The organism is Micromonospora maris AB-18-032, from assembly GCF_000204155.1.
Lineage (GTDB): Bacteria > Actinomycetota > Actinomycetes > Mycobacteriales > Micromonosporaceae > Micromonospora > Micromonospora gifhornensis.
Genome location: NC_015434.1, coordinates 2,748,012 through 2,804,690, shown reverse-complemented (window position 1 = coordinate 2,804,690; position 56,679 = coordinate 2,748,012). Strand labels below are relative to the sequence as shown.

Annotated in this window: 50 protein-coding genes, 4 pseudogenes and 1 riboswitch (2 of these 55 running past the window's edge); of the genes and pseudogenes, 22 read left to right on the top strand and 32 right to left on the bottom strand. The window is 69.7% G+C overall.

Translation table 11 applies throughout. From position 1 onward, the window contains the following. Both VAB18032_RS30055 and VAB18032_RS31730 read right to left on the bottom strand, forming a co-directional pair. On the bottom strand, positions 1-1,668 hold the 5' portion of the coding sequence (locus VAB18032_RS30055; RefSeq protein ID WP_013733231.1) for a WD40 repeat domain-containing protein. It extends 234 nt beyond the left edge of the window; 1,668 of the gene's 1,902 nt are visible here — the first part of the coding sequence; its start codon is at positions 1,666-1,668; its stop codon lies off the left edge, out of view. Positions 1,669-1,750: 82 nt separating this feature from the next. Beyond that, positions 1,751-2,659 carry a hypothetical protein gene (locus tag VAB18032_RS31730; protein WP_013733230.1) on the bottom strand — a complete coding sequence of 303 codons (909 nt, stop codon included), beginning with the start codon at positions 2,657-2,659 and terminating at the stop codon, positions 1,751-1,753. A gap of 257 nt (positions 2,660-2,916) precedes the next feature. On the opposite strand from VAB18032_RS31730, the gene VAB18032_RS12645 reads away from it, so the two are divergent. The 3 genes from VAB18032_RS12645 (at position 2,917) to VAB18032_RS12635 (ending at position 5,133) form a co-directional block, all read left to right on the top strand. Then, on the top strand, positions 2,917-3,429 hold the full coding sequence (locus tag VAB18032_RS12645) for a SigE family RNA polymerase sigma factor (protein ID WP_013733229.1): 513 nt from the start codon (positions 2,917-2,919) through the stop codon (positions 3,427-3,429). After that, positions 3,426-3,782 (top strand): hypothetical protein, encoded by a 357-nt coding sequence (locus VAB18032_RS12640; RefSeq protein WP_013733228.1) that lies wholly within the window; start codon positions 3,426-3,428, stop codon positions 3,780-3,782. The genes VAB18032_RS12645 and VAB18032_RS12640 overlap by 4 nt, the downstream gene beginning before the upstream one ends. A gap of 412 nt (positions 3,783-4,194) precedes the next feature. Next, positions 4,195-5,133 carry an AEC family transporter gene (locus tag VAB18032_RS12635; RefSeq protein ID WP_013733227.1) on the top strand — a complete coding sequence of 313 codons (939 nt, stop codon included), beginning with the start codon at positions 4,195-4,197 and terminating at the stop codon, positions 5,131-5,133. A 208-nt stretch (positions 5,134-5,341) separates the two neighbouring features. Here VAB18032_RS12635 and VAB18032_RS12630 read toward each other — a convergent pair whose 3' ends face one another. The 4 genes from VAB18032_RS12630 to VAB18032_RS12615 form a co-directional block, all read right to left on the bottom strand. Beyond that, positions 5,342-6,058 (bottom strand): SDR family NAD(P)-dependent oxidoreductase, encoded by a 717-nt coding sequence (locus VAB18032_RS12630; protein ID WP_043720562.1) that lies wholly within the window; start codon positions 6,056-6,058, stop codon positions 5,342-5,344. Between the two features lie 18 nt (positions 6,059-6,076). Further along, a complete protein-coding gene (locus VAB18032_RS12625) occupies positions 6,077-6,256 on the bottom strand; it encodes a hypothetical protein (protein ID WP_013733224.1) in 180 nt (59 codons plus the stop codon). A gap of 202 nt (positions 6,257-6,458) precedes the next feature. After that, positions 6,459-6,830: an ArsR/SmtB family transcription factor gene (locus tag VAB18032_RS12620; RefSeq protein ID WP_043720559.1), complete on the bottom strand. Its 372-nt coding sequence runs from the start codon at positions 6,828-6,830 to the stop codon at positions 6,459-6,461. 168 nt (positions 6,831-6,998) lie between these two features. Beyond that, positions 6,999-7,322 (bottom strand): hypothetical protein, encoded by a 324-nt coding sequence (locus VAB18032_RS12615; RefSeq protein ID WP_013733222.1) that lies wholly within the window; start codon positions 7,320-7,322, stop codon positions 6,999-7,001. 213 nt (positions 7,323-7,535) lie between these two features. Between VAB18032_RS12615 and VAB18032_RS12610 the strand changes: the two genes are divergently transcribed. Further along, positions 7,536-8,279, top strand: coding sequence for a class I SAM-dependent methyltransferase (locus VAB18032_RS12610; RefSeq protein WP_013733221.1), 744 nt, complete (start codon positions 7,536-7,538; stop codon positions 8,277-8,279). Between the two features lie 295 nt (positions 8,280-8,574). Here VAB18032_RS12610 and VAB18032_RS12605 read toward each other — a convergent pair whose 3' ends face one another. The 5 genes and pseudogenes from VAB18032_RS12605 to VAB18032_RS12585 form a co-directional block, all read right to left on the bottom strand. Beyond that, positions 8,575-9,288: a class I SAM-dependent methyltransferase gene (locus tag VAB18032_RS12605; RefSeq protein ID WP_013733220.1), complete on the bottom strand. Its 714-nt coding sequence runs from the start codon at positions 9,286-9,288 to the stop codon at positions 8,575-8,577. A 170-nt stretch (positions 9,289-9,458) separates the two neighbouring features. Then, positions 9,459-10,352: a hypothetical protein gene (locus VAB18032_RS12600; RefSeq protein ID WP_148272260.1), complete on the bottom strand. Its 894-nt coding sequence runs from the start codon at positions 10,350-10,352 to the stop codon at positions 9,459-9,461. After that, positions 10,349-10,732, bottom strand: coding sequence for a PadR family transcriptional regulator (locus VAB18032_RS12595; RefSeq protein ID WP_013733218.1), 384 nt, complete (start codon positions 10,730-10,732; stop codon positions 10,349-10,351). Before VAB18032_RS12595 ends, VAB18032_RS12600 begins: the two co-directional genes overlap by 4 nt. 205 nt (positions 10,733-10,937) lie before the next feature. Next, the gene (locus tag VAB18032_RS12590) at positions 10,938-11,447 is read right to left on the bottom strand and encodes a protein-tyrosine phosphatase family protein (RefSeq protein WP_013733217.1); all 510 of its coding nucleotides are present in this window, start codon (positions 11,445-11,447) and stop codon (positions 10,938-10,940) included. Between the two features lie 391 nt (positions 11,448-11,838). Continuing rightward, a pseudogene (locus VAB18032_RS12585) lies at positions 11,839-12,198 on the bottom strand (DUF4241 domain-containing protein); the annotation flags it as partial. Positions 12,199-12,287: 89 nt separating this feature from the next. Here VAB18032_RS12585 and VAB18032_RS12580 point away from each other — a divergent pair. Continuing rightward, on the top strand, positions 12,288-12,797 hold the full coding sequence (locus tag VAB18032_RS12580; protein ID WP_043720557.1) for an O-acetyl-ADP-ribose deacetylase: 510 nt from the start codon (positions 12,288-12,290) through the stop codon (positions 12,795-12,797). Between the two features lie 60 nt (positions 12,798-12,857). On the opposite strand, the gene VAB18032_RS12575 is transcribed toward VAB18032_RS12580, so the two are convergent. Further along, entirely contained in the window at positions 12,858-13,544 is a 687-nt protein-coding gene (locus tag VAB18032_RS12575) for a hypothetical protein (RefSeq protein ID WP_013733213.1), read from the bottom strand. A 151-nt stretch (positions 13,545-13,695) separates the two neighbouring features. Here VAB18032_RS12575 and VAB18032_RS12570 point away from each other — a divergent pair, with 151 nt between their 5' ends. The 4 genes from VAB18032_RS12570 (at position 13,696) to VAB18032_RS12555 (ending at position 17,152) form a co-directional block, all read left to right on the top strand. Then, complete coding sequence (locus VAB18032_RS12570) at positions 13,696-14,244, top strand: VanZ family protein (protein ID WP_013733212.1); 549 nt, start codon at positions 13,696-13,698, stop codon at positions 14,242-14,244. 261 nt (positions 14,245-14,505) lie between these two features. Then, on the top strand, positions 14,506-15,093 hold the full coding sequence (locus tag VAB18032_RS12565; protein WP_232510790.1) for a GIY-YIG nuclease family protein: 588 nt from the start codon (positions 14,506-14,508) through the stop codon (positions 15,091-15,093). Between the two features lie 364 nt (positions 15,094-15,457). Beyond that, the gene (locus VAB18032_RS12560) at positions 15,458-16,900 is read left to right on the top strand and encodes an SDR family oxidoreductase (RefSeq protein ID WP_043720553.1); all 1,443 of its coding nucleotides are present in this window, start codon (positions 15,458-15,460) and stop codon (positions 16,898-16,900) included. Positions 16,901-16,942: 42 nt separating this feature from the next. Beyond that, entirely contained in the window at positions 16,943-17,152 is a 210-nt protein-coding gene (locus VAB18032_RS12555; RefSeq protein WP_013733209.1) for a hypothetical protein, read from the top strand. Positions 17,153-17,195: 43 nt separating this feature from the next. On the opposite strand, the gene VAB18032_RS12550 is transcribed toward VAB18032_RS12555, so the two are convergent. Further along, on the bottom strand, positions 17,196-17,615 hold the full coding sequence (locus VAB18032_RS12550; RefSeq protein ID WP_013733208.1) for an ankyrin repeat domain-containing protein: 420 nt from the start codon (positions 17,613-17,615) through the stop codon (positions 17,196-17,198). A gap of 144 nt (positions 17,616-17,759) precedes the next feature. On the opposite strand from VAB18032_RS12550, the gene VAB18032_RS30050 reads away from it, so the two are divergent. Then, positions 17,760-18,488, top strand: coding sequence for a hypothetical protein (locus VAB18032_RS30050; RefSeq protein ID WP_050814595.1), 729 nt, complete (start codon positions 17,760-17,762; stop codon positions 18,486-18,488). Here the strand turns inward: VAB18032_RS30050 and VAB18032_RS33195 are convergent. The 5 genes and pseudogenes from VAB18032_RS33195 to VAB18032_RS12525 all read right to left on the bottom strand — a co-directional run bounded on the left by VAB18032_RS33195 (position 18,485) and on the right by VAB18032_RS12525 (position 23,360). Continuing rightward, a complete protein-coding gene (locus tag VAB18032_RS33195; RefSeq protein ID WP_269764254.1) occupies positions 18,485-19,264 on the bottom strand; it encodes a serine hydrolase domain-containing protein in 780 nt (259 codons plus the stop codon). The two genes, VAB18032_RS30050 and VAB18032_RS33195, sit on opposite strands and share 4 nt — an antisense overlap. A 124-nt stretch (positions 19,265-19,388) precedes the next feature. Then, positions 19,389-19,916: pseudogene (locus tag VAB18032_RS33190) on the bottom strand (serine hydrolase domain-containing protein); the annotation flags it as partial. Between the two features lie 66 nt (positions 19,917-19,982). Continuing rightward, on the bottom strand, positions 19,983-20,807 hold the full coding sequence (locus VAB18032_RS12535; RefSeq protein ID WP_013733206.1) for a hypothetical protein: 825 nt from the start codon (positions 20,805-20,807) through the stop codon (positions 19,983-19,985). A gap of 125 nt (positions 20,808-20,932) precedes the next feature. After that, positions 20,933-21,874: a DUF5996 family protein gene (locus tag VAB18032_RS12530; RefSeq protein WP_013733205.1), complete on the bottom strand. Its 942-nt coding sequence runs from the start codon at positions 21,872-21,874 to the stop codon at positions 20,933-20,935. A 499-nt stretch (positions 21,875-22,373) separates the two neighbouring features. Further along, a complete protein-coding gene (locus tag VAB18032_RS12525) occupies positions 22,374-23,360 on the bottom strand; it encodes a serine hydrolase domain-containing protein (RefSeq protein ID WP_043720548.1) in 987 nt (328 codons plus the stop codon). A gap of 295 nt (positions 23,361-23,655) precedes the next feature. Here VAB18032_RS12525 and VAB18032_RS12520 point away from each other — a divergent pair, with 295 nt between their 5' ends. The 3 genes from VAB18032_RS12520 to VAB18032_RS12510 all read left to right on the top strand — a co-directional run bounded on the left by VAB18032_RS12520 (position 23,656) and on the right by VAB18032_RS12510 (position 25,629). Beyond that, a complete protein-coding gene (locus tag VAB18032_RS12520) occupies positions 23,656-24,411 on the top strand; it encodes a phosphotransferase family protein (protein ID WP_013733203.1) in 756 nt (251 codons plus the stop codon). A gap of 82 nt (positions 24,412-24,493) precedes the next feature. Beyond that, entirely contained in the window at positions 24,494-25,270 is a 777-nt protein-coding gene (locus tag VAB18032_RS12515; protein ID WP_013733202.1) for a hypothetical protein, read from the top strand. Continuing rightward, the gene (locus tag VAB18032_RS12510; RefSeq protein WP_013733201.1) at positions 25,267-25,629 is read left to right on the top strand and encodes a GntR family transcriptional regulator; all 363 of its coding nucleotides are present in this window, start codon (positions 25,267-25,269) and stop codon (positions 25,627-25,629) included. The genes VAB18032_RS12515 and VAB18032_RS12510 overlap by 4 nt, the downstream gene beginning before the upstream one ends. Positions 25,630-25,665: 36 nt before the next feature. Here the strand turns inward: VAB18032_RS12510 and VAB18032_RS12505 are convergent, their stop codons facing one another. The 3 genes from VAB18032_RS12505 to VAB18032_RS12495 all read right to left on the bottom strand — a co-directional run bounded on the left by VAB18032_RS12505 (position 25,666) and on the right by VAB18032_RS12495 (position 27,507). Beyond that, positions 25,666-26,166: a barstar family protein gene (locus VAB18032_RS12505; protein ID WP_244881191.1), complete on the bottom strand. Its 501-nt coding sequence runs from the start codon at positions 26,164-26,166 to the stop codon at positions 25,666-25,668. 54 nt (positions 26,167-26,220) lie between these two features. Next, positions 26,221-26,769 (bottom strand): hypothetical protein, encoded by a 549-nt coding sequence (locus tag VAB18032_RS12500; RefSeq protein ID WP_013733199.1) that lies wholly within the window; start codon positions 26,767-26,769, stop codon positions 26,221-26,223. Positions 26,770-26,940: 171 nt separating this feature from the next. After that, entirely contained in the window at positions 26,941-27,507 is a 567-nt protein-coding gene (locus tag VAB18032_RS12495; protein ID WP_043720546.1) for a TetR/AcrR family transcriptional regulator, read from the bottom strand. Between the two features lie 118 nt (positions 27,508-27,625). Between VAB18032_RS12495 and VAB18032_RS12490 the strand changes: the two genes are divergently transcribed. Together VAB18032_RS12490 and VAB18032_RS12485 are read left to right on the top strand one after the other, a co-directional pair. Beyond that, positions 27,626-28,621, top strand: a complete 996-nt coding sequence (locus tag VAB18032_RS12490; RefSeq protein WP_013733197.1) for an NAD-dependent epimerase/dehydratase family protein — start codon at positions 27,626-27,628, stop codon at positions 28,619-28,621. 168 nt (positions 28,622-28,789) lie between these two features. Beyond that, positions 28,790-29,545 (top strand): DUF6928 family protein, encoded by a 756-nt coding sequence (locus VAB18032_RS12485; RefSeq protein ID WP_043720544.1) that lies wholly within the window; start codon positions 28,790-28,792, stop codon positions 29,543-29,545. A gap of 289 nt (positions 29,546-29,834) precedes the next feature. Here the strand turns inward: VAB18032_RS12485 and VAB18032_RS12480 are convergent, their stop codons facing one another. From VAB18032_RS12480 to metE, 5 genes and pseudogenes are all read right to left on the bottom strand, one after another. Further along, positions 29,835-30,938, bottom strand: coding sequence for a glycoside hydrolase family 53 protein (locus tag VAB18032_RS12480; RefSeq protein WP_013733195.1), 1,104 nt, complete (start codon positions 30,936-30,938; stop codon positions 29,835-29,837). 133 nt (positions 30,939-31,071) lie between these two features. Beyond that, positions 31,072-32,385 (bottom strand): hemolysin family protein, encoded by a 1,314-nt coding sequence (locus VAB18032_RS12475; protein ID WP_013733194.1) that lies wholly within the window; start codon positions 32,383-32,385, stop codon positions 31,072-31,074. Positions 32,386-32,545: 160 nt separating this feature from the next. After that, positions 32,546-32,932, bottom strand: coding sequence for a WCX domain-containing protein (locus tag VAB18032_RS12470; RefSeq protein ID WP_463014102.1), 387 nt, complete (start codon positions 32,930-32,932; stop codon positions 32,546-32,548). A 75-nt stretch (positions 32,933-33,007) separates the two neighbouring features. Next, a pseudogene (locus tag VAB18032_RS33650) lies at positions 33,008-33,115 on the bottom strand (WYL domain-containing protein); the annotation flags it as partial. A 367-nt stretch (positions 33,116-33,482) separates the two neighbouring features. Beyond that, positions 33,483-35,720, bottom strand: a complete 2,238-nt coding sequence (gene metE, locus VAB18032_RS12465; RefSeq protein ID WP_013733192.1) for a 5-methyltetrahydropteroyltriglutamate--homocysteine S-methyltransferase — start codon at positions 35,718-35,720, stop codon at positions 33,483-33,485. Positions 35,721-35,834: 114 nt separating this feature from the next. Further along, positions 35,835-36,046: riboswitch (cobalamin riboswitch) on the bottom strand. Positions 36,047-36,167: 121 nt separating this feature from the next. Here metE and VAB18032_RS12460 point away from each other — a divergent pair. Genes VAB18032_RS12460 through VAB18032_RS12450 form a run of 3 tightly spaced genes read left to right on the top strand, consistent with a single transcriptional unit; the run spans position 36,168 to position 38,418 of the window. Beyond that, complete coding sequence (locus tag VAB18032_RS12460) at positions 36,168-36,887, top strand: hypothetical protein (RefSeq protein WP_013733191.1); 720 nt, start codon at positions 36,168-36,170, stop codon at positions 36,885-36,887. Further along, positions 36,884-37,246: a transcriptional regulator gene (locus tag VAB18032_RS12455; protein ID WP_013733190.1), complete on the top strand. Its 363-nt coding sequence runs from the start codon at positions 36,884-36,886 to the stop codon at positions 37,244-37,246. Before VAB18032_RS12460 ends, VAB18032_RS12455 begins: the two co-directional genes overlap by 4 nt. Continuing rightward, the gene (locus VAB18032_RS12450) at positions 37,243-38,418 is read left to right on the top strand and encodes an alpha/beta hydrolase family protein (RefSeq protein ID WP_013733189.1); all 1,176 of its coding nucleotides are present in this window, start codon (positions 37,243-37,245) and stop codon (positions 38,416-38,418) included. Before VAB18032_RS12455 ends, VAB18032_RS12450 begins: the two co-directional genes overlap by 4 nt. Before the next feature lie 123 nt (positions 38,419-38,541). Here the strand turns inward: VAB18032_RS12450 and VAB18032_RS12445 are convergent, their stop codons facing one another. Together VAB18032_RS12445 and VAB18032_RS12440 are read right to left on the bottom strand one after the other, a co-directional pair. After that, positions 38,542-39,177, bottom strand: coding sequence for a LuxR C-terminal-related transcriptional regulator (locus VAB18032_RS12445; RefSeq protein ID WP_013733188.1), 636 nt, complete (start codon positions 39,175-39,177; stop codon positions 38,542-38,544). Further along, the gene (locus VAB18032_RS12440) at positions 39,129-40,436 is read right to left on the bottom strand and encodes a sensor histidine kinase (protein WP_232510789.1); all 1,308 of its coding nucleotides are present in this window, start codon (positions 40,434-40,436) and stop codon (positions 39,129-39,131) included. The genes VAB18032_RS12445 and VAB18032_RS12440 overlap by 49 nt, the downstream gene beginning before the upstream one ends. A 111-nt stretch (positions 40,437-40,547) precedes the next feature. On the opposite strand from VAB18032_RS12440, the gene VAB18032_RS12435 reads away from it, so the two are divergent. Then, on the top strand, positions 40,548-41,573 hold the full coding sequence (locus VAB18032_RS12435; protein WP_043723990.1) for a fatty acid desaturase family protein: 1,026 nt from the start codon (positions 40,548-40,550) through the stop codon (positions 41,571-41,573). Here the strand turns inward: VAB18032_RS12435 and VAB18032_RS12430 are convergent, their stop codons facing one another. After that, positions 41,574-42,716: a pyridoxal-phosphate dependent enzyme gene (locus VAB18032_RS12430; protein ID WP_013733185.1), complete on the bottom strand. Its 1,143-nt coding sequence runs from the start codon at positions 42,714-42,716 to the stop codon at positions 41,574-41,576. 236 nt (positions 42,717-42,952) lie between these two features. Here VAB18032_RS12430 and VAB18032_RS31725 point away from each other — a divergent pair, with 236 nt between their 5' ends. Then, positions 42,953-43,435, top strand: coding sequence for a hypothetical protein (locus VAB18032_RS31725; protein WP_148272257.1), 483 nt, complete (start codon positions 42,953-42,955; stop codon positions 43,433-43,435). A gap of 316 nt (positions 43,436-43,751) precedes the next feature. Then, positions 43,752-44,081, top strand: coding sequence for a MazG-like family protein (locus VAB18032_RS12410; RefSeq protein ID WP_013733182.1), 330 nt, complete (start codon positions 43,752-43,754; stop codon positions 44,079-44,081). 75 nt (positions 44,082-44,156) lie between these two features. On the opposite strand, the gene VAB18032_RS12405 is transcribed toward VAB18032_RS12410, so the two are convergent. Further along, positions 44,157-44,633 carry a hypothetical protein gene (locus VAB18032_RS12405; RefSeq protein WP_043720540.1) on the bottom strand — a complete coding sequence of 159 codons (477 nt, stop codon included), beginning with the start codon at positions 44,631-44,633 and terminating at the stop codon, positions 44,157-44,159. 368 nt (positions 44,634-45,001) lie between these two features. Between VAB18032_RS12405 and VAB18032_RS12400 the strand changes: the two genes are divergently transcribed. Then, positions 45,002-45,769: a thioesterase II family protein gene (locus VAB18032_RS12400; RefSeq protein ID WP_043720537.1), complete on the top strand. Its 768-nt coding sequence runs from the start codon at positions 45,002-45,004 to the stop codon at positions 45,767-45,769. A gap of 43 nt (positions 45,770-45,812) precedes the next feature. Here VAB18032_RS12400 and VAB18032_RS12395 read toward each other — a convergent pair whose 3' ends face one another. Next, positions 45,813-51,965 carry a type I polyketide synthase gene (locus tag VAB18032_RS12395; RefSeq protein WP_013733179.1) on the bottom strand — a complete coding sequence of 2,051 codons (6,153 nt, stop codon included), beginning with the start codon at positions 51,963-51,965 and terminating at the stop codon, positions 45,813-45,815. A gap of 341 nt (positions 51,966-52,306) precedes the next feature. Continuing rightward, positions 52,307-56,679: pseudogene (locus tag VAB18032_RS32600) on the bottom strand (SDR family NAD(P)-dependent oxidoreductase); its annotated part runs 3,511 nt beyond the window's last position; the annotation flags it as partial.

Genomic DNA, 56,679 nt, shown 5'->3' with positions numbered 1-56,679 from the left:
GATGGGCGTGCCGGACTCCGCGTCCCAGATCCGGATGAGCCCGCTGACACCGCTGGACGCGAGCTGGATCCGGCCGTCCGGTCCGGTCCACGTGGTGAGCGACCGTACCCAGCCGATCTGTCCATCGAGGGAGAGCCACGGCCGCGCTCGGTCGCCGAGAACGTGTACCCGGATGATCCCGTCGTCTCCGCCGACGCCGAGGCAGGTGCGCCCGTCGGACCGGGGCCACACGGCCAGCGTAAGGACCCACCGCAGATGTGGGCGGCAGTCAACTACCTGCTCGGCGGCACCAGTTGCCGGATCCCACACCCGTACGGTGCCGTCGGCACCACCGGAGGCCAGACGCGGCCGTCCATCCGAGTCCGTCCAGTGCACCAGGGCCGGAATCCAGCCAGCGTGCCCGGTGAGGACCGCCTGCTCCGTTCCCGCAGTCGGATCCCAGATCCGAACGGTGCCGTCATCGCCGGCCGAGGCGAGCTGGATCCGACCATGCTCGTCGAACCAGCTCACCAGGCACCACACTGCGGCCGTGTGCCCGACCAGCGGAGCGGTGACCTCGGTGCCGGTGTCCGCGTCCCGGATCCGGATGCTCCCACCGTCTCCGGCCGTCGCGAGATGGGTACGTCCCTCCGAGGTACGCCAACTCGTGACCGCCCAAACACCGGCGCTGTGCGACGTCCGAGGCTCGTCGACCACCCGGTGGGCATCGGTGTCCCAGATGCGGATCGTGCCACTCGCCGCCGCGACGGCGAGGTAGCCGTGGCCCTCCGGACCCGTCCACGCCGTCATCGAACTCTCCGACCCGCCGATATGCCCGGTCAGCGGCTGGCCCACCGGCTCGCCGATCTCCAGGTCCCAGATCCGTACGGTGCCGTCCATGCTGGCCGAGGCCAGCCGGTGGCCGTCGTCGGTGGTGACCCAGGTGGCGAGGCTGTGCACCCAGCCCGCATGCCCGGCCGACGACAAAGCGCTCACGTCGCCGGATTCCGGGTCGACAATCTGAATCATTCCGTCCGTGTGGCCGGATGCCAGTCGTAGCGTGCCGTCCCGAGCGGTCCAGGCGGCAAGGCTCCATACCCGGCTGGCCGGGAGTCGGTTGACCAGCGCGCCGGTGTCGAGGTCCCATACCAGGATCCCGGCCTCCTCGCTTCCGCCGGCGAGGCGGGCGCCCTTTGCCGGATCGGTCCACGTCGCGAGCGCATTGACCGGGCCGGAGCCGGCCACGGTCAGGTCGCCCAGTGCCGCGCCGGTCTCCGGGTCCCATAGTCGTACCGTGCCGTCCACCGCAGCTGACACGAGCCGGACCGACCCGTCGTGCGTGATCCACGTGGCGATGTCCGGGATCCACCGGTCGTGGGCCCGCCAGGCCTGGGCGACCGGCGCACCCGTAACGAGATCCCACACCCCGAGGTAGCCACCGCCCTCGTCGCCACCACTGCCGGCGCAAGCCACCCGGGCTCCGGCCTGGCCCTCCCACACCGCGAGCGCGAGCACCTCAGCGGCATGCGTGAACCTGAGCATCGGCGTCGCCCGTCCTTGCGCCACCTGCCACACCTGAACGACGTGGTCGGTACCGCCGGAGACCAGCCAGGTTGTGCCGTCGGAGCATTGCAGCGCCTCAAGCGCGCCAACCCCACCGCGCTCGGCCGCCACCCAGGCGGTGTCCACCAGACGACTCCAGTCGGGACGAGACAGCAACTCCAGGATACGAACAACCAGGCTCAAGCGCTGGTTGGCTGCCGGCTTTCCATCATGTCCGCGGCCGTACGGAGGCCAGGTCCTGGGAAAATGGGAGCAGCCGGTGAAACTTGCCGGCGTAGCTCGCGATATCGGCAGCATTCTGCGAAAAGTGATTGTCGTCGTCATGGTCCGACATCGACACGGTCCGGTGCATGATCCTTCCGTCGATGACAACAAACGACTCGCGAAGCGACTTCTGTATCCGGCGGTTCTGCACCCATTTGACGTTAATCCCGATATTTGCCTCAATTTCCATGAGGTCGTAGAGTTTCGGGGTCACGTTCTCGGAGATGAAGATGCGGGAGATTCGCACACCGCGGTCGGCGATGAGCGAGCGCTGGATCTCCAGATACTCCCGGTAAAGCGGCAGCTGCCACCACACGTCCTCAACCTCGGCCGGGCTCGAGCCGAGCACCTCGGTTGTGGCGGAACGCATCAAGTCCAGCAGCACATTGGAGTACGTGAAGTCGAGTTGCAGGCGGCCGTCGGCGAGGCCGGACAAGTCGTCCAGAGTGTTTCGTACCCGCGCCACGGCCTGCTCCACGAGGATGTGATCGAGCTTCTCCGCGCGGCTGGCCTGCCCGATCTTCGCCAGCCGCTTGACCTCGGGGTCGAACAGTCCGAGGTTGGCGCCTCTGCTGATGAAATCGTACGTCTCGGTAACCGAGCGAAGGGCAGACTCAGTTCGCGTCCAGCCCTGGTCAAGTTCGCGGTGCGCGCGGGCCTGCTCCTCCTTGATCTCGTTGAGTTTCTGCATCATCCCGAACAACAGGCTCGTGGCCACGCCCGTGAGACCCAGGGCGACGCTCATCGGCCCGCTGATGCCAGCCAGCAACGTGGCGACGATTGCGACGAGAGAGACCAGCGTGCCCAGAACCGAGATTGCCCAGTCAGCCGTAAACCTCTTGAGGTCGCGCATTCGATGACCACCCTAAACCCCGACCAAGGAGTGATGTCGTTGGCGCAATCTCGGCGGAATCATCCGCCAAGGAACTCATCCTAGGAGCCATAGTCAACGCGTCCCACGTGACGATCACGTCGGACAGGCCGCGCCGATTGCCCACCCGCCGACCTGCAGGGATCGGCCCGCCTGGAATGGCACACATTTCGTGGATAGCGGGCGCGATCCCGTGCGTCTGTGGTGGTGAATGAGGCGTACGGGACGGAGCTGAGCGGTTGGACGACAAGGCGAGAGCCAGGTTCGGTGAGTTCGCGCAGAACCGGACCGCCGCCCTGATCAGGGCGGCGTACCTGCTCACCGGCGACCAGCATGCCGCCGAGGATCTGGTGCAGTCGGCGCTGGCCAAGACGTATGCCAGATGGCCGACGATCCGGCACGAGGACCCCGAGGGGTACGTGCGCGCGGTGATGTACCGCGAGCGGGTCAGCTGGTGGCGGCGCCGGGGACGACTACGGGAGACGCTTGTCGGCTCGCCGGTCGAGCGGGAACACCCGGACGACAGCGGCCACGCCGACCTGCGGCTGGCCATGCGGGCAGCTCTGCTGCGCCTTCCCGTGGCGCAACGCGCGGTGCTGGTCCTGCGGTACTACGAGGACCTGCCCGAACAACAGGTGGCCGAGGTGCTCGGCTGCTCGGTCGGGACGGTCCGCAGCCGGACCCACCGAGCGGTCAGCCGGCTGCGTGAGGTGCTGCCCGGTGCCGAACTCGTGCTGGAGCTGAAGCGATGAACACCCCGATCGACGACCTCATCCGATCCACCCTCACCGATCTTGCCGAGGAGGCAGTTCCGATGAACCTGACAGACTCCGCCGTCGCCCGGGCGCGCAGGCGTCGTACCCTCACCGTCTCGGTGGGGGTGGCGGGCGTCGTCGCCGCCCTCATGGTCGGCACGCCACTGGCGTTGGCGGTGAGCCGGGACGCCCCGCCGTCCGCTCCCGCCGATCAGCCACCGATGGACTTCCCCAGCCCTGTCCCGATCAGCCCTGACCCCTCCCCGCCGCTGGACCACCCCAGCCCTGTCCCGATCAGCCCTGACCCCTCCCCGCCGCTGGATCCGAAGGGTCCGGGCACGGGTTTCTAACCCCAGGAGCATCGGTGCGCGGCTTCGGCTCGGACCGGAGTCGGCCACGGCCGGGCTCGCCGCACGTCTGCGCTCGGCGGCGATGTGCACGTGGGGATCGGCCCGTCAGAGCCGTGCGAGAGCGGGCGTGTGCTCGGTCCGGAGGGGATGCGAGGCTGAACGCGTGGCTCCCCGATCGACGTACTTATGGACGATCTCTGGTCGCCCTGCGGCTCACTGCGCACTGCGGATGCGTCGGTGTATCTGAGGGCCGGCGGCAGCGCTGTGGAGTGTCACGGCACCGGGCTCACCCTGCGGCAGGTCGATGACATCCTCGCCCGGTGGAGATCATCACCAGTTCTCTCGACTCGTACACCCCGGGTGCCTGCCGGTTCCTGGGCCGGTGCGTTGCCCGCCTGCCGGTGACGCCTGTATGAGCTTGGTGTCGGCGTTCGTGCCGATCTGGATCCTCACCGCGGTCGGCTACGCGGCCTGTCGGTGGGGTTTGCTGGGCGAGGCGGGGGCGTCGGTGCTCGGTCGGTTCGTGTTCCATCTTGCGATGCCGGCCGCCCTCTTCCTGGCCCTGTCCCGAATGCCGCTCTCCGGGTTCGCCGGCCGTTCGCTGCTCGCCTTCGGGGTGAGCACCGCTGCGGTCGTCGGGTTCGGGTGGGTCGGCGCGAGCCGGCTGTTCGGTCGCGAGCCCAGCGAACGGCCGATCTGGGGCATGGTCGCCGGATACGTGAACTCGGCGAACCTCGGCATCCCGATCGCCACGCAGGTTCTCGGCAGCGTGTCGTTCCTGGCGGAGGTGGTGCTGCTGCAGGTGCTGGTGGTAGCGCCGGTGATCCTGATCGCCCTGGACCGGCACAGCGACCCGGCCGGGCGGGTACGGATCCGCCGTATCGCCTCGTTGCCGGTACGCAACCCGGTGATCCTGGCCTCCCTGCTCGGCGTCGCGTGCTCGGCTGCCGACCTGCAACTGCCGTCGGCGGTCGACGCGTCGCTCACCCTGCTGTCGGGCGCCGCGGCACCGACCGCCCTGGTCGCGCTCGGCGCGTCGCTGCACCACACGGTGCCGTCGCCGGCAGAGGTCAAGCCGGCCGAGCCGGTCGGGGTGACCGAGCTTGCGGTGATCACCGCGTTGAAGCTCGTCGCGCAGCCGGTCATCGCGTACGCGGCCGGGCTGGCCTTGCACCTGTCCGCGCCGCAGTTGCTCGCTGTGGTGGTGTGCGCGGGGCTGCCGACCGCGCAGAACACGTTCATCTTCGGCCAGGAGTACGGCGTCGGCGAGGCGGTGGCCAACCGGGCGGTAGTGGTGACCACGACCCTGTCCCTGGCGACCCTGGCCGCGGCGGCGGCGTTGCTCGGGTAGGCCCGTCAGCTGAGCGAGCGGTCCATGTGACGACGACGTCGGTGGGCGGGATCAAGACCTCGCAGAAGTCGCCCTCTTGCAGGTCAACGCGCGGCGAGTCAAGCCGCCGGAACGGGTCGACATCATGGTCTGCGGGTCGCGGGCGAGAGCGCGCGTTGACCTGCGCCGAGAATTCCTGTCTGTTCGGGCTGTCTGGCACGACGGGTGTTCACGCGTGTGGATTCCGCACTTGCTCGAAGTGGAACTCGCGGATGAAACAGTCTCGTGGTTGACCGACGGCGAAGAGCACGCAGTCGATGACTGACCGTGCAGTGAGGTCGCTGTCCGCCTGCCGCGGCCCGTCCTGGACGAAGTCCGGTGGAAACAGGGAAATCACTCGGATTTTTTCTGGCCGGAGCCGGTGCGACAGGATCTCAGCGAGCCCGGCGTGGGCGTGCTTGGCCGCGTAGAACGCGGGATGCGCGCCTGAACGGCGGTGCCCCACCTCACCGCACGCGGAGATCATGTTGACGATGTCGGGCCGCGACGATGCGCGCAGCAGCGGCAACAGGTGCTTGGTCAGCAGCACGGTGCCGGTCCCGCCCGCAGCCATCACGCTGTCGATCACATCGTCGGAAACGTCTGCCAGGTCCTCACCTTCGATGTATGCGGCACCATTGTTGATCAGCACATCGAGGTGACTCGTCCGGCCGGCCACGGCTGCGGCGAACACACGCACCGAATCCGGTACGGCGAGGTCGCAGCGAAACGCATCAGCCCGACCGGGCCCTCGCCGGTTGATCGCATCCGCAACATGCTCGGCCGCCCCCAGATCGCGGGCCGAGAGGAAGACTTGTGCGCCGCGTTCAGCGAACGCTTCGGCCAGAAGTCGCCCCGTACCCCGTGCCGCACCGGTGATGACGACACGCACACCATCAAGATCCACGACAGGCAGTGAAGCACCTCAACTCTGGTTGAGGTCAACAAAGAACGCGAGGGAGCCGTCGGCACTGCTGAGTTCGTCGAGGACCGATGGGTCGCGGGCATCCATGCGGGCCGTCATCAGCAGGGTACGTGGGTCAGGACCTCGGAGCCACCGGTCGACATCGATCCAGAACCGATCGTGGGCCCCGGTCGATGCCATCGAGCCTCCACCTGCTCCGGAGCCACGCAGTGATTGCAGTAGTCCACCTGGCCGGTCAGCTGAACATGCCCGAATGCTTGGTAAAGCTCCTCAATGGCTGCCTTGAGGTCGTCCTGCGCAGCGCCAGGCTACCGTCCGGCCGCAGTGCCGGTGAGTTGTCGCACCGGCAGCCGTCTCTGCGGCCGGTCTTCCATGGCATCGGTCAGCGGGACTTCTTCGTTGCTCGTTTGCGGGGCGGGGTCAACAGGTCGGCGACCGCGGCGATGGCCGACGGCACGAGGCGGTAGTACGCCCAGACGCCGCGCTTGTCACGCTCGAGCAGGCCGGCCTCGGTGAGGATCCGCAGGTGATGACTGACAGTCGGCTGGGAGAGCCCGAGAGGCTCGGTGAGGTCGCTGACCGACGCCTCTTGCTCTGGGGCCGACTGGATCAGGCTGAGCAGTCGCAGCCGGGCCGGGTCGGCGAACGCCTTCAGCACCCCCGCGAGCCGTTCGGCATCGGCACGCTTGATCGGCTCGCCGGACAGAGGCGAGATGGCGGGCGTCGCAGTCTTCACAGTTCCCACGCCATGCATCGTTGCAGCAAACCCCATAAATCAGGTGCTGAACGAGGGCAGGATCACCCGGAGCTCGTGTGGGAGCCCACCGCTTCTGCCGTGTCCCGGCACATGATGATCTACGTAGTGGGCCTTCTAGCACCTTGCGCCGGGGCTCAGGGTGCGCGCGGGGGCGTAGCCGGCTTCTCAGGCGACCGGGAGGTCGACTCGTCGTCCGGTTCCGTCCGGCGCCCCCTCATCGGTGACGATGGCGAACGCGCCTGTCGGCACGCCGTCGAGAGTTGCCACCCGTGATGCGGCGGTCAGCAGGCTGGCCTCGGTCGCTGCGGTGATGAAGAAGACGTACACGTCGCCGAGTTGCTCGCCGTCGTCGTACACCTCGATCGTGCCTTCGTCTTCCACGTCGACCAAGAAGTCCTCGACCTGGTCGATCCAGGGAAACGCGTAGGCGTCCGGGTCAAGACCCGGAGTTGGTGTCAACGGGACGTGGATCTCGACGATGCTGGCCATGCCGACATGATCTCCCAGGCGGAGGCGAAACAGCTCGAGGCAGGGCTGCCGGCGTGCGTAGAGTCTGCGGTAGATCCGGTGGCTCCACGTCATGGCGCGTCCGTACGGTGTGATGGGTTGCGAGACTGTTCGGGTGTATGACCCGACCCAGTTCAAGGGTGCCGCGCGTACTACCGGCATGGGCGGCCGCCCTACTCGGCTCAGCTGGGCGAGGTGCTGGCAGGCGAGCTGGGGCTCGACGGCAGCGGCCAACTGCTCGATGTCGGGAGTGGGCCTGGCACGGTGGGGCTGCAACTCGCTCCGTTCTTCGCGCACGTGACGCTGCTGGAGCCGGATGCGGACATGCTCGCCGAGGCCCGCGTCTGGGCTGCGGCCGACAGGGTGGCAGGGGTCGACTTCGTCCGGGCCACTGCTGAGGACCTTCCCCACCTGAGGCTGCCGCAGATGCGGACGGTGACGTTCGGGCAGTCGTTTCATCGCACCGACCGCGTTCGTGTCGCCGAAGCCGTCTGGGACGCGCTGGAACCGGGTGGGGCGATCGTGCTCATCGTCCACGACCCGACCCGGCCGGCACCGCAGCAACTGCCGGACATGCCGCCCATCGCTCATGACGACGTCGATCGGCTCCTGAGCGCCTACCTCGGCCGGCAGCGGCGCTCGGGTGCCCGACCAGCAACGGCCTACCAGACGGAGCGCTTTGAGCAGACGCTTGCCCGCACGCGCTTCGGCAGGCCGCGCGTCGTCTACGCACCGGGACGGCCCGACATCGTCCGTGATGTCGACGGCGTCATCGCCGGCTATCTGTCGATGTCTTTCGCTGCGCCCCACCTGTTCGGGTCCAGGCTGGACGAGTTCATCGCAGAGCTTCGGATCCTGCTGGAGCATGCGTCGCCGGCGAGTGGCCTGTTCTGGGACTGGCCCGGTGACACAGAAATCCTCATCGCCGAGCGACGGTGACGTCCTCCACTCACCGTTGCGACGGTCGTGCCCGTGCCGATCCACCGTCTCCGGCAGATCTATGTCGCGTACGGGTCCCAATCGGCCGTAGACGTCGCCGCCCATCTCGCTATCGATCCATGCGTCCGGGTCGTCGTGCTCCCCGCCACGGCGAAACCAGCAGCGATGGTCGATCGACGGCAACCCGGTGCCCCGCCCACTGCGCGATTCCACATAGCAACGCGGCGCCAGTCTCCGTCCGCACCAGGGCCGGTGCCCCTCACCATCGCTACGCGGAACTCACGGACGCGTGTGTTCAGTGTGGTCGTTGAGCGAGGATGAGCCGGCACCGTGGGTTGCCGTCGCGGCGCTGCCCCAGGGCGGTCAGGTCCACGGTGGTGACGGTGAAGCCGGCCGCTGTCAGGTCGTCGTGGACTGCGCTTAGCGGGTTGGTCCGGTAGTACATGACGAACGGGGGCCGCCACACGGTGTTGCGTACCCGCATGGCCAGGTCGAAGCCGAGCGCGGCCCAGTACGCGGTCGAGGTCGGTGGCGGCGGTGCACCGATCGGGAGGGCGAAGATCCCGCCGGGCCGCAGCGCGCGGTGGACGCCCGCGAAGAGGGCCGGTCGCTCGGTGGGCAGGAAGTGCCCGAGCGCTCCGAAGCTGACGGCCAGGCTGAAGCCTCCGGTGAACGGCAGGGCACGGGCATCGGCCTGAACCCATGTGGCGTCCGGGTGGGCGCTGCGTGCTTGGGCGAGCATGCCGGCGCTGAAGTCCACGCCCGTGATGCCTATGCGGCACACGGACCTGAGCACCGCCATGCCCGCCCCGGTGCCGCAGCACACGTCCAGCCCTTGGTCGAACGGCCCGAGTTCGGACAACGCGTCGGCGGTCGCGCGGAGATAGCTGTCCGGCGTACGGAAAGGCGTGTGGTCGAACTTCGGGGCCAGCAGGTCATAGCCGCGCTCGACCGAAGAAAACGCCTGGACGCAGAGTTCCCGCAGAGACGGACCGTGAGGCGAGAACACCGGCCCAGGGTACCTGCCGGAGCTGGTGCTGATCACTCCAAGCGCGTGGCGCAGAACGCGGGGATCCTCGTTCTGCGCCACGCCACCTGCCCCGCACGTGGCGGCAGTTCCCGCGTACCCGGGCAGGCACGGTGCTGACCCCCGCCGTGGTCGGACCGCCCGGCGGCTGGTCAGGCGCGGGTACGCTGCCGCAACCGAGTCGAGACGACCGCGACGACCACCATGACGACCGCGAGGGCCAGGGACGGCAGGGCGTCAGGCCGGCTCAGCAGTTCCCCCGTTCCGGTGTAGCCCAGTTGATGCAGCGTGCCCAGCAGAAGGGTCGGGGCGACGGCGATCAGCAGTCGCTGGTCGGCCGTCGCCACCCACAGGAAGACGGCTACACCGACGATCACCATGGCGACGGTGATGATCTGCGTACCCACAGGGGCGGGACGGTAGCCTTCCACCGGGATCAGATGCAGGGCGAGTATGCCGGCGGTGACCAGAAGCGCGTTGGCCCGGGGGGCGGGCGGTACGTCCGCCGGTCGCCGCAGGCCCGCGATGACCAATGGCGCGGCGACGACCGGTGCCCACCACTGCGGCAGTCCGTTGAGGAACAGGTACGGAGAGATCACGGTCGGCACCACCACTGCAGTCACCACCAGGACGGCAGCAGTGCGGTCGTGGCCCGCGACGAGTGCCACCAGCGCCGCGATCGCCATGACAGTCTGGATGCCCTCGTTGCGCAGGACGTGCAGGGGGTCCGAGATTCCGCCGAACTGGAACGTCCCGACGATGTCGTTCAAGCCGATGAGCACACCCAGCGCCAGCACCGCCATGGCGCCCAGGTGAAGCCCCTGCCAGAGCAGCACGGCGGTGGGCCGGGCCGCGGTGCTGCCGCCGTGCACCCGTAGGCCGCCCCGGATCAGTGAGGCCGCCTGCCGGATGCTGGGCCAGCGGCGGGTGGTCGGTTCGTCGCCGATCAACGTGTCGATCAGTTCGTCGGCACGCTCCCGGCGGTAACCGGCCGGGTAGGCCCGCAGCAGCATGCGGTACCGCTTTTCCAGAACATCAGAACTCATGCTGGTCTGGTCCTCACGATAGAAGGGTGATCGATGCTTCCCAGCGGGAAGCTCCGGTGCGGCAGACGATCCATGACCACCCGGGCGGCCCGGGCGAGCCGGTCGGCTTCCTCGGCGAGTACGCGGTAGCCCTCGTCGGTGAGCCGGTAGTAGCGACGGGCACGCCCGTTGACGATCTCTTCACCGTCGGCGGCGATGAGTCCCTCGCCCAGTAGCCGGTCAATCACCGAGTACAGCGAACCGGCAGCGAGTGTCACCCGCTCGTCGGACAGCTCAGCCACCCGCTTGATCACGGCATAACCGTGGAGCGGGCCACCGATCAGAGCCGCAAGGACGAAGTACGACGGTTCCCGCAGCGCGGGACGCGAAGTCGATCGCATAACCTGAATATACAGCCAGGATGAGTATCTGGCCAAGATGACTGTCCAGCGTGGTCGCCTCACCTGATCGTCCCCAGCGGACGGCCGAGCACGCCCCTCCGGGAACTGCCGGCTCCCTCATCAGCCGTACACCGCAGTCGGCAGCGCGTCGATCCGACGCCGAGCAAAGCACGGGTCCACTGGTGTCGAAATCCTGGAACGGAAGTCAGCGGTCCCGGTCGACCGGCGCTACGTGCGACGTGAGCGGCCAGTGTCGCTGCTCGTCGGTTTCCGGCACGCTCACGCCTCGGGCTTCTCCGATGACCTTCCAGACGTCGTCGAGGGGGGCGCCGAGCCGGAGGAGGCAGGCCGCGGCGATCAGCGATGACCTTCCGATGCCGGCGCGGCAGTGCACCGCGACGTGCCGTCCCCCGGTTAGCCGGTCATGCAGGAGGTCGAGTAGTGGCTGTGCCAGTGCACGGTCGGGCACACCGAGGTCGTCGACAGGGAGGGCGTGGAACTCCAGTCCGGCGTTGGTGGCGGCGGCGGCCTCTCCGGTGAGGCCGAGTTCAGCGGCCTCGGTCGGGGTGAGCAGGCAGACCAGGACATCCACGCCGAGGTCGCGCAGGGCGATCATCTCGTCGTCGAGCCAGTCGTCGCCGCGCGGTCGTGGCATCGTGCTCAACTGCCCGGGTGACGGCGTCGGAATGCGGTACAGGGTGGGCGTGAGTCGCATGTGATGGCCTGCCTGTGATCGGGAGGGCGGGGGTCGTTGTCAGGGTCGACGTGGGACCAGGCAGAAGGGATGTCCGGCTGGAGCGGTGAGCCCCCCGGAACCGGTCTCCGCCTGGCCGCTCGACGGGAGAGCCGATCTCAACGATCGGCCGTGACAATGGCGGTGACCAACAGCAGGACGCCGATCGTGATCTGCGTGAACAGTGCACCGAAGAAGAGCTGGGGGTGGCTGACGAACAGACGAAGCATTCGGAGTGGTCCCGGCAGCGTTCTGCCTGCTCGTAGCCGGCGGTCGGCCCACCGGCGTAGGACGAGGTTTCCAACGGCGAACGTAAGGAACAGTGCTTCGGGCTTGGGCCCGCTGATGGGTCTCGGCGCACGAGTGCTTCCGGTCAGTCCTCGTCGTTGTCGGTGGGAAACAGCAGCATGTCCGCGACAAAGCAGGTCACGTGTCCGGCGCTGTCATAGCCGATCCAGGTCGGGTAGGCGCCGTCACCCCAGCCGCTGGACCACGCGACCATAGCTCCGGAGTCGATCGTGCGGTGCCGGGGATCGACCAGGCCGTCGAGGGTCAGCCAGACATCCTTCATCCGTTCGCTGGCGTCCGCGTCGACGAAGCAGGCCATGCCGGCGTCCACGCCGAAACCGAAGTACTGCTGATAGCCCAGATCGATCGGGTCCTGGCCATCGCGCAGGGCCAACTCCCACCGCACGGTGGGCCGGTCGCTGACGTCGAGGCGGGCGGCGCTGACTCGACTGTGGCGCGGGTCGTGGGCCGGCGGGCAAGCTGCTCACCGCCAGTGACATGACCGGCACGCCAGCGGTGTGTCACGATTCTGCCGTGGTAATCATCGAGGTTGTGATGGGTGACATCACGCGAGAGGACGTGGACGCCATCGTCACGGCGGCCAACGAGTCACTGCTCGGCGGCGGTGGTGTCGACGGCGCGATCCACCAGGCTGCCGGGCCTCGTCTGGCACGCGCCGGGGGTGCGATCGGCCCCTGCGAGCCGGGCAACGCGATGGCCACCCCGGCCTTCGACCTCAACCCACCGGTGCGGCACATCATCCACGCGGTCGGACCGATCTGGGAGGGCGGCGGCCACGGTGAGGCCGACGTCCTGGCCTCCTGCTACCGCAGGAGCCTGCAGGTCGCCGACGAACTCGGCGCCCGCAGCATCGCCTTCCCGGCAATCGCCACCGGCGTGTACGGCTTCCCTGCCGACCAGGCAGCCCGCATCGCCGTAGCAACGGTCAGGTCAACGGCGACAAACGTCCAACGGGTACGACTCGTCGCGTTCGACGAAGACGCCCGCGAGCATCTGCAAGCCGCGCTGACAGCCACGGGTTGATCCGTCCGACACTGCTGCGGGCGGCGGTGCGGGCGTTCGGGGCCGTTTTCTCAGTAACTCTTACCGGTCGCCGTCACCTGAGGCGATCGCGATCGCCTCGATCACCCGCCGGGCCGCCGCCGGATCATCGACGAAGCTGGCGGCGGCGTCGAGGTCGACCGACGGCCTACCGGCAAGGCTCGCTGCCAACGCGATCATCTGCCGGTCGCGGTCCGGCACATCGGCAGTCGCGGCGAAGCGAACCACTGCCTCCCAATCGCGGACCTGCCCCATCTCCACGGTGCCATCCGCGCCCCACAGCAGACTGAGGCGCTCCACGAGGTCAGCGAAGCCCGGCTGATCCGGGACTGCGGTGAAGGTCAGCAGATGCACGGCGGCCCGCCGACCGGGTGGGGCACCGGTGGCGATGTCGGTGTCCAGGAGACGCCGAATCACCTCACCGGTCAACTCAGAGGGGAGGTCCGGCCGGGGACTGCGATGCAGCGGCGGCGCGGTCTCGGGGTCGGCCAGCAACGCTGCCACCCGCAGGCACTCTCCGCACGGCGGCAACGCGGCGATGTCCACGTGCGTGTCAGTGCGATACGCGTCGTAAGGAACGTCGATCGCCGCCTGATCATCGCCTCGGACCGGACGCTGCGGTGCCGAACACAGCGTGTAACCCGTCATGCCGTCGTCGCCGCCGCCCACTGGGTGGAGGTCCACGGACAGGTGCCGGAACGTGCCGTCCGTACACGGTTCAGGTGTCATCGGGTCCTCCTCACCACCGGACACGACCCGGCAGCCCGTGACAGCGAAGTCTATCCATGTCCGGCAAGGAGGTTTCGCCCCACGACATCCGACCCGCCGGCATCTCCTCAAGAGTCAGCCGGATTCCCGGCCCGGACTACGATGCCCCACGATGATCCCAGGCGGGTACCTGCGTTGGCTTCCGGTCGTGGCGACTGCGGCGGCTCTCACCGTGGCCGGCCTGATCTGCACGCGTCACCTCGTGGCCTGTTACCGCAAGCGCGGTGTCCCGGCAGGGCCGGCGGTCCGGCGGGCATGGGCCACGACGGTCATGTCGGTCTGGACGCTGCCGTGGCTGGTGGTGGTCCTCACCCCACTCGACGCACCCCGTGATGTTCGGTTGGTGCCGCTGCGTGACCTTGTGGAGATCCTCGCCGACCCTCCGCTGACCGCGTTCTTCCAGATCGTCGGCAATCTGCTGGTGTTCGCGGCGGTCGGGTTCGGTCTCGGTATGGCGTGGCAGGTACGGCTCACACATGTGGTCATCGTGGCTGCCGGCATGTCGACCGCGGTGGAAGTGTCGCAGTACGCCCTGGCACTCGGACGTGTCTCGTCGATCGACGACGTGCTGTTGAACACGACGGGCGCGGGCCTGGCCGTCCTCGCGGCGCGTCGGCTGCCGGTTCCCGACCGCCTGCTGCCCGTACCGCCGTCGGAATGAGCCCTCCGGGCCGCGGATCCGGACAGCGGCCAGGACGGTGCTCAGCTGCTCGTACGGACCTTCACCGACTGCGTTGAGTATCCGCGCGGTCCGCGAGCGGATGTTGCGATTGCCCCGAACGAGTTCAGGGGCCTCGACGCACCAGTCGGTGTCCAGGTATGGGCGGCTTTCCTGCCGCCAGGGCGGCTGCAGGCGCCGTTGTCCGGGGCGTCCGATCCTTCAGATCCGGCCACGATTCGCCTGGGACCTACGATGGTCACGATGACCACTCCTGAACGGCGACCCGACGACATACCCACCGACGAAGACCGGGTTGACCGGGCCCTGCGACTGCTCTGCGGCGTACCGGTCGAACTCGGTGTCGCCGTCAAGCGGCTCAGCCGTGGCAGCGGTGTTTACGCCTGGTGGGCTGCTCCCTCGGTCTTTCCCGACCTCCCCGGGCTGCCGAATGAGCACGTTCCGTCGTTGCGGCTGCTGTACCTCGGACGGGCGACCAGCCTGCGGGGGAGAATTCTACGTAACCATCTGAGGCGCTCGGGCAGCTCGACTCTGCGCCGTACCCTGGCCGGGCTTCTGGTGACCGAGGGCTACCGGACGACCTGGACCGACCGAGTCGTCCTGGTCCCCGAGGACGAGACGCGGCTGACCGCATGGATGCACACGCACCTGCGTTTGACCTGGGCAGAGGACGCGGAACCGGCGACCATCGAGGCCGCACTTGTCCGGCGCATGCACCCGCCGCTCAACGTCCACGGCGTCGACCCTGATCACCTCCAGGCGACCGTGCTCGCCGCCAAGAACTCATACAACGCCAGCAGCCGCCCGGACGAGGCTCCGCGAACGCCGTAACTGCTTCCAGCGTGGTCAGGTCAGCGCTTGATCACAGCACCGAGCTGATGGGCGACGGACGAGTCGGCCGGTACGAGTGTTACGTGTACTGAGCGTCGCACCGGGAGCACCCTGGTGGTGGTCCAGGCCAACCTCGATCTTCCCGGCCTGGAAGCGCTCCTCGGCCGCCCATCGGGCGATACGGAGTCAGATCCTCCTCCGGTGTCTCGGCGGGTCGGACGTGACAGGTAGCAGGCGGCTCTGGACTGATGAGCCGACGCGGCATGCGTCAAGGCCGCGTACAGTTCCTGGTCGGACTTGGGGTGGGCCGGGTAGTTCCGGCGCAGGAACGGGATGAGACAGCGGCAGCATGACGGTAGACAACATGACGGAAAACGGTCACCAGGGTATCGACCGCAGCCAGTTGGAGACCTGTCTCAGCGTCTTTGAGGCGTTGGAGGAGCTGCCTCCCGATCATCCCGACGTGGTGCGTGTGCAGCGCGCCACCGCGAAGCTCTACAAAATGATCAAGCAACGGCGCCGCTCGGAACGGCGGGACGCCATCCTCGCGGCCGACCAGGCGGTGACGGCCGCCACTGCCACCGGCGCTCCGGGGCGGATCGACGACGAGACGCAGGGCATCCCGCTCGCCTCCCCCACCGACGGCACCACAGCCGGTGTACTGCACAATCCGCGTGGCTGCTACATCTGCAAGCAGCGCTACCGCGAGGTGGACGCCTTCTATCACCAGCTCTGCCCGCCCTGCGCCGCGTTCAACCGGGAGCGCCGCGACGCGCGTACCGATCTGACCGGCCGGCGTGCGTTGCTGACCGGCGGCCGGGCAAAGATCGGCATGTACATCGCGCTGCGGCTGCTCCGCGACGGCGCGCACACCACGGTGACCACGCGGTTTCCGCACGACGCGGTCCGCCGATTCGCCGCGATGCCCGACAGCGCGGACTGGCTGCACCGCCTCCGGGTCGTCGGGATCGACCTGCGCGACCCGGCCCAGGTGATCGCCCTCGCCGACTCGGTCAGCGACCAGGGACCACTCGACATTCTGATCAACAACGCGGCGCAGACCGTCCGCCGCACTCCGCAGGCGTACGCACACCTCGTCGCCGCGGAGGCAGCCGCCCTACCGGACGGCCCGCTGCCGGAGATGATCACGTTCGCCAAACCGGCCGATCACAGCGGGCCGACCGGCGTTCTGACCGCCGGTCCGCAGACGACGATCACCCCGCACGCGCTCACCGCGCTCGCGCTGACCAGCGGCTCCGCGTCACCGGAACGGATCGCCGCAGCCACCGCCATCGACGCCGGCGGTCTGGTGCCGGACCTGGGGGCCGTCAACAGTTGGGTGCAGCGAGTCCACGAGGTGGACCCGGTCGAACTGCTCGAAGTGCAGCTGTGCAACGTGACCGCGCCGTTCGTGCTGGTCAGCCGGCTGCGGCCGGCGATGGCCGCGGCGACCGCCCGCCGCAAGTACGTGGTGAACGTGTCCGCGATGGAGGGCCAGTTCGCCCGCGGCTACAAGGGGCCGGGACACCCGCACACCAACATGGCCAAGGCGGCGCTGAACATGCTGACCCGCACCAGCGCCCAGGAGATGCTGACCGACGGCATCCTCATGACCAGCGTCGACACCGGTTGGATCACCGACGAACGGCCCCACCCGACGAAGATGCGGCTCGCCGACGCCGGCTTCCACGCCCCGCTGGACCTGGTCGACGGCGCGGCCCGGGTCTACGACCCGATCGTCCGGGGCGAACAGGGCGAAGACCTGTACGGCTGCTTCCTCAAGGACTACGCACCCAGCCCCTGGTGAGCCGTTCGAGTCGGACACGCACCTCAGTCGAGCGGAGCGTAGATGATCACGGTGTACGACACGGGCCTTGTCACCAGCGCGCCGGTCGACGCGGGCATCCGGGGGATGCTGGACGATCTGCACGGCAGGTGGCCCAACATGGTGGTCGCCCTGGACAGGAAGCGGGTCGGACCGATTCTTCCATGGCGGAACACGCGTACGCGGTTGATCGACGCGCTCAAGCAGGCACTGATCAGTCAGGAACACCGCTGACCCTTGCGACTCACGCGCAGCGTTTCTGCTGCTCACCTGGCTTCTATGGGGGTGTCGCGCCTGCGGCTCCGAGTAGCGCTTGCGTCTCGGAGTTGCCGTTTCGGACGGCCCATTCGAGGGGCGACAGTCCGCTGCCGTGGTCTTCGCGGAGGTTCGGATCCGCGCCCTGCGCGAGGAGTTCGCGGACGACGTCGTCGTGCCCCCACGCTGCGGCTGCGGTCAAGGGTGTCCCCTCGTCACCACGCCCGCTCTCGATGTTCGGGTCCGCGCCGGCAGCCAGGAGAATCCGCACCGCCGCACGCTCGTTCTGCACGGCGGCCAGGTAGAGCGGCGTTGTGCTGTCACGATCTGCCGCATTCGGGTCTGCTCCCGCGCGCAACAGCGCACGCACGGCCGGAAGATCGCCACGCAGCAGCGACGTCATCAGGCGGGCGGTGAGCTTCTTGCGCTCTCGGACGTTCACCAGCGTCAGAGTAGGTGGTTCGCCTCGTCAGGAGCATTCCCGCGCACGGCGCACGGGCACCGCTCGTGCCGCATGTCGGGCGCACGCCTTGTGCACCGCCGAACGGAGGAGGCGAGGCCATTGACCGTCGGTCAGACTCCATGTGTGACGGCTGCCAGCAATCGCGACCGTGTCCTCGAAGCACTTCGGCTCAGTTCGAGGCCGCTGGACGATGACCAACTGTCACAGCGTACGGGTGTCCGGCCGCGGCAGCAGGTCAACCAGATCTGCCGCGCGTTGCAACTGGCCGGAGCCGTCCGGCGGTGGGAAGGCCCCGACGGGAAGATCGTCAACGAACTCGTTGAGCGGACGGGCGGGGTGCTGGCCGAGGCTCCGAGAACACCGCACAGCGGGCCGCTTGCACCTGCTGCCGTTGTTCGGACCCTCGACGATCACTTGCCTGCCGGGCACTCTGCGGAGCAGCGCCACGCGGAGCGAGTCATGCTTGATCTGCTCGGCCGCGACCTCGCCCTGACACTGGAACCGGCGAAAATCGCAGTGCCGTCGGGGGCTCGGGTCGAGATCGACGGCTGCGACAGCGGCCGGACTGTTCTCGTGGAGTGCTGGGCCCATCAGGGTCCGCCGAAGTCGGCGCAGCGTCACAAGGTACTGGCCGACGCGCTGAAGCTCACGTGGATCGCCAGCACGATGTACCCACGTCCCCGCCTCGTACTCTGCATGAGCGACCCGGCCGCAGCGAGGCCGTTCCAGCCAACGTCGCGTACCTGGGCCGCACAGGCGCTACTGGATCTCGCGATCACCGTTCATGTGGTCGAAATCCCTGACGACATACGTCAGAAGGTCCGCGCCGCCCAGGAGCGCCAATACCGTTAGCCGTCGACACCGGGCCGACCACCGTCATCACCGACGCCGCCCTGGTCGAGGGTCGAGCCGGCCTGCCAGCCGGCCGGGTCGACGCCGCCGGGTACCGGCGTCGTCGGGTCGTAGGGTTGTCGGGTGAAGACGAAGGTGCCGAGGTCGAGGTGGCTGACGGTGCCGTCCGCATCGCGGTGCACCCGCAGCCTTTCGCCGGCGAAGTAGCCGTTGAGCCCTTCCCAGTCGCCGTCGCCGGTGGGGCGTAGTCGGGTGCCGTTTCCGCCGGACATCGCGGCCAACTCCATGAAGCCGTCTCCTTGTGGGCGTAGTACGTACGGGGCTGGTCCCCGGTACCACGGGCCGGCGAGGTCCAGCAGCTGTGGATCGATCGAGGGCAGCGGCCGCCACGGGGCCGGGATTCGCGGCTCTCGTTCGGCGACGGTCTGCAGCAGGTCAGCGGCGAGAGCGCCGGCGGACAGGCCGGCGGTCACGTTGGCCATCACGACCGCGCCCAGGGCGTCATCGGGGCTGACCCACACGGTCGCGACGAAGCCCGGCATCGAGCCGGTGTGCCCGGCCAGCAGGCGGCCGTCGCGGCGCAGCAACTGCATGCCGAGGCCGTAGCCGATGTGCCAGTCTGTCGCTTCGGGTGGGCTCGTCGGGTTGCGCATCTGCGCGACGGTGTCCGGATGCAGCACCCGGTCGTCGCCGTCGATGAGGAACGCGGCGAACCGGGCCAGGTCCGTCGTGGTCGACCACAACTGTCCGGCAGGTGCCATCAGACCGGTGTCCACGGCGGGCTCCGCCAGCAGCACATCGGCCCAGGGGTGCACCGCCCAGCCCCGTGGCGTGCGGTGCGATCGGCAGCAGGGTGGTACGGGTCATCGCGAGCGGCTCCAGCACCTCGCGCCGCAGCACCTCGCCCCACGCCTGGCCACGAACCCGCTGCACCAGCGCGCCGAGCAGCGCGTAGCCGGGATTGGAGTAGTGGTGTCGGTGTCCGGCGGGATGCAGCTGCGGATCGTTGCCCAGCACGTCGGCCAGGTCGGGACGCAGCGCGCCCGGGGTTCGTTCCCACCACGGCCCGGGTGCCTCGGCGATCAGCCCGGCGGTGTGCGCCAGCAGGGCACCGATCGTGGCCTCACCCGCGACCGTGCCGGGCAGATGCTCACCCAGCGGGTCGGTGAGCGCGAGTCGCCCCTCGTCGCGCAGGCGAAGCACCAGCACCGCCAGGAACGTCTTGGTGATCGAGCCGATGCGGTACTGGACATCACCGTCGGGCACCTGACCGTCCACTGTGCCCCATCCGCCCTTCCAGACAGGACGGCCGTCCCGCACCACGGCAGCGACCACCGATGGTGCCCGGCCCGCTACCTGACCGGTGGCCAACCGGTGGACCAGCGCGCGTCGAGTCTCAGGCAGCAACGGCGCCGGGATCGATGACATGCGGGCAAACCTACCGGTGGTGGAGCTGGGATGAGTTCGTCTCGCGCTTCAGGCGGAAGTCGTGGCTCACCTGTCTCCGGGTGCCTGCCATCCGGGCCACCGCCACCGGTCGACCTCAGGCCAGGTCGCCACGAGCGCGGCGGCGAGGACGCCGCCGAATGCCACCGTTCCCTCGTGGGAGGCGTAGGCAATCCAATCGTGCTGCTCGTCGGTCCAGTAACACTCCGGCCCCGTGTACCGCGGGGCGACGATCTCGACGTCGAGCAGGTAGTCGGCCTTATACTCGCGTAACTCGACCACCCGAGGCCGGCCCAGCTCTCGCAGCACTCGGCGAACCTGATCAACGCCGTCGCCCTCCCACATCGACTCCTCCGTCAGCACCAGCACGTCGGGGGGAACTGCACCACTGAGCATCGGGTGCCACCAGCCGTTCTGCACCCCCCATCGCCGCTGCAGCGACGTCCGCCAGGCCGATGACTCTTCGCGCGTGAGCACGCGCCGATACGGGACCGGGTCGGCGCGGACGCCGGGCTGCGCCGACCAATGCTGCACCTTCGCGGCGAACAGCCGGCGCTCGTCGGCCGCGGCCTGCGCTTCGACCTCGTCGTACGGCGGATCGGTGAGCGGGGAGTCCGCACTGTCGGCAGCCGCCAGCATCATGCTGACCAGTACGTCGACGGCGGGAAGCCGATCCGGATCGAGTCGCTCAACCTCCATGAGCATGGCGTCCACGACGGTGTAGCGGGGGAAGATCCGCTTCGCCTCGGTGGTGAAGTGGTACCCGTCGGCTCGGCGGCCGCCGTCGGGCAGCCGGCCGTAGTCGCTCTGAAGTTCCTCGTACCGCGACATCAGATACCGGCGTGACGCCCAGTGCAACGTCGTGGAATCCACCCGTACATCCTCTCCGGTCAGTCCACGACGCCGAACCTGGCAGCTATCAACTGCTTGTTCCGACAGCACCGTCGCGACGCACGCCGAAGGCCCGAGAGCGGCATGCGTCGCGACGGTGTTGGTTTTTACCGAGCAGGGGTGCGGTGCCACCGCAACGGGTCGTCCTCCAGCGCGGAGCGGTCCCAGTGCCCCTGGTCTGCTGCGGCTTTGTAGGTGGTGTGGAGGAACTCGGCGACCGCATGGTCGGGGTCCGGTGCGGCGCGGGCGACCTCGTACGGCAGCAGGAACTGCTTGAACTCGGTGCTGAAGTACGCACCTTCGGGGCTGATCTGCTGCTCGGCGAACCCGTCGGGTTCGGGATAGGCGTAGGAGTAGAAGGCGCCTTCCTCGCCGCCGCCGGGCCAGAATCCGCAGCTGGACAGCTCGCGGGAGTAGCCCTCGGCCATGACCCAGTCCGCGCAGTTGGGCATACCACCGGGGTGTGGCGGGGCCGACCGGCCGGAGAAACGGGTGCAGGCGAGGTCCATCCCGCCCCAGAAGAAGTGCACCGGGCTCACCTTGCCCACGAAGTAGGACCGGAACTCGCCGATCACCCGGTTGGCCTGAAGCAGTTGTCGCCAGAACAGGGTGACTGCCTCGCCGTCGTAGGAGGCGTGCTCGTAGTCCTCGGCGAAGGGGATCGCCGGGTCGACCTCGTTGGGGCGCGGTCGGATCGGCGCCTCGATCCCGAGTTGCTTGAGCATGTCCATGATCCGGGCGTAGAACTCGGCGACCGGCATCGGCGCAAGCGGGAGGCTTCGCGCGTCGCCGCTGCTGGTACGCACATCGAGCTGGTGACCGAGAACATCGAACTCGATCTCGAAGGCACCTGTGCCGTACGGGATGGTCGACGTCGTCAATCCGCGCGGGCTGACGTAGAGGGTCACCTGCCACCAGTGGTTGAGCATCGGAGCGTGCGCCATGCGGATCTTGCCCACGATCTGAGTCCACATGTGCAGGGTGTCGCGGGTGGCGGTCCAGTCCGATACCCGCAGGCTCGGCCAGCTCGTCGTTGTCGGGCTTGTCATCGCTACTCACATCCTTGGCGCGGTACATGCGAGGGTGGCGGTTGTCGTGATCGTGCCCCGCGGACCGGCACCGGACAGAGCACCCCGGTCGCTGATCGGCCGTGTCGCCCCTTCCGGGTGATCAGCGGTGCTCCGGGTTGACGTTACCGGGCGTGCGTTGATTCCCGTAGGTCGGAAACCCACCGTACGGGTTCGTAGGCCCGCAGAACGTGTCCTTCGGCATCGTGCCGGCCACCAGGTAGGCGGTGGTCACGTTCAGCGCGTTGACACTGGTGTCCTGACACGCTGCTTTGTCCCTCCATGCCACCAGCCGCGGTAGCCGCCCGACAGTGGCGCCATGTCACTGCCGACGCGTGAGGTGGCGTCACTGGTCGCGACACCAAGCGGGATGCGCAGTGGGGTGGTGATCTCGGAAACGAGGCTGTCCGTCGCCGCAGCTGACCGCCGACTCGCAGCGTTGTGCGCCCTGCCGATGGGCTGACCGGCGGGCGGGGTGCCGTCAGTCCATCGCGGGAAGGATGACCTGTTCCAGCACCGTGAGCGGGGTCTGCCACTGGTGGGGGTCGTCGTAGTTGCCGGCGGTGATGGCTGCGGTGAGGTCCAGGTCGGGCAGGACGAACAGGCGCTGGCCGCCGTTGCCCATCCCTGTCAGCAGCCGATGGCCACCGATGGATTCGATGTACCACTGGTAGCCGTACTGTGCGCCCCAGGTGGTCTGCAGGCGTGGTTGAAGCATCGTGCGGATCCAGTCGGCGGGGACGACCCGCTGACCGTCCCAGGTTCCCTCGGCCAGCACGAGCTCGCCGAGCCTGGCCAGGTCGCGGGGCGCGAGTCGCAGCCCGGACGCGGCGGAGGCCACTGCGTCCGCGCCGGTCATCCACTCGAAGCTGTCGATGCCCAGCGGCGCGAACAGCACGGCCTGCGCGTACTGCGGCAGCGACTGCCCGGTGCCGTCGGCGATCAGTCGGCCGAGCAGGGCCGTGGCACCGCCGCAGTAGGTCCAACGGGTGCCGGGCGGTTCGAGGATCGGCCGCTGAAGGATGTACCGGTATCGGTCCGGAGCCAGCTCCATCGCGATCTCGGCGTTGGCCGGGCTGTTGTACGGGAGATCTTCGCGCCACTCCACGCCCAACGACATTGTCAGCGCGTGCTCGACGGTGAGCCGGGCACGCTGGGGGTCGGCCGCCAGGTCGGGGTACTGGGGGAACCGTTGCAGGAGCGGCTCCGCCGGCGGCGGGACCAGCCCTTCGCCGAGCGCCATGCCGTACAACAGCACGGTCACACTCTTGGTGACCGACCGAATGTCGTGCAGTGTTTCGGGCCCGAACTCGACGACGCCCAGCGAGTCACCCCAGGCGAAATCCTCGCCGGCCCCGTAGTACTCCAGCACGGTGTGACCACCGCGAACCGCCGCGACGGCATGCAGACCACCGACCTGGCCAGCTCGACGTATGTGATCGAGACGGTCATGCATCTGCGTCGTCATGGGCACTCCGAGGAGGCGATGTCGGTAAGCGGAACAGCATGGTCGTTATACCGGCATTTCCGCTTCTGGTGCGACCCGGTCGGGAGGCTCCGCCCGGCCCGCTGCCGCTGCCCGCCGCTGCCGTGGTTCCGCCGTGAGAGACGGCCACATCCTGGTGCAGAGCCTCGACGGCGACGTTCAGCGGATGGTCGTGCCGATGTGGGCGAGTCGGCCAGGTCGCTTGCTTGTGGCGCCGTAACGCATTGCGATTCGCAGGCAATCAACCCGTGGCGGCGTCGATAGCCAGCCGTCGACAATGGCCGGCGTGGAAGAGGTCGCGGTCGTCGTCGCCCATAACGAGCGCGTGACCCTGCGCGTCGGTGACGTGTTCCTGAAGGTCGACAGCGATCAGGCGCGCATCGATGTCGAGGTCGAGGCGATGCGGCTGGCACCTGTCCCGACTCCCGAGGTCCTGTGGCGCAAGCCGCCCGTCCTCGCGATCGCCGCCGTCCCTGGCCAGGCACTCGGCCGTCTCGGCGAGCCGTCGCCCGCGTCACCGGCGGCCTGGGCCGCGGCGGGTGCCGCGATCCGGACGCTGCACGACGCGCCGCCCCCGCCGTGGGTCGGCAAGAAGCTCGTCGGGCTGGACGCGGAACTCGAGCGCGAATGCGCCTGGCTCGTCGACAACGGCGTCCTGCCGGCCGATCTGGTCGACCGCAACCGCGAGATAGCCCAGGCCGCGATGCGGCCGTGGACGCCGGTGTTCATGCACGGCGATCTGCAGATCACCCATATCTTCACCAACGGTGACGAGGTCACCGGGGTGATCGACTGGTCCGAGGCGGCACCTGGCGATGCGCTGTTCGACCTGGCCATCCTGACCCTCGGGCACGAGGAACGTCTCGGCGATCTCCTCGCCGGTTACGGCACCGACGTCGACCGGGACGTGATCCGCGCCTGGTGGTCGCTACGCAGCTTGCTGGCATCCCGCTGGCTGATCGAACACGGCTTCGACCCCTCCTTGCCAGGCTGCGAGTTCGACGTACTGAGAGCACAGATGTCTGGAATCTGACCCTGTGGACCCAGGGTTGACATTGTCGCATGCTATGACTCAACCTACTGATACAAGACTTGCGACGTTCGGGGGTGGCGACATGCGACAGACAGATCACACGGAGGTCAGGCAGTGGCTGGCCCAGCACGGCCTGACCGACGTCGAGCCGACTCCGCTGCTCGCGGCACGGCTGGCGGTCCGCCGACGTGCCAGGCTCGCCGACAGTCTCCTGCTGGCCGGGCTTCTGATCGGCGCGGCACTCACGCACGCGTTGCGACTGACCTACGCCTCGTCCTTCTGGCTGCCCCTGCTGGCGTTGACGGCGCTGGTGGTCGGGGTGCTGACCGCGCAGTGGCTACTCGGCTGGTGGGTGCGGCGCGTCGACCAGCGAGCCGGCGGGCACCTGTCCCGGCGGGTCGCCCACCCGGTCGAGCTCGGCTGGCCGGCGGTGCTCAGTCGGCCGTACGCCGTCTTCACCGTCGCCACCTTCACCAGCGCTGCGCTGCTCGCGGTGAGCGTGCTGCCGGTTTCGGACTCCAGCTTGCGCTACGGGGCGCTCGTCGTGCTGATCGGTCTCGCCGGCACCGGCGTCGGAACGGTCATGCAGCTGCGCCAGGTGCTGGCCAGCCCGGTAGTGGCGGAGGATGAGGCGTCGCTCACCGCCGATGTCATCATGCGGGTCGAGGACGCCCGTGCCCTCGTCACACCCAGTCTGACGTGGTCGCTGCCGGCCATCTTCCTGTACGGGGAGTCGCTCGGCTGGTGGAACGCTGTCTCGCTGCTGCTGGTGGTGGCGGGCGTCATCGCGTTCGGCCTGATCCAGACCCGGAGCCCGGGCGCCGGGACCGCGGCGCGGCGCGCCCTGGCCGCCCGATGATCGTCATCGACGCGGCCTCGCCCACGCCGCCGTACGAGCAGCTGCGGGCGCAACTCGCCCGGCAGATCCAGGACCGTTCGCTGGCCGTCGGTACGAGACTGCCGACGATCCGCCGGCTCGCGGCCGATCTCGGTCTGGCCGTGAACACCGTCGGTCGGGCGTATCGGGAGCTGGAGGAGGCCGGGTTGATCGAGACCCGCGGGCGGGCCGGCTCGTTCGTCTCGGCCGCCGGCGTGCAGGCTCTCGATCGGGCCCGCAGCGCCGCCCGCGACTACGCGGCGGTCGTCACCAGTGTCGGCATCGATCCCACCGAGGCTGTCCGGATCGTCGAGGCGGCTCTGGGCGTGCGGCAACGCTGATGAGTGGACCACGACGCTTGCGAGCGGTGTGGGATCTCACCGGCCGTTGTGCAGTGCCCGGGCGATATCCTGCCGCAGGCGTACCGTCTCTTCGTCGCGGTCACACAGCAGCAGGGTCGTGAACGGGACGACCTTGCCCTCCGGCCGGCCGAGCGGACTGGCCCAGTGGTGACCTGCCCGGGCGAGGATACGAAAGAGTGTGTGCCGATCCTGGGTACTGTCCGCCAACAGTCGGGGTGCATTGTCCACGATCAGCAGGTAGCCGTCCGCGGGCAGCCAGTGCAGATCTTCGAGGCAGTCGGACAGGGCGTCCCAGTTCCAGCCGAAGTAGCGGGGAAAGCACAAGGCGTCCGAGAAGTCGTACAGGACCTGGTCGGCGTCCGTCATCCTCGTGCCGTCAAGGCGGGCGACGACGAATCTGCCGGACGACGGCAGCACCGCAGCCAACTCCACGAGAGACCCACGCGAGCAGACCACGAGTGGATCAGGAGCAGGCCGCCACGTTTCGTCAGTCATCCCGTCCATCACGATCGGCATCCTCGCCCACCGGCCGCCTTGTCCGCCGGGCACTGGCCCCGAGGCCGGGTGGCGTCAGTGCGAGAACGGCTCCAGGCAGCCGAACTCGGCAGCCGCACCGGTGACCTCGACCATGACTCGGTCGGGCCGCACGTCCCCGATCACACAGCCCACGTTCCCGAACCGAACCGCGTACACCGCACCCGGTGGTGGGGTCTCCTGCCCGATCGGCGGTCGCATGGCGGCGACCGTGATCGCGTCTGCCTGAATGCCCAGATCGAGCAGCGCCCCCTGGGTGGACGCCGGCGCGAAGTCCCCGGCGGCGCGTAGCGCCTCGAGCGGAGGCCGGATCCGCGCGGCGAGTTCGCGCCCGGCGCGCTCATCCGCAGCGGACAGTTCATGCCGCCGCTTCCAGCCGTTGTTGTCGGCATGGTTCGCAGGTGCGTCGGGCTGGCGACCGGTCGGCTCGGCCAGCACGGGAGGCGACGACGACAGCGCCGGCGACGACGTATCCGTGGGTGTCGCCGGCACGTCGCCGTCCCGGGTGCCCGGGGCCGCGCAGCCGGACGCGAGCACGGCGAGCGCGACGACAGCTGCCAGCCAGGTGACCTTCCCCGCCCGCATACCCGACCCCCGTCGTGTTCCGGCACCGAGAGATCTGATGGTACGAGGTGCAGACACCAGCCTCCGACACGCTTTCCTGCTGCGCAGACCGGCTCACGAACCTCGGTCCGCGAGGTCCTGGCCTGCGGCCCCACGGTGGGCCGTGTCGTGGGGCGGCGTCAGTGTCCTTGCTCAGCGATGGCCGATCATGCCGGTCAGGAGGGTCAGGATGTCGTCGGCGTCGGTGTGCCACTTGTCGGCGGTGAGTTGGCCGCTGGCCTCCATCCCGATGATCCCGTGCACGCTGGTGAGCAGCAGCGCCCCGTAGCGATGGGCCTGGTCCTCGCCGACCAGATCGCTCAGGACGGCCACGAACGGGCCCTGGCTTCGCGACGCGGCGCGCAGCACCTCGTCGGCGGCGGGCGCCTGGTGCATCAGCCGGTACAGATGTGGCTGCTCGCGGCCGACGGCAAGGAGCCCGGTGAGCATGTTCCGTAGCTTTTCCTCCGCCGGGGTCAGCGGATCGGCGGCCCATTGCACGGCCCGATCCGCCAACCGATCCCAGGCCTCGGCCGCGACCGCGGTCAGCAGGTCGCCTTTGTCGGCGAAGTGGCGGTAGGGCGCCCCGCGACTCACGCCGGCCCGCGCACCCACTGCCCGCAGCGTCACCGCCTCCGGTCCACCCTCGTCCAGCAAGCCGGCGGCCGCGTCGAGCAGGGAACGACGGGTGGCGGCAGCGGACTCCACGCGACTGATCACCGCACCATGCTATCTAGTTGACAATGTCAACCCACCGGTTGACATTGTCAGCTGAGACACCCGCACTCTATTCAGATGACAGCGTCAACAGAACGCGTCTCGGTGGTGGAGGGATCTCATGGACGTATTTCTCACAGGCGGCTCCGGCTCCGCCGGCGGTGTGATCATCCGCAGGCTCGTGGCCGACGGGAACACCGTGCACGCGCTCGCGAGGTCGGCCTCGGCAGCGAAAGCGGTCACGGCCGCCGGTGCGCGACCCGTACGCGGTGACCTGACCGATGCCCTCCGCACCGGCGCCGACGCGCCGGCCTGGCTGACCACCCTCGACGACGTCGACGCGGTGGTCCACGCAGCGGCCTACATGGAGTTCTGGGGGCCCGACGAACTGTTCGTCGAGCGCAACCTGCTGCCCACCCGCGCCCTGTACCAGGCCGCGGTAGCCGCAGGGGTGAAACGCTTCGTCCTGCTCTCGGCCGCCAGCGTCTCCACCGGCACCAGACACCTGAACATCGTGAACGAAACCTCCGACACCGGCCGGGCGAACATCGCTTACAGTCGAGTCAAGCTGCGTACCGAGCAGGAACTTCTCGCGCTCCCGCACGCAGAGACCACGCTGGTGATCCTCCGACCGCCCTTCCTCTGGGGCCACGGCACGGCAGGCAACCTGCAAGGATTCGTCGACTCTGTCGAGGCCGGCCGGTTCGCCTGGATCGACCGCGGGCAACACACGGTCGACTTCTGCCACTTCGACAACCTTGCCCACGCCGTCGCCTTGGCCATGACGCGGGGAGACCACGGCCTCGTCTGCTATGTCACCGACGACAACCCCCGGCCGGCCCACAGCTTCTTCACCCCGCTGCTCGCCACCCGGGGCCTCGACGTGAGCAGAAGCAGCAGCTACCCCCGGGCGATCGCCTCGGCCATCGCCACGATCATGGAGACCGTCGCCAAGGCCCGCCGCAGCGCCACGCCGCCACCGCTCACCCAATGGATCGTCACCTTCATGGGCCGCGACCGCGTCTACGACATCACCCGCGCCCGGACCCACCTGCAATACCAGCCGACGATCACCGTCGACGAAGGCCTGCGCCGGATGGCAGCCCTTGAACGGTAGCGGGGAATCGCGCGATGCCCACGGAACTCGGGGCAGCGGACCGCCATAGGCAGCAGGACGACCGAGAGCCGTCGCTGCGGAGCCGCCAGCGATGAAGCGGCGGGGCGCCCCAGGCATGATCATTGCCGGGTACGGTGCGTGCACCTTGCGGAAAACGGGGGAGATGGCATGGGCGCGAAGACGGCGCTGTTGGCTTTCGCTGACGGTGATTTGCGGCCGACGCTACTGGGTGCGACTCCGTCCGCCCCGGCGGAGGCTGAAGCCCTCGTGCGGAGGGTCTTTCCCGGATATGACGTGACATTGGTTGGAGGAAGCACTCTCGATACGACTTACCCGCCTGATGACATCACGTGTGCCACGGTGCTGCCGGGAGCCGAGATCCTGTCCGACCGCAGGCTGGTCCTGGACCGCCCTTCCGAACTGCCTGCGCATCTACTCCAGGCCGGTGCGGGCAGGCGGATCATCATGCACGGCATGCACTCGGTCGTCGACTGGTGCTGCTTCGCGTTGTGGGAGAACGGGAAGCTGGTCCGTTCCTTGAGCCTGTCACCGGATGGCGGCATCGAGGAGAACATCGGTGAGCCGTTCGACTTCGAGCGCCCGTACTGGGACGGCGAGCATCCGGTCGAACCGGTTCCGGGATGGTCCGAATACCCGTACCCGCTGCCTTTCCATCCCTTGGATCTGGGCGAGGAGGCCCTGCGCGTCTTGTTCGGCTTCGTCCTTGAAGGGCGCCCTGAGCCGGACGACATTCTCGCGGAGACCGTTCACACACACGAGTTCCGCGTGGCTGATCCCTCGGGGGAGGAACAGACAGCACGCGAGGCGGCCTACGAGCAGGTGAGGCGTGACATAGGGCCGCTGCGGATGTTCCGAATGGGCCCGGACGGGACGATGCGGGAGGTCGACTGGGACAAGTGGTAGGGCCCACTGCCCCTCCCGGCCGCCCGTCGGCGATTGACTCCCGCCGTGCTCGGCGACCTGCCGGAACCGGGCGGTCTGCAGCGCGGCGATCAGGAGATGATCTCGGCCCGGTCTGCGGAACTCTATTGCACTCGGGACTCATCGATGAGCGCCCGCAGGGACAGGCCTGGTCGCCTGTCCGTGACGGGCTTCCGTCGCCGCCGGGCGGGAGAGCTCTCGGTTTCGATCATGGTCGACCGACTCCACCAATGGCCTGTCGGGGTGAGCCGCCAGGCCACGGGGTGGCGGGTTACGGGGTCCAGACCACGTGTGGGTTCACGTGGCCGGTCCAGTTGAAGATGGCCATGTTGTCCCAGCCGTTGCCGGTGCCGTTGATGTCCGCCGGGTCCCAGCCGTTGCCTCGAATCGCGTACCAGGTCGGTTCCCAGTAGAAGACGCCGACGCCGCCGGCGTTGCGTACGGTGTTCTGCACCCAGCTGAACTGTTGTGCCTGCCCGGCCCAGGTGGCGGGGATGTTGTCACACAGCACGGTGCCGGGGATCGCGTTGCCCTGGTGGTCGGCGTTGGCGGTGGTGAACTGGTACGCGGTCTCGGCGAGCACGACCGGTTTGCCGTAGCGGGACTTCACGTCGGCGATCACGTTGTACAGGTTCGCCAGCGAGCCGTGCCACATGCAGTAGTAGGACAGGGCGGTGACGTCCCAGGTCACGCCCTGTGCTCTGATGCCGTCGTAGAACCAGCGGGCGTTGGCGGTGCTGTCCGCGTTCGCTGTGTGGATCCACACCTGGGTGCCGCTGTTGCAGGCCTTGGTGGCGTGGTAGCCCTGCTTGAGCAGGCTCGCCAGGGGCGCGAAGTTGTTGTTGACGACCTGCCCGGCCGGCCACAGCATGCCCACGTTGATCTCGTTGCCGATCTGCACGGCGTCCGGGGTGGTGCCCTGTGCTTTCAGGGCGGTGCACACGTCGTGGGTGTAGGTGTAGACGTCATTCTGCAGCTGGCTCAGCGAGTGGTTGGCCCAGGCTGCGGGCGGATACTGCTTGCCCGGGTCGGCCCAGGTGTCCGAGTAGTGGAAGTCGATCAGGAGCTTGAAGCCCTTCGCTTTGATCGTCCTGGCCTGCTGGAGCACCTTGGCCTTGTTGTTGTAGCCGCTGATCGGGTTGTTCCAGATGCGCAGCCGCAGGTAGTTGACGCCCTTGGCGGAGAGGATGTCGTAGGGGTCGGCCTGCGCGCCGGAGGCGTTGTAGTAGCGGGCGCCGAGGTCCAGGCTGCGTTGCAGCGAGGAGACGTCGGCGCCGCGCATGGTGAGGGTGTTGGCGGCCTGCGCGGGGGCGGTCAGGGCCAGCGGGGCCGCGAGGACGACCACCGCCAGGACGGCCCGGAGGGACGGTTTCATGGCGCTCCTTCACGTGGAGGATGCGATGCCCAGAGATGGGTCCAGCGTGGCGACAAGCCCGTTAGATCGAAGACAATCAATCATACGCGTCACGGTCGGCCGCGCGTAGGCGCTCGTCGGGGACCGGCCCCGGTCAGGATTCCACCTCGGGTTCGTCCGTGTCGGGGCCGTCGGGCCGCGCTGTGGTCCGCAGGCGTACGCGGGTGATGGCCCGGCCTGTCACCTCGGCCACCTCGGCGGTCAGACCCGGCAACTCGACCACTTCGCCGGGCGTCTTGGGGATGTGACCGAGGTGTGCCAGGACAAGGCCCGCCACTGTGGTGTAGTCGCCGGGCTCGAGCGTGTCCTCGTCCAGGTCGACGCCCACGTCCGGCAGGTCGTGCAGCGGGAAGCCGCCCGACAGCAGCAGTGACCCGTCCGCCTCCCGCACCAGTGCCTGCACGTCCCGGTCGGTCTCGTCGTAGATTTCCCCGACGATCTCCTCGACCAGGTCCTCCATCGTCACGATGCCGTCGATGGCGCCACGCTCGTTCACCACGAGGGCGAACTGCTGCCGCTGCGACCGCATCTCCCGAATCGCCTCGGTGACCTTCAACGTCTCCGGTAGATACAGCGGCACACTGACGTGTTCGGCGACCGGGCCCTCCTGGTCGAGCAGGTCACGCATGTGCACCACGCCGACGGTGTCGTCGAGGCCGGCGCGGCCCACGACCGGCGCGCGGGTCTGCCCCGATCGGCCCAACTCGCGCAGCGCCTGCGGCGCGGTCAGCGACTCGGACAGGGTGACCACCTCGCGGCGCGGGACGAGGATCTCCCGCAGGATCCGCTCGGCCACCTCGAACGCCCCCGAGATGATCATGCGGTGTTCGGGGGTGAGGTTACGCTGCCCCGCTACGATGTCCCGCAGTTCCTCGGTGGTGACCTCCTGACGGCGGGCCCGTGGGTCTCCGCCCGTCAACCGCACCACCGCATCGCTGGCCTTACCCAACAGCCACACCACCGGACGGGAGAACGCCGACAACGCGTCCAGCGGGCGGGCGACCAACAGAGCCCACCCTTGCGCCCGCTGCATCGCGATCCGCTTCGGCGCCAACTCACCCAGCACCAAGGTGACGAACGTCAGCACGATGGTGACCAGCACGATCGCAACCGGCTCCGCCGCCGACCCCAGGAACCCCAGCGGCCCCACCAACGGCGCCGCCAGTGACACCGCGGCGGCCGCCGAGGCCAGGAACCCGGCCAGGGTGATGCCGATCTGAATGGTGGCGAGGAAACGGTTGGGGTCGCGTGCCAGCCTCGCCAGCACCCGTCCCGCCCGGGAGGTGCGCTCCAGGCGCTGCAGCTGACTCTCCCGCAGCGACACCAACGCCATCTCGCTGCCCGCGAACACCGCGTTCACCAGCACCAACACCAGCACCAACGCGATCTGCACGCCATAGCCGCCCACGGCCTGTTCGACGCCTCCTCGACCGGGCACCGTCCGCAGCCTCGACCGTAGGGGCAGGTCGATACACGGTGCCGACTCCCCTATGGTGAGGGGTGGGCGGGCAGTCTGTGCCCGTTTGTCCTCAGCTGCACCACGACGCCTCATCGCCGGGTGATGCTCCTTACGGGCGTCGGTGACGAGCGGCATCCTCGCTCACAGCCGCCGTACGACGTCCCTGCCGGTTTGAGCCGTATCGCTCGACGAGCGCGTTGCCGATCGAGGCTAGGTGGTCTCGCACGCCCGGAGGGCCGGTGACCTCGATCCATTCGACCAGCCCGGCAAGCTCGCCAGCGAGTATGTGTTCGTCGTTGCCGCGGATCACGACCTCGATACGACCGTCGGTCCTGGAAGGTCCCACTTCGAGCCGACCGCCGAACCCCATCCGGAGCACGCCTATTCCCTCGGGCGCGCACAGCGCCCGGACTTCGAGGGGCGTTCGTTTGCGCTCGACCTCGTCGGCGATCGCGCGCCAACTCTTGGCAAGGTCGAAGTCCTCGGGTCGGTGCACCGGGTCGCACGTGGGGTCGGCGGACGAGACACGGTCGATTCGGAAGGTTCTTCGACCGGCCTCGGTGTTGGCGACAAGGTACCACGATGGGCCTTTGGCGACGATGCCCAGCGGGTGGACGGTTCGCTCGGTTTCGGTGCCCTCGCGGTCGACGTAGCCGAGCCGGACCTGGACACTGCGGATAACCGCATCCTGGAGCGTGTCGAGGAAGCGAGGCGGTCGGGGCGCGGACGAGCTTGCGCAGCGCCGCTTTCACGGCCGGCGTCTTAGTTGCCGCCACGTGTGCGGCAACCGGGGCGTCCAAGTGCCCCGGTTGCCGCAGCCCGGTAGTCAGTTCGACACAAGGAAGCCCTGGCTGGGCCCGGCTACCAGCCGCCCGCAGCAGGCGCGCACGACGGCGATCCGTGGCCGCCATTGCTGGGCGCCTCGCCAACTCCTGACGCCTCAGTCGGAAACGCCGAGCGGCCACGGCTGACGCCTCACGATGACCGTCCAGCTCATTCGGATCAGACCGGGCGGACCTTCCAGGAGGCCCGCCCGGGTGGCAATCTCAGTGTCCGCGTACCTCGGCGGCAGCCGCGACCAGGTGCCGCAGCGACGCTTCGACCTCGGGATAGCTGCGGGTCTTCAGGCCGCAGTCCGGGTTGACCCACAACCGTCGGGCCGGCACGGCCGCGACAGCCCGGTGTAGCGCCTCGACCATCTCCTCACGCGGCGGCACCCGGGGCGAGTGGATGTCCCACACCCCCGGGCCGACGCCCCGGCGGTAGCCGATCGCGGCGAGGTCGTCGAGGATCTCCATCTTGGATCGGGACGCCTCGATGCTGGTGACGTCGGCGTCGAGGGCGTCGATGGCGGTGATCACCTCACCGAACTCCGAGTAGCACAGGTGGGTGTGGATCTGGGTGTCGTCGGCGACGCCGCTGGTGGCCAGTCGGAACGCGCCGACGGCCCAGTCCAGGTACGCCTTCTGGTCGGCCTTGCGCAGCGGCAGCGTTTCGCGCAACGCCGGTTCGTCGACCTGGATGACCCGGATGCCTGCCGACTCCAGGTCACGGCACTCGTCGCGCAGGGCGAGCGCGACCTGGTCGGCAGTGTCCGCGACAGGCTGGTCGGTGCGGACGAAGGACCAGGCCAGGATGGTGACCGGGCCGGTGAGCATCCCCTTGACCGGCTTGCTGGTCAGCGACTGCGCGTAGGTGGACCACTCCACCGTCATCGGTGCCCTGCGCGCCACGTCGCCGTAGATGATCGGCGGCCGGACACAGCGGGAGCCGTACGACTGCACCCAGCCGTGTTCGGTGGCGGCGAAACCGTCGAGCTGCTCGCCGAAGTACTGCACCATGTCGTTGCGTTCCGGTTCGCCGTGCACGAGCACGTCCAAGCCCCACCGCTCCTGCAGTCGGATCACATGCTCCACCTCGGCGCGCATCCGCGACGCGTAGCCGGCGTCGTCGAGTCTGCCGGCGCGGTGCGCGGCGCGGGCCTTGCGCAGCTCGGTGGTCTGCGGAAACGAGCCGATCGTGGTGGTCGGCAGCTGTGGCAGGCGGAGCCGATCCTGCTGGCGGGCGGCCCGAACGGGATAGTCCCCGCGCTGCCGGTCGGCCGGTCGCAGTGCGGCGAGGCGTCCGCGGACACTGTCGTGGTGCCAGGCCGCCGGTGTCGGCGGCAGCGGTGCCGGTAGCACCGTGGTGCCGTCACGCAGCGCACGGCCGAGCAGGACGACCTCGTCGACCTTCTGCCGGGCGAACGCGAGCCGCGCGGCCAGCCGGGGGTCGAGGCGGGTCTCGGCGGACAGGTCGACCGGGACGTGTAGCAGGGAGCAGGAGGTGGCGACGGCGACGTGGTCGGCCAGCCCGGCGACCGTCGCTCCGGCCGCGATCGCGGCGCGCAGGTCGGTACGCCAGATGTTTCGTCCGTCGACCAGGCCGGCGACGATGGTCCTGCCGGCCAGTGGGCCGGCAGCGGCGAGTCGGTCGAGGTTGCCCGGGCCGGCGACCAGGTCCAGGCCGATTGCTTCGACCGGGGTGTCCAGTAGCGCCGGCAGTGCGGCGCCGAGGTCACCGAAGTAGGTGGCGACGAAGATCCTCGGCCGGTGCGTGAGTTCACCGAGCCGGATGTAGGCGCGGCGTAGGGCGTCGATCTCGGCCGGGGTGCGGTCGGCGACGTAGGCGGGCTCGTCCAGCTGGATCCAGGCCACCCCCGCCTCGGCGAGTGCCGTGAGGATCGCGGCGTACGTGTCGACCAGGTCGTCGAGCCGGGCGAACGGATCGTCGCCCTTGGCCAGCAGCAGGAACGTGGCCGGCCCGATGAACACCGGTCGGGTGGTGATGCCCAGGTCGCGGGCCTCGGCGTGCTCGCCCAGCGCCTTCGCCGGGTTCGCGGTGAAGACGGTGTCGGGGGCTATCTCCGGCACCAGGTAGTGGTAGTTGGTGTCGAACCACTTCGTCAGTTCCAGTGCCGGCTCGGTGTCGACGCCGCGGGCCATGGCGAAGTAGGTGTCCAGCGCGGGCAGGCCCAGCCGGGCGAAGCGGGTGGGGATCGCGCCGACGGCGACGGCCGTGTCGAGGACCTGGTCGTAGTAGGAGAACGTGTTCGACGGGATCGCGTCGAGGCGGGCGTCGTGCAGCGTCCGCCACACCTGCGCGCGCAGCCCGGCGGCGGTGCTTTCCAGAGCGTCGACGTCGATGGTGCCGGCCCAGTACGCCTCGACGGCCTTCTTCAGCTCACGATCGACGCCGATACGTGGGTAGCCGAGCACAGTGCTCTGGCCGAATGCGGTAGTCACCTGTGGGGTCCTTCCCTCGAAGTGCCCAGCGGCCCCGGGGAGGGAAGGCAGGCACATCTCACGGTGCCCGCTTCCGCCCTGGCCCTCCCGAGAGGCCGCCGGCGGCGCACGCCGGTGGCGTGCGCAGCGCTGGCAGGTCTTCGGACTCGCGGGCATGACACGAGGTCACCTACTGGCCGTCGCTTCCCGGACCTGGTGGTCCAGTGCTTCGTTGACGGCGGTCGTTCCCACTCACCGCTGCGGGGCAGTCCCGGTCTCTCACCGGGTTCCCTCTTACGACGCCCCACCCTGGCGGGATGGGGCGAACCAGCGCCGCTCGCCATCGTACGGGCCGGATGGTCGTCTCCGCGTCACGCTGTCCGACGGGCGGGATGGGTGTCAGGGCGAGCACGGTAACCGCTCAAGAAAGCACTATCGGAAATAGGTTTGCTATGGAAACCTGTTGGCATGACTGCTGATTCGGTACCCACCAGCGGCGACCCCCGCCAGCTGCTGTCGGAGGTGCGCGCCCTCGCCCGCCGGGTGCGTCTTGACCAGCGGGTGACCTGGGTTGCGCTACTGGTGCTGGCCGCGGTGACGTTCGTGGCGATTCCGATCGACTGGTACTCCCTCCGAGCCGACTGTGGATCCGCGAGCGCGTGGGTCACGGACGTGAACGACGGCTCCTGGTGCCACGTCCGGCGTGACGGCGCGATGTTCTATTGGCCGCCGGCGCTGCTGCTGGCGTACACGGCGATCGCCGTTTACGCCGTGCGGGTCGCCCGGTCGCGGGGGCTGGGCGTACGGGTGCTGCCGTACGTGATCACCGGCGTCGCGCTGACCGTCCTGTTCACCGTTCTGTGGCTGCTGGCGCGCCTGTACCTGGCCGGCCCGGCGCCCACCCAACCGCTCCCCTCCTGGGTGATGCTGCTGGACCGTCTGGTCGCACCGGCGGGCGCGATCGGGGTCGCGCTGCTGGTGCTGGCCTGGTTGGAGCGCCACGTCGCGCTGCTGGTGTTCACCCTCGGGTATCTGGCGGTGGTGCTGGTGCCGATCAACATCTTCTGGCACCCCGACTGGGGATACGCGGGAATTCTGGGAGAGTTCCTGCCGCCGCAGATCGTCAACGGCGCCGTGCTGCTGCTGGGCGCGGTCGGCTTCGCGGTGGCCCGCCGGCGGCAGCGATGACCGCCGCGAGCGGGGCCCCGGACCCGTACGCACCGTCCGCCCACCCGGTCAACGGCCTGGACGACGTGGTGCACCAGCGGGTCCGGCTGGGCATCCTCACCATCGCGCACGAGGCCCGCCGGGTCGAGTTCGGCTACCTGCGCACCCAGCTGGAACTGACCGGCGGCAACCTCTCCAAGCACCTCAGCGTGCTCGAAGAGGCCGGTCTGATCGAGATCGAGAAGGGGTACGAGGGCCGACGCGGCCGTACCTGGATCACGCTCACCGCTGCCGGCAGCACTGCCCTCGCCGACGAGATCGGGCGGCTGAAGCTGCTCATTGCGCGGGTTGAGACCACCGACACCGCGGAGGGCCGATGACCAGCGCACTGACCCGTCGGCGCCTGCTCGCAGCCGCGCTCGCGACCGGCGTCGCCGTGCCGCTCGGCGACCGCGGCCGAGCGGCGCCGGCTTCGCCCGGCCCGACACGGATCACGCTGCCCCCGCCCACCGGGCCGCACCGTGTCGGCACCGTGTCGCTGCACCTCGTCGACGGATCCCGCCCGGATCCGGTCGCCGGCGCCGGGCATCATCGCGAGCTGATGGCCAGCGTCTGGTATCCCGCCGTCGGAAACGTCCGGCGTCATCCGGTGGTGCCGTGGATGCCCGCCGCGCCGCTGCGTGCGCTGCTCGTGTCCGCCGGGTTCGACGCTGATGCCGCGGCGGCGCCCCGCACGGCCGGCCACGAGGGCGCTGCGGCGCTCCGGGCACCCGCACGGCTGCCCGTGATCGTGTTCTCCCACGGCAATGACGGTCACCGTGCCGAGGCCACCATCGTGGTCCAGGAACTCGCCAGTCACGGCTACGTCGTGGTCACAGTGGATCACACGTACGACGCGTTCAGCGTTTTCCCCGACGGCCGGCTCACCGTCCCCGAGGATCTGTCGTTCACGCCATGGGACCACGCCCGCGACATCCGGTTCGTTCTCGACTGCATCGAGGACCTGGCCGCCGGCCGCAACCCCGACGTTCGGGGGCGTCCGCTGCCGGCCAGCCTGGGCGCCGCGTTTGACCTGCGTCGCATTGGCATGTTCGGCTGGTCGAAGGGCGCGACCGCGACCGCCCTCGTCATGAACCAGGACCGGCGCGTACGGGCCGGGCTCGGCTTCGACGGCCCGATGCAGTCGGTGCCACCAGTCGCTGAGATCGACCGACCGTTCATGCTGATGACCGCGGAGTTCACCCGGGCCGCCGAGCCGAGCATCGCGCAGTTCTGGTCGAACCTGCACGGATGGCGGCTCAACGTGCAGGCGGACGGCGCGGCGCACTCGTCGTACTGCGACAACCAGTGGCTGATCCCGCAACTGGCGAGGATCATCGGGATGAGCGACGAGGACCTCGCCGGCTGGATCGGCACCCTCGACCCGGCCCGGGCGGTGCGGATCCAGCAGGCGTACCCGCTCGCGTTCTTCGACCTGCACCTACGTCACCAGCGGCAGCACCTGCTCGAAGGCCCGAACCCGGCCTTTCCGGAAGTGCAATTCATCGTCTGACACATCTCAAACACCTTGCCTGACGTCCCCGTCGCAGCCGGCGCCGGCGGAATCCCCTGACCGTGATCCGCCCCCCGGGCGGCCGGATCGGCGAGTCGCGTCTGGCGTGTGCCTTCCACCCGCTCAGGCGTTGAGGTACGCCAGGACGGCAAGCACCCGCCGGTTGTCGTCAGTTGAGGGCGGCATGTCGAGTTTGGTGAATATGTTGTTGATGTGTTTGCTCACGGCTTTCTCGGTGATGCGGAGCTTGGCCCCGATCGCCGCGTTGGAGCGACCTTCGGCCATTTCACCGAGCACGTCCCGTTCTCTGGGGGTGAGCGCCGCCAGCGGCTCTCGGCGGGCGAGGAGCTGCGAGATCACCTCGGGGTCCATGGCGGTACCGCCGGCGGCGACCCGGCGCACGGCGTCGACGAACTCGCCGACGTGGGACACGCGGTCCTTGAGCAGGTAGCCCACCCCGCCGTGCGGTGTGCTGAGCAGTTCGCGGGCGTACAAGGGCTCGACGTGCTGGGAGAGCACGAGGATGGGCAGGCCGGGAATCCGGGTACGGGCCGCGATCGCGGCCTGCAGACCTTCGTCGGTGAACGTCGGCGGGAGTCGGACGTCGATGACCGCCACCTGGGGCCGGTGGGTGATCAGGGTGGGCAGCAGGGCCGGACCGTTGTCGACGGCGGCGACGACGTCGAAGTCGTAGGCCCGCAGGATTCGGGTCAGCCCGTCCCGGAGGAGCGCGTGGTCCTCGGCGATGACAACGCGCACGGCAACTCCATGGTGATGACGGTGGGCCCTCCGAGCGGACTCGACAGGGCCATCGTGCCATCGAAGGCGGCCAGGCGGCGTTCGATGCCCCGCAGACCGGTGCCGGACACGGGGTCGCCGCCGCCCACGCCGTCGTCGGCGACCACCATCGTCAGTGTTCCGTCCGCGTGCCGCAGGGACACCGATCCGGTGTGGGCGCGGCTGTGGCGGACCATGTTGGTAAGCGTCTCCGCGACGGCGAAGTAGGCGGCCGACTCGACGGGTGTGTCGAGTCGGCCGGGCAGGTCGACATCGACTGTGATCGGCACGGGCAGGCTCAGCGCCAGTGCCCGCACCGCGCCGTCCAGTCCGCGTTCGGCAAGCACGGGTGGATGGATGCCCCGGACCAGGTGCCGCAGCTCGACCAGTGCGGCGCTGCTTGCTTCACGCGCTTCCGCGAGCATCTCGTGGGCTGCGGCCGGGTTCCGGTCGATCAGTTCGTCGGCCAGACCGATCGTCATGCCCAGCGAGACGAGCCGCGCCTGGATGCCGTCGTGCAGGTCGCGCTCGATGCGGCGCAGCTCGGCTGCCTGGGCGTCCACCGTGTCGGCGCGCGTCACGGTCAACTGGGCGACCCGCAGGCGAAGTTCGGCGGCCTTGGTCGGTGCGAGCAGGAGTCGGGCGAAGTACGCGTCGACCCGCCGTAGCCACGGCGCCACCCACAGACCGCCGGCCAGGATGGCGGCGCCTTGCGGTAGGCAGATCAGCCCTTCACCGAATGTGTCGATGGACCAGACGGTGCCGTAGCCGTACCAGTCGGTGCCGAGCCAGATCCACAGCGGCGTCAGCGTCAGGCCCATGATCCCGTACAGCGGCACGGCCAGCGAGATCACGCCGAGGGTGGCCCCGACGATCCCGCCGGGCAGGAGCCAGGCGAGGTCGCGCCAGGTGGCCGGGTCCGTGACGATCCACCGGAAGCGCCGCCAGCCGCCGGCGATGCCCCGCTCCGGGGGCGGATGGTACGGGCGTGGCACCGGGACCCCGGCCCATGCGGCACGCCTGCGTTCGAGGTCCGCCCGCTTTCGGACCAGCGTCGTCGTCCAGGACAGCAGCGCCATGCCGAGCAGCGGCACCGGGACCAGGACCAGCGCCAGCAGCGATACGACGAGCAGCGCGACGTTGGCCAGGGCCAGGCCGATCGCGGCCAGACCGGCGAGCACCGCGCGCACACCCCGACGCGCCCACTCGTACGTCCGCTCGTCAGGCCCGGCCGTGTTCACGGGTGCCATTGTGCCCACGCGATCGCCGTTTCTCGGTGGTGCTAGCACCCCGTTCGGAGGGGAGACAGCGTTCCTGACAACGCCCTGCTGAGACGGTCTGCTGGGCTCATGATGACTACCATGCCGTCACAGTCGACGACCGGCAGCGACTTCGCCGTCCTGTCCCGCCGGATCACCGACGCCGGGTTGATGCGCCGCCGGCCCGCCTACTACGTCGTCCGGCTGAGCATCGTCACGCTGATGTTCGTCGGCGGCTGGGCGGCCTTCTTCGCCCTCGGCTCCTCCTGGTGGCAGATGATCACCGCCGTGTTCCTCGCCGTCACGTTCGCCCAGGTCGCACTCGTGGCGCACGACCTGGCACACCGCCAGGTGTTCCGCACCAGACGTCCGAGCGCGGTCGCCGGACTGCTGGCCGGCAATCTCGGCATCGGAATGAGCTACGGCTGGTGGATGGACAAGCACACCCGTCACCACAACAACCCCAACCACGACGACCTCGACCCGGACGTGGCCCCCGAGGTGCTCGTCTGGACCACCGAGTCGGCCATCGGCCGTCGCGGACTGAAGGGCTTCATCACCCGGCACCAGGCCACGCTGTTCTTCCCGCTGCTCACGCTGCTCGCCGTCAGCCTGAAGGTGTCAAGCGTCAAGGCGTTGCGCGACGGCACGGTGAAACAGCGGCGTGTGGAGAGCGCACTGCTGATCCTGCACGCCGTCGGCTACCTCGGCGCGCTGGTGCTCGTCCTCTCGCCGCCGCAGGCCGTCGCCTTCCTGCTGCTGCACCAGGCACTGTTCGGCGTCTACCTCGGCATGACCTTCGCTCCCAACCACAAGGGCATGCCGCACCCGACCGGCACCGAGGACTATCTCCGCAAGCAGGTGTTGACCTCCCGCAACGTTCGGGGGAACCGGCTGGTCGACGCGGCGCTCGGTGGCCTGAACTACCAGATCGAACACCACCTGTTCCCCGGCATGCCGACGTCCAACCTGCGCAAGGCACAACCGATCGTGCAGGCGTACTGCGCCGAGATCGGCGTCGCCTACGTACAGACCGGTCTTGTCACCTCCTACCGCCAGGCCCTGCGACACCTGCACGAGGTGGGCGCACCCGCACGCGCCGAACACGCACGGCGCTGATCACGGGGAGACGTCGTTGACGAAATCACTGAGCGCCTGGCCGGCCTTGAGGCCGGAGCCGGTCAGGACGAGGACCACGGTGTCGTCGGGGTTGATGTGGCCGTCGGCGTGGAACTGGCGGAGGGCGGGCAGGACCTGCGCGCTGGTGGGTTCCACGAACACGCCGGTACGGGCGAGCTCACGCACGGCGGGTAGGAGTTCCTCCTCGGCGACTGCGGTGGCGGCGCCGCCGCTGTCACGGATCGCCGCGAGGACCTCCCGGTCGCGTACCGGCTGGGCGATGGCGGCTCCTTCGGCGAGTGTCTTGGGCCAGGTGCGGGCCTCGACCGCGATGTCGCCGCCCGTGAGGGCGTTGACCAGCGGGCAGCAGTGTTCGGGCTGGCTGACCAGGATGCGGGGCACCTGGTCGATCTCTCCTGCCCGCCTGAGCTCGGCGAAACCCATGGCGCAGCCCAGGACGAGGCTGCCGGCGCCGGCCGGCACCAGGACGGCCGAGGGGGCGGTGAAGCCCAGGTCCTCCCAGATCTCGTAGGCGATCAGCTTGATGCCCTGGAGGAAGTGGGGGTGCCAGTTGTGGCTGGCGTAGAAGCGGGTGTCGGCGCGGCGGATGGCTTCGTCGGCGACGTCCTGGCGGCTGCCGGGGACGAGATCCACGCCCGCTCCGTGCAGGCGTACTTGCGCGATCTTTGTGGGAGACGTGGAGGCGGGGGCGATGATCTGGGCGTCGATGCCGGCGGCGGCGCTGTAGGCGGCGATGGAGGAGCCGCCGTTGCCGCTGGAGTCTTCGAGGATCTGCCCGATGCCCTGGTGGCGCAGCGCAGTGATCATGACGGAGCTGCCGCGGTCCTTGAAACTGCCGGTGGGGTTCATGGACTCGGGCTTGACGGCCACGTGGAGTCCCGCGAAGGTCCGCGGCAGCAGGGGGGTGCGTCCTTCGCCCAGGGTGACGGGATCGGCCTGGGGCAGGGGCAGCGCGGCCCGATAGCGCCACTGAGAGTTGACGCCGGTGTCGATCTGCTCGCGGGTGATGCCGGGCAGGGGCTCCATCATCAGCGGGGATTTGTCGTCGCCACGCCAGCGGGGCTGGTCGGATGCGTAGCGGCGGCCGCTGCGGTCGGTGAGCTGGGCCATGTTGTCGGACATCGAGGGTGACGCTCCTTCGTCGGTGCTTGTTGAGGCGACGCCGAGCGCGCTCCCCTCGCCTCTGGACAGGAACTCTAGATCCAGAGCCTCTACCAGGGCTGGATCGGCGCCCACCGCCCTCAGCGCGCCGTCGCCGGGGTGAAGGAGTTGCACTACGGTTCCGCCGTAGAGGTGCACGCCATCGCGGCCCTCGACTGACCGTCCAGCTCCTTGCCAGCGATCGCCAGACTGGGTGAATGCGCTGCGGCCATGAACCCGAGGACTTTCCGCTCCGCCAGGCTGCACTGGACCTGGTGAAGGACAACCCCGAGGGGCGCTCCCTCAAAAGGAAACTCGACGCCTTCGACGAACTCGATGAAGCGGCGAAGAAAAAGGCTGCCCAGGACATCCGCGAAGACATCGCCGGCATCGTCGCCCGTGCGGTCACCGAAGAGCACCACCGCACTCAGATGCTGGACGCCCTCGTCACCTTCAGGAACAACCCCCGTTTCGCCGCCTCCGATCCAGCGGAGATAGCGGACCAGCACCCAGTCGTGGCCCAGACCCTGGACATCGCGCAGGACATCGTCGTGGAGCTGGGAAAAGAAGTGTTGATCGAGGCGTTGTTTCCCGGCGCGCATCTGCTCGTCCCGCCCCACGACTTCGTGGACAGCCTCTGTACGGCCGTGGAAATGCTCGAGGTCGCGGAAGACCCGGCGGAGTCGCTGTGGTGGCCCTGACCCTCGGCTGTTTCGGGTCGGTTCGCTCGCCGTCCGACCGGTCCGGCAGTGTTGACGCCGGAAGGGCCTGAGTGGCACCGGGCGAGGTGACCAGCACAGGTCGAAACCTCGCCAAGCGACGCTACCAGTTCGCCGGCTGGCCACGCCCCCGCCGTGTTGGTCCGTGTACGCACTGCCCCCGGCCGCGATCATGTCGAGATCCGCGTCCACATGCTGCCCACCCCGACCGAACGAGCCGCCCGCCAGCAGCTGGTCGGACCGCTCGACGACCTACGGCACGCCGTCATTGCCGGCCCCAATCTCGAAAGACAACCCGATGACTGACCTGTTCGACCTCGCCGCCGTGGTAACCGCCCGGCTGGACGCCGTCAACGGCCGCAGCCGCGAGGAAATCGGCCTGCGCATCCTCAAAGTCACCGAGGAAGCAGGCGAAGTCGCCGCAGCCTGGATCGGCGCCATCGGCCAGAACCCCCGCAAAGGCGTCACCCACACCACCGACGACGTGGCCGCCGAACTGGCCGACGTCGCACTCACCGCCCTGGTCGCCATCACCAGTCTCGACCGCGACCCGCGCGACGTTGTCACCGCCTGCGTCAACAAGGCCGCCGCCCGCCTCGACACCTACTCGACGACGCCGCCCGAATGAGCGGTCAGCGCCACATCGACCGGTACGGCGGGTCGGTCCCGTAGTTCCACCGGGCCTGACCGGAACCGAAGTCGATCAGGGAAAGGCGTTCGGTGCCATGCAGCTGGCGAAGACCAGCGCGAGCACCCAGTCCAGGTTGCTCGGCAGGCACAACCGCACCACGAAACCCGGCCGCCGCGTGCGCGGCCGGGGATCCCGTCTGCGGGGTGGACCAAGACGGCGGTCCAGGTCCGGCGTGAAGTACTGCGACAACCCCCACTTCAGCCCGCTCACCAGGACCATCCCGAGGGTGAACATGCCTACCGTGGCGGCGCCCACCATGACCGCCTCGAGCACCGAGTCGCCGGCCGAACCCGAGCGCAGCAGCGACGCTGCCACGTACCCGGCCAACGGAACCACGCTCAGCCCGAACCACGCCTGAAAGCGGAAGAGGTTGGCCATCTCAGCGTCACCACCCGAAGGCGGCCAGTCCCGAGCATGACCACGCACCTCCCCCAGCGTCCAGACGAACCGCGTGTCCCGGTTGGCCAGGCGCACCAACACCGGCGCCATCAGGACAACGAGCGGACGGCCCAGATCCCGCAACCGTCGGCGTGGCTGAGCAGGCTCGATTTCGACATCATCGTCGGTGATCACGCAGATCGTGTGCCCTCTACGTCGCTGCCACCAGGCTGGAGTGGGATATCAACCAGACAAAACCTGAGCGCGTCCCCTGGTAGCGAACCCGGCGCAAGACGCACCCCGCATGCAGCCAAGGTACGGGAGTCGGAAGGTCTGCGCCATGCTGTCCGCTCGGTCCAGGTGCCGGGTGGCCCTGCTCAGGACGGCTCGCTCTCGCGACCGCACCGTCCTGAACCGCCGTGACCGTGCCGAGAGTGGACGGTGACCGAGTGGGCTGCCGTAATGCGTAGCGTCGGGGAATGACATCGGTGCACGAGAACCTGGCAGTGGCGGATCGGTGGGTGCGAACACTCACCACGAGCGGCACCCACCGCATCCAACTGGTCTGTTTTCCGCACGCCGGCGGGACGGCCAACTACTTCCTGTCGTTGGCCCGGGCGCTGCCACCGGAAATAGAGGTGTTGGCGATCCAGTACCCGGGACGGCAGGACCGGCGTGCCGAGCGCGCCCGTACCTCCATTGCGGAGCTTGCCGACGAGGCGGACGCCGTGCTGCGCGCCCGGCTCGCCGGGCCGTATGCGTTCTTCGGGCACAGCATGGGTGCGGTGATCGCTCACGAGGTCACCCAGCGGCGTGCCAGGGCCGGCGCCCGACTGCCGCAACGGCTGTTCGTCTCGGGCCGACGCGCGCCGGATCAGCCGCCGTGCCGGCCGGATCCGCCGCGCACGGACGTCGGGATCCTGGACGATCTCCGCGAGGCGGGTGGCACCCATCCCCTGTTTCTGACCGATGCCGAACTCCGCGCCGAGCTCCTACGGGTCATGCGTGCCGACTATCAGGCCATCGACACGTACGCGTGGCATTCGCATCCGCCGGTGAACTGTCCGATCACCGCCCTGACCGGTGACGCCGACCCGCAGGCTTCCGTCGCGGCAGTGCGCGCCTGGTCGGCACACACCTCGGCCGGGTTTGACCTGCGCGTCTTCTCCGGCGGGCACTTCTATCTCGACGAGCACCGGCCGGACGTGGCCGGCGCGATCGGTCAGGGACTGCTTCCGCTGCCCTGAGGGCCGGTCACCCCCAGCGGGGCGACCGGCCCGTCGGTGCGGGTCAGCGTGCCGAACTGGTGGCCAGCGCCGGTGGCAGGTACCCGACCTCGGTGAAGAATCGCAGGTAGGTGTCCAGTACGTCCGCGGTGACCGGGGCGGGTGGCAGACCCGCGGCGGCCAGCGCGGCGTCGGTGTCGGCAGTGTCGATCACCGGGTAGAAGGCGTCGGTGTCGGCGACCATCAGCTCGAACGCGTCGAGCAGCGGGTAGAGCGCGTTGTCCCGGTCGGCGAGCACCGCGGCGTGCCACTCGGCCCAGCTGGTGACGGGCAGCAGGTGTCCGTGGGCACGGAGCCGGTCCAGGATGTCGCTCCAGGCGACCCGCTCGCAGTTGTAGAGGTGGTAGGTGCTGCCGATCTGCTTCGAGTCGGTGGACAGCGCGATGATCGACGCGGCCACGTGGTCGACCGGTACCAGGGGGACGCTGCCGCCGAGGCTGTCCGGAATCGTGCCGGCCTGGATCAGTCCCTTGATGCTCAGCCACAGGTAGTCGCGGGTCTGGCAGGCGCCGTGGCGGCGGTCGCCGGAGACCAGGTCCACCCGGTACACCGAGACCGGCAGACCGCGCTCGCGGGCCAGTCCGATGATCTGCTCGGCGACCCATTTGCTCTGCAGGTAGCCGCTGGGCAGCAGGTCGGCCGGGCCGGTCGGGTCGTGTGGACCGTGGCCACGCCCGTCGGGGGCGGGGCCGGCGAACACGCCGGTGGTGGAGACGTAGTGGACCGGTACGGTGCGGTGCGCGGCGGACAGGCGCAGCACCTCGCGGGTGCCGTCCACGTTCGCCGCACGCAACGTGGCGTACGGCTGGAGCCAGTTCACCGTCGCGCCGGCGTGGTAGACGACGTCGATGTCGCGGGCCAGCGTGTCGAAGGCGCCCGAGGTGAGGCCGAGGCGGTCGGCGGCGAGGTCCCCCACCACGGGTACCACTCGGCCGGGGTCCAGCTGGTCCTCGATGCGGTACCACCGGGCGGTCGCGCGTAGCCGCTTCCATGCGTCGTCCGGGTCGTTCGCCCGGATCAGGCAGTGCACCGTGGCGGTGGTCGTGGCCAGTAGTTCACGGAGCAGGAACGCGCCGACGAACCCGGTGGCGCCGGTGAGCAGGATGTGCCGGGGTGCGCCGTGGGGGGTGGAGCCGGGCGCCGGCCGGATGTCGTCGGGCAGCGTGACGTCGGCGGTCAGGTCAAGGCCGGCCGACCGCTCCGGGCCCGTGTCGAGCAGGCTGGTGTGCAGGTAGTCGGCCAGGGCCTGCGGGGTGGGATGGTCGAAGACGGTGGTGGCGGGTAGGGCCAGGTCGGTGCGCTGGGCCAGCCGGTTGCGTAGTTCGACGGCGAGCAGCGAGTCGATGCCGAGGTCGGTGAACGTGCCGTCGGCGGGCAGGTTGTCGGTCCCGGTGCGGCCGAGCACGTCGGCGGTGACCGTACGGACCAGGGTGGTGAGGGCGTCGCGGCGTTCGTCGGCGGAGAGCCCGGCCAGGTCGGTCAGCGTGTCGGCGGACCGGTCCGCGTCGGCGGGTTCGCGCCGTACCGTCGGCGGCAGCAGGCTACGCAGCACCGCCGGCACGGTCTCCGGGCGGGCGCGCAGGGCGGTCAGATCGATCGGCACGCCGATGAGCACCGGCTCCGGATGCCGCAGCGCCGTGTCCAGCATGGTCAGGCCGGTGGCCGGGTCGATCTGCTGATAGCCGGCGCGGGCGATGCGGGACCGGTCGGCGTCGGTGAGGTCTCCGGTGATGCCGCTGCGGCCGGCCCACAGGCCCCAGGCGATCGAGGTGGCCGGCAGGCCGGTGGCGTGGCGGTACGCGGCGAGCCCGTCGAGGAAGGCGTTGGCGGCGGCGTAGTTGCCCTGCCCGGCGCCGCCGATGGTCGCGGCGAGCGAGGAGAACAGCACGAACGCGGCCAGGTCGAGGTGGCGGGTGAGTTCGTGCAGGTGGGCGGCGGCGTCTGCTTTGGGGCGCAGCACCCGGGCCAGCCGGTCCGGGTCGAGGTCGCCGATCAGGCCGTCGTCGATGGTCCCGGCGGTGTGGAAGACGGCGTTGATCGGCGGTGCGGCCGCCAGCGCGGCGCGCAGCCCGTCCCGATCGGCCACGTCACAGGCAACGACCCGGGCGGTGGCGCCGACGGCGGCGAGGTCGGCGATCAACTGGCGGGCGGCTGGTGTGTCCGGGCCGCTGCGGCTGAGCACGAGCAGGTCCCGGACGCCGTGGCGGGTGGCGAGGTGTGTGGCTACCAGGGTGCCGAGCGAGCCGAGCCCGGTGACGAGCACGGTTCCGGCACCGAGGCGGGGGCCGGGTCCGGGTGGTGTGGGGACCCGTTCTGCGCGGGGCACGTACGCGGTCCCGGCCCGTACCGCGATCTCCGGTTCACCGGTGGCGGCCAGGCTGGTCAGTAGTTCCGGGGTGGGTTCGTCGTCGAGGTCGACGATGACGAGACGGCCGGGCTGTTCGGTGGTGGCGGTGCGGGCCAGTCCGTGCAGGGCGGTGGCGGCCGGATCGGTGACCGGGCCTGGGCCGGTCGCGCCGCGGGTGAGCAGCACGGCCGGTGGGCCGGACGGGGCGGCCAGGTGGCGGTGCAGGGTGTCGAGCAGTTCGGTGGTACGCCGGTGCAGGTCGGTGGCCAGGTCACCGGCTGCGGTGGCGCGACCGTCGATGACGGCCGGGGTGGGGCCGGTGGCGGTCGGCACGGCCATCGGCTGCCAGGCGATGCGGAACAGGGCGTCACCGGGTCGGTGCCGGGCGTGGGCCAGGGTGTCGGCGTCGACCTCTCGGGTGCGGACGGTGGCCACGGTGGCCAGCGGTTCGTCGTCGCCGGTGGTGAGCAGCAGGCCGCGGGGGGCGCTGCCGTTGCCGGCCGGGTCGGTGACGATGGTGCGTACCCCGGCCGTGGCGGCGGCGCTGCGCTGCACGGCCACGTCACGCCAGTGGTACGCCTCGCCGTGGTGGCCGGTCGCGGCCAGCGCGGCGTGCAGGAGTTCGGGGTGCAGCACGTAGTCGCCGGCCGTTTCGCCGTCGGGCAGCCGCACGGGCACCGGCTCGCCCTCGGCCGTCGGGATGGTCGCGACGTCGGCGGCCAGGTCGCCGGTGGCGAGCAGTGTCCACGGGACGTCGACGCCGTCCGGGCGGCCGTGCAGCGTCACCGGCCGGGTGTCCCCGGTGGGTGCGCCGACCCGGATCTGCACGCGCAGACCCCGGTCGGGGCAGATGACCGGGCCGGTCACGTCGAGGCGGCGCAGCACCGGCCGGCCGCACTCGTCGCCGGCCCGGATGGCCAGTTCCACCAGGGCCGACGGTGGCACCAGGACGGCGCCGTCCACCCGGTGGCGGTCCAGCCAGCGGTGGGTGGCGGGGGCGAAGCGGCCGGTGAGGACCAGCTCGCCGGTGTCGGGCAGGGTGACGGCGCCGGCCAGCACCGGGTGGTCGGCGGGGGTGAGGCCGAGGGCGGCCGAGTCGGCCGGGGGCGGGGTGACCCAGAACCGGCGCCGTTGGAACGGATAGGTGGGGAGGTCGACGGGGCGGGCGCCGGTACCGTCGAGCACCGCCCGCCAGTCGACGCGGTGACCGTGCCGGTGCAAGGTGGCCAGCGCGCCGGCCAGGGCGCCCACCTGGTCGTGGCCGGTCTGTGCAGGTACCGCCACGCCGGTGTGGTCGGTGAGGGTGGCGGCGACCGCCGGGGTGAGCACGGCCGCCGGTCCGACTTCGAGGAAGGTGGTGGCACCGGTGTCGGCCAGCGCGCGGACGCAGTCCTGGAAGCGGACCGTGGCGCGGACCTGCCGTACCCAGTAGTCGGGGTCGGTCAGCAGGCCGGGGGTGGCGAGGTCGCCGGTCACGTTGGACACGACCGGCAGGGTGGGTTCCCGGTAGGTGAGGGTGGCGGCGACCCGGTGCAGCGGGTCGAGGACCGGGGTGGTCATCGGCGAGTGGAAGGCGTGGCTGACCGCGAGCCGGTGGGTGGTGATCCCCTGGGCGGCGAGTCGTTGCGCGACGGCGAGCACGGCGGGTTCGGGGCCGGCGAGGGTCACTGCGGCAGGGGCGTTGACGGCGGCGATCACCACGTCGTCGTCGTGCTCGTCGAGCAGTGCCTGCACCTGGTCGGCCGGGGCGGCGACGGCAACCATGGCGCCCCCGGGTGGGAGGTCCTGGAGCAGTCGGGCGCGGGCGGCGACCAGGGTGACGGCGTCGGTCAGGTCCAGTACTCCGGCGACGTGCGCGGCGGTGATCTCGCCGAGGGAGTGCCCGCCGACCATGTCGGCGCGTACGCCGAAGGACTCGGCCAACCGGAACAGCGCCACTTCCCACGCGAACAGTGCGGGTTGGGTCCAGCCGGTGTGTGCCAGTTTCCCTGCCTGGTCGGTGCCGTCGGCGGCGAACAGGACGTCACGTAGCGGCTCGTCGAGGTGGGGGGCGAAGGCGGCGCAGACCTCGTCGAGGGCGGCGGCGAAGGTGGGGAAACGGGTGTACAGGGCGGCGCCCATGCCGGGGCGTTGGGCACCCTGCCCGGAGAAGATCACGGCGAGGCGTCCGGGTTCGCCGGTCGGGGTGGTGTCCGGTGCGGCGGCCAGCGCGGCGAGGCCGTCGAGCAGGCCGCTACGGTCGGCGGCGACCACGTGCGCGCGGTGTCCCAGGGGGGTGCGGTGCAGGGCGAGGGTGTATGCCGCGTCGGCCGGTTCGACGTCGGGCCGGTTACTCAGGTGCGCGTGTAGCCGGCTCGCCTGGGCGCGTAGCGCGGCTGCGGTGCGGGCGGAGAGCAGGAACGGGTACGGGCCGGGCTGCCGTGGTGTGTCCGGTTCCGGTGGTTCGGCAACGTGTTCGAGGATGATGTGGGCGTTGGTGCCGCTGACGCCGAAGGACGACACGGCGGCGCGGCGGGGGCGTTCGGTCTGCGGCCATGGGCGTGCCGTGGTGAGCAGGTCCAGTGCGCCCTGGGTCCAGTCGACGGCCGGGTTGGGTGTGTCGAGGTGCAGGGAGCGGGGGGCGATGCCGTGGCGCATGGCCTCGATCATTTTGATCGCGCCGCCGGCTCCGGCGGCGGCGACACTGTGGCCGATGTTGGATTTCAGCGAGCCGAGCAGCGCCGGAATGGCGCGGTCCTGCCCGTAGGTGGCCAGCAGGGCCTGGGCTTCGATCGGGTCACCGAGTCGGGTGCCGGTGCCGTGGGCTTCGATGACGTCGACGTCGGCGGGGGTGAGCCGGGCGTCGGCCAGGGCCTGCCGGATGACGCGTTGCTGGGCCGGGCCGCTGGGCGCGGTGAGGCCGTTGGAGGCGCCGTCGGAGTTGATGGCGGAGCCGCGCAGGACGGCGAGGATGCGGTGGCCGTGGCGGCGGGCGTCGGTGAGGCGTTCCAGCAGGAGCAGGCCGGCGCCTTCGGCCCAGCCGGTGCCGTCGGCGGTGGCGTCGAAGGATTTGCAGCGGCCGTCGCGGGCGAGGCCACGCTGCCGGGAGAAGTCGATGAACCCGCCGGGGTGGCCGTAGACGGTGCAGCCTCCGGCGACGGCGAGGTCGGCTTCCCCGGCGCGCAGGGCGCGGGCGGCCAGGTGCAGGGCGACCAGGGATGAGGAGCAGGCGGTGTCGACGGAGAGTACGGGTCCTTCGAGGCCGAAGGTGTAGGCGATGCGGCCGGAGGCGATGCTGCTGAGCCGGCTGGTCATCATGAAGCCGTCGAGTTCGGGTGGGCCGTCCAGGCCGAGGTACGACTGTTCGCCGACGCCGACGAACACGCCGGTGCGGCTGCCGCGCAGCGGGCCGATGTCCAGGCCGGCGCGTTCGAACAGTTCCCATGTGGTTTCCAGGAGCACTCGCTGCTGGGGGTCCATGCCGAGGGCTTCGCGGGCGGAGATGCCGAAGAACTCGGCGTCGAAGTCGGTGGCCGCGTCGATGAAACCACCGTGGCGGGTGTAGGAGGTGCCGGGCGGGCCGTCCGGGTGGTAGAGCCGGTCGACGTCCCATCCACGGTCGTCCGGCCAGGTAGTGATGGCGTCGACACCGTCGGCGACCAGCTGCCACAGTTGTTCGGGGTTGTCGGCGCCCGGGTAGCGGCAGGCGGTGGCCACCACGGCGACTGGTTCCGGGGTGCCGGCCTCCAGTTCGGCGACGCGTTCGCGTGACCGCTGCAGCTCGGCGGTCACCCACTGCAGGTATTTCAGCATGCGGTCCTCTTCGGACACGGCGTCTCCTCGGGGGGTCGGGCGGGTGCGGCCGGGGGGTGGGTGCGGCCGGGGGTAGGTCAGGCGCCGGCGGGTCGGGCGGCGCGGCCGAGCTGGTCGTCGATGAAGGCGAACAGTTCGTCGGCGTCGGCTGAGTGCAGCAGGTCCGGTTCGGGGCCGGGTTCGGTCGGTGACCGGCGGGCCAGTACTTCTCCGAGTCGGACCAGCACGGCGGTGCGCCGATCTGTGGTCAGCGTGTTGCGGGCCAGCGCGGCGTCGAGGCGGTCCACCTCGGCCAGCAGGTCGAGGTCGTCGGGTGCGGCGGGTGCGGCGGTGGCGTACTGGTCGAGGAGCAGGCCGGCCAGCGAGCGGGGCGTCGGGTGGTCGAATACCGCAGTGGCGGGCAGGGGGATGCCGAGGGCGGTGCTGAGCCGGCTGCGCAGTTCCACGGCGGTCATCGAGTCGAACCCGAGGTCGGTGAAGGCGCGGTCGGCACCGAGCCGGGTGGGGTCGCCGTGGCCGAGCACGGTGGCGGCTTCGGTGCGGACCAGTGCGAGCAGCCGGTCGGCGCGGGCGTCGTCGTCCAGGCCGGTCAGATCCACTGCCGGTGCTGGTGTGCTTTTCGGTTCGGGTACGGCGGTGGTGGTGGCGGCGTCGCGCAGGAGCCAGTACCGCTCGCGTTGGAACGGATAGCTGGGTAGGGGGATGCGGGTGCCGGCGGCCACCGGCGGATAGGTGTCGGGGTCGACGGGTTGGCCGTAGGCGTACAGGTGGCCGAAGAGTTCGGCGGCGGCTTGTGGTTCGGGGCGGTCGCGGCGCAGCGTGGGCAGGGCGGCGACTCCGTCGGGCAGGTGGGCGGCGAGCATGCCGGTGAGGATCGCGTCGGGTCCGACCTCGATGAGCGTGGTGACGTCGTCGGCGAGCAGCCGCTGGGCGGCGTCGTGGAATCGGACGGTGGAACGGACCTGCCCCACCCAATACTCCGGATCCGACCACTGCGCCGTCACCGGCTCCCCCGTCACCGTCGACACCGCCGACACCACCGGCCGCCCGAAAGACAACTCCCGAACCACAGCCCGGAACTCATCCAACATCGGATCCATCAACGACGAATGAAACGCATGCGACACCACCAACGACCTCGACCGACACGACAACCGACCCACCACCGACTCCACCGCACCCGCCACCCCCGACAACACCACCGACCGCGGCCCATTCACCGCACCAACCGACACACCATCGGTCAACAACGGCACCACCTCCTCCTCAGAGGCCTGCACCGCCACCATCACCCCACCCGCCGGCAACGCCTGCATCAACCGACCCCGCGCACCCACCAACCGACACGCATCCGACAACGACAAAACACCCGCCACATGAGCCGCAGCAATCTCCCCCACCGAATGACCCACCACCACATCCGGCCGCACACCCCACGACTCCAACAACCGAAACAGCGCCACCTCCACCGCAAAAATCGCCGGCTGCGCATTCCCCGTCGCATCCACATCCCCCGCATCCCACACCAAACGCGAACACACCTCCTCCCACACCCGCCGAAACACCGGAAACACCCCCACCAAACCCTCACCCATCCCCACCCACTGCGACCCCTGACCGGTGAACAGGACAGCGGTGCGGCCGGGGCGGGGCGGGGTGACGGGGGTGGCGGTGCGCAGGGCGGTGGTGAGGGTGCTGGGGTCGGCGGCGGCCACGACGGCCCGGTGGGCGAGCAGGGCGCGGCCGGTCAGCAGGGAGCGGGCGAGGTCGGCGGGTTGTCCGATGGGGTGGTCGGCGAGTTGGTCGAGGTGGGCGCGCAGGGCCTGCGGGGTGGCGGCGGACACCACGATCGGGACGGGCCGGTCGGTGCCGGGTGGCGTGGGGTCGTCTGCGGCCGGTTCGGTCTCGACGGCGGGCGGTTCTTCGAGGATGACGTGGGCGTTGGTGCCGCCGATTCCGAAGGAGGAGACGGCGGCGCGGCGGGGGCGGCCGGTGTCGGGCCAGTCCTGTCGGGTGGACAGCAGCTGCACCGCACCGGAGTCCCAGTCGACCATGGGTGACGGCACCTCGCAGTGCAGTGAGCGGGGTGCCACCCCGGCCCGTATCGCCTGCACCATCTTGATCACACCACCCACACCCGCAGCCGCCTGGGCATGACCGATGTTCGACTTCAACGACCCCAACAACACCGGCACACCACCGGTACGGGACCCGTACGTCGCCAACACCGCCTGCGCCTCAATCGGATCACCCAACGACGTACCGGTGCCATGCGCCTCCACCACATCCACGTCGGATGCCGACAGGCCAGCGGCACCCAACGCCGCCCGAATCACCCGCTCCTGCGCCGGACCACTCGGCGCCGTCAAACCATTCGACGCACCATCCGAATTCACCGCACTACCCCGCACCACCGCCAAAACCCGATGACCCCTCTCCCGAGCCACCGACAACCGCTCCACCAACAACAAACCCACACCCTCAGCCCAACCCGTACCCGCCGCACCCGCACCAAACGACCGACACCGACCATCCACCGCCAAACCCCGCTGACGCGAAAACTCCACAAACGCGGTCGGAGTGGCCATGACGGTGACTCCGCCGACCAGGGCGGCGGAGCACTCGCCCCGACGCAGAGCGCTGACCGCCAGATGCAGGGCGACCAGCGACGACGAGCAGGCGGTGTCGACGGTCAGGGTCGGGCCGTTGAGGCCGTACACGTAGGCGAGGCGGCCGGAGGCGACGCTGCCCATGGTGCCGCCGGCCAGGTAGCCTTCGACCTCGGCGGGCAGGGTGCCGGGTCCGGAGCCGTAGTCGTGGTACATGACGCCGCAGAAGACACCTGTGTCACTACCCCGCAACGACCGTGGGTCGATCCCCGCCTGCTCGAACGTCTCCCACGCCACCTCCAACAACAACCGCTGCTGCGGATCAGTCGCCAACGCCTCCCGCGGCGACATCCCGAAGAACTCCGCATCAAACAGATCCGCGTCGTACAGAAACCCACCCTCACCCGCATACGACTTACCCACCGCCTCCGGATCCGGATCCACCAGGTCGGCCGGCCAACCCCGATTCACCGGAAACGGGCCCACCGCGTCCTTCTCGGCCACCACCAGATCCCACAACTCATCCGCCGACGACACACCCCCAGGAAAACGACAGCCCATCCCGACGATCACCACCGGATCCTCATCAGCCACCACGACCGGAGCCACGGTCTGCTCGGCGGCGGGTGCGGTGTCGGTGAGTCGGCTGGCCAGGTGTTCGGCCAGGGCAGCCGGGGTGGGGTGGTCGAAGATCAGGGTGGCGGGCAGGGTGAGGCCGGTGGCGGTGGCCAGCCGGTTACGCAGTTCCACCCCGGTGAGCGAGTCGAAGCCCAGGTCGGAGACGGTGCGGTCGAGGTCGATGGCGGCCGGGTCGTCGTGGCCGAGGACGGCGGCGGCGTGGGTGCGGACCAGGTTGGCGAGGGCGCGGTCACGGTCGGGCGGGTTCATCGCGGCGATCCGGCGGATCGACGCCGGACCCCGGTCGCGGCGGGGCGCTCGCCGGCCGGGTGCCAGGCTGTGCAGGACGGCGGGTACGTCGGTGGAGGTGCGTAGCAGAGTCGGGTCGACGGCGGTCACGGCGAGCACCGGGTCGGTGCTGGCGACGGCGGCGTCTAGGGCGGTCATCGCGTCGGCGGTGTCGATGGGGCGCAGGCCGAGGCGGGCGATGCGGGAGAGGTCGGTGTCGGTCAGGGTGGCGGACATGGTGCCGCCGTCCTGCCACAGTCCCCAGGCGATGGAGGTGGCGGGCAGTCCGGCGGCCTGCCGGTGTCGGGCCAGTTCGTCGAGGAAGGCGTTGCCGGCGGCGTAGGCGGCCTGTCCGGCGGGGCCGATCAGTCCGGCGATCGACGAGTAGAGAACGAACGCGGTGAGCGGCCTGTCGGCGGTCAGCTCGTGCAGATGCCAGGCGGCGTCGGCCTTCGCGGCGAGGACCTCGTCGACCTGGTCCGCGGTCAGTGAGGCAAGGACGCCGTCGCGGCTGATGCCGGCCGCGTGCACCACGGCGGTGAGCGCGGGATGCCGGTCCAGCAGGCCGGCCAGGGCGGTGCGGTCGGTGACGTCGCAGGCGGCGACGTGCACGCGCGCGCCCAGCCCGGTCAGTTCCGTGGTGAGGTCGGCGACGCCGGGAGCCTCCGGGCCGGTGCGGCTGACCAGCAGCAGGTCGCGGACGCCGTGCCGGGTGGCCAGGTGGCGGGCCAGGGCGGCGCCCAGGGCGCCGGTGCCGCCGGTGATCAGTACCGTGCCGTCACCCCAGTCGGGAGTCGTCTGTGGTGCCGGTCCGGCCGGGACGAGCCGGGGCACCATCACCTCACCATCGCGGATGCGCAGGTCGGGTTCGTCGCCGAGGGCCTCGCGCAGCAGGGCGGTGCGGGAGGCGTCGGTGTCGTCGGTGTCGACGAACACGACACGGCCGGGATTCTCGGTGCGGGCGCTGCGGACCAGGCCGGCGACGGCAGCGGCGGTGAGCGGGTCGTCGGCGGGCGGGACGACGACGAGGCGGGGACCGGGTTCGCCGGTCAGGTGGTCGCGGAGCACGGCGAGGGTGTCGTGCACGGCGGTGCGGGCCCGGGTGGCCGGCGAACCCGGGCCGGTTGCGGCCACCCGGACGATCAGGAGGTCCGGCGGGGCGGTGCCGTCCGCATTCGCCGCCGGAGCGTGGCCGGGCGCCGGGTGCGGCTGCCACT

Coding starts and splice junctions, on each gene's coding strand:
- VAB18032_RS31730 (WP_013733230.1), bottom strand. CDS start 2,659: ATGCGCGACCTCAAGAGGTTTACGGCTGACTGGGCAATCTCGGTTCTG.
- VAB18032_RS12640 (WP_013733228.1), top strand. CDS start 3,426: ATGAACACCCCGATCGACGACCTCATCCGATCCACCCTCACCGATCTT.
- VAB18032_RS12635 (WP_013733227.1), top strand. CDS start 4,195: ATGAGCTTGGTGTCGGCGTTCGTGCCGATCTGGATCCTCACCGCGGTC.
- VAB18032_RS12625 (WP_013733224.1), bottom strand. CDS start 6,256: ATGGCATCGACCGGGGCCCACGATCGGTTCTGGATCGATGTCGACCGG.
- VAB18032_RS12620 (WP_043720559.1), bottom strand. CDS start 6,830: ATGCATGGCGTGGGAACTGTGAAGACTGCGACGCCCGCCATCTCGCCT.
- VAB18032_RS12615 (WP_013733222.1), bottom strand. CDS start 7,322: ATGGCCAGCATCGTCGAGATCCACGTCCCGTTGACACCAACTCCGGGT.
- VAB18032_RS12600 (WP_148272260.1), bottom strand. CDS start 10,352: ATGAGTTCTGATGTTCTGGAAAAGCGGTACCGCATGCTGCTGCGGGCC.
- VAB18032_RS12595 (WP_013733218.1), bottom strand. CDS start 10,732: ATGCGATCGACTTCGCGTCCCGCGCTGCGGGAACCGTCGTACTTCGTC.
- VAB18032_RS12590 (WP_013733217.1), bottom strand. CDS start 11,447: ATGCGACTCACGCCCACCCTGTACCGCATTCCGACGCCGTCACCCGGG.
- VAB18032_RS12575 (WP_013733213.1), bottom strand. CDS start 13,544: ATGACACCTGAACCGTGTACGGACGGCACGTTCCGGCACCTGTCCGTG.
- VAB18032_RS12570 (WP_013733212.1), top strand. CDS start 13,696: ATGATCCCAGGCGGGTACCTGCGTTGGCTTCCGGTCGTGGCGACTGCG.
- VAB18032_RS12565 (WP_232510790.1), top strand. CDS start 14,506: ATGACCACTCCTGAACGGCGACCCGACGACATACCCACCGACGAAGAC.
- VAB18032_RS12560 (WP_043720553.1), top strand. CDS start 15,458: ATGACGGAAAACGGTCACCAGGGTATCGACCGCAGCCAGTTGGAGACC.
- VAB18032_RS12555 (WP_013733209.1), top strand. CDS start 16,943: ATGATCACGGTGTACGACACGGGCCTTGTCACCAGCGCGCCGGTCGAC.
- VAB18032_RS12530 (WP_013733205.1), bottom strand. CDS start 21,874: ATGACAAGCCCGACAACGACGAGCTGGCCGAGCCTGCGGGTATCGGAC.
- VAB18032_RS12525 (WP_043720548.1), bottom strand. CDS start 23,360: ATGACGACGCAGATGCATGACCGTCTCGATCACATACGTCGAGCTGGC.
- VAB18032_RS12520 (WP_013733203.1), top strand. CDS start 23,656: ATGGCCGGCGTGGAAGAGGTCGCGGTCGTCGTCGCCCATAACGAGCGC.
- VAB18032_RS12515 (WP_013733202.1), top strand. CDS start 24,494: ATGCGACAGACAGATCACACGGAGGTCAGGCAGTGGCTGGCCCAGCAC.
- VAB18032_RS12510 (WP_013733201.1), top strand. CDS start 25,267: ATGATCGTCATCGACGCGGCCTCGCCCACGCCGCCGTACGAGCAGCTG.
- VAB18032_RS12505 (WP_244881191.1), bottom strand. CDS start 26,166: ATGCCGATCGTGATGGACGGGATGACTGACGAAACGTGGCGGCCTGCT.
- VAB18032_RS12500 (WP_013733199.1), bottom strand. CDS start 26,769: ATGCGGGCGGGGAAGGTCACCTGGCTGGCAGCTGTCGTCGCGCTCGCC.
- VAB18032_RS12490 (WP_013733197.1), top strand. CDS start 27,626: ATGGACGTATTTCTCACAGGCGGCTCCGGCTCCGCCGGCGGTGTGATC.
- VAB18032_RS12485 (WP_043720544.1), top strand. CDS start 28,790: ATGGGCGCGAAGACGGCGCTGTTGGCTTTCGCTGACGGTGATTTGCGG.
- VAB18032_RS12480 (WP_013733195.1), bottom strand. CDS start 30,938: ATGAAACCGTCCCTCCGGGCCGTCCTGGCGGTGGTCGTCCTCGCGGCC.
- VAB18032_RS12460 (WP_013733191.1), top strand. CDS start 36,168: ATGACTGCTGATTCGGTACCCACCAGCGGCGACCCCCGCCAGCTGCTG.
- VAB18032_RS12455 (WP_013733190.1), top strand. CDS start 36,884: ATGACCGCCGCGAGCGGGGCCCCGGACCCGTACGCACCGTCCGCCCAC.
- VAB18032_RS12450 (WP_013733189.1), top strand. CDS start 37,243: ATGACCAGCGCACTGACCCGTCGGCGCCTGCTCGCAGCCGCGCTCGCG.
- VAB18032_RS12435 (WP_043723990.1), top strand. CDS start 40,548: ATGACTACCATGCCGTCACAGTCGACGACCGGCAGCGACTTCGCCGTC.
- VAB18032_RS12430 (WP_013733185.1), bottom strand. CDS start 42,716: ATGTCCGACAACATGGCCCAGCTCACCGACCGCAGCGGCCGCCGCTAC.
- VAB18032_RS31725 (WP_148272257.1), top strand. CDS start 42,953: ATGCGCTGCGGCCATGAACCCGAGGACTTTCCGCTCCGCCAGGCTGCA.
- VAB18032_RS12410 (WP_013733182.1), top strand. CDS start 43,752: ATGACTGACCTGTTCGACCTCGCCGCCGTGGTAACCGCCCGGCTGGAC.
- VAB18032_RS12405 (WP_043720540.1), bottom strand. CDS start 44,633: ATGGCGCCGGTGTTGGTGCGCCTGGCCAACCGGGACACGCGGTTCGTC.
- VAB18032_RS12400 (WP_043720537.1), top strand. CDS start 45,002: ATGACATCGGTGCACGAGAACCTGGCAGTGGCGGATCGGTGGGTGCGA.